The organism is Synergistaceae bacterium, from assembly GCA_017450125.1.
In the GTDB taxonomy this organism is placed as follows: domain Bacteria; phylum Synergistota; class Synergistia; order Synergistales; family Aminobacteriaceae; genus JAFUXM01.
Genome location: JAFSWZ010000016.1, coordinates 1 through 46,688 on the forward strand (window position 1 = coordinate 1; position 46,688 = coordinate 46,688).

A 46,688-nucleotide genomic window follows, 5' to 3' on the forward strand; every position below is an offset into this window, starting at 1 on the left:
GGAACATGAACAGCGACTTCTGGCTGGAAGTTCCGAGCTACGAGAACTACGAGAAAACCGACGAACAGGGGCGGAGGCTGAAGCACATAATGGCTTGCTGGTACACGAACCTTCCGATCACGAAGCGGCATGAGTTCCTGACGCTGCTCTACCCCTACACGCCCGAAGCCTACCCCCGCTACGACAACTACGACGCAATCGAGGTGAGCCGCACGGACCGCATTCCGATGGACTACGACGGCGTGATGGGCGTGCCGATAACCTTCCTCGACAAGTACTGCCCCAGCCAGTTCGAGATTCTCGGAATAACGCAGAGAGGAGACGTACCGTTCAAGACGCGGGTCTACACGAGCGCAGACGCGCCGAACTACGGAGACCTTAACGCCCGCGCGGTCATCCGCGACGCAGACGGGACACTGCGGAGCACGTACGCACGCTTGCTCATCCGCAGGAAGCCCCGAGACGAATCAGGAGACTTCTACGAGATCGTTCATCACGGACAGCAAAATACTCCCCCAGCGTAAAATCAGGGGGAGCATCATTCTTCCTCTACGCTTTTCCGCAGCTCCCGATTACCTGCATACGGCCGATAACGTACTTCTTTACTTCCTCCATCCCAACAGCTCCGTACTTCTTCGGGTCAAAGCCGCTGGGATTCTCCGCCATGTACTTCTTCACGCCCTCCGTGTACGCTATGCGCAGATCTGTCGCGTAATTCACCTTCGCCATCCCCATGCTCACACAGCGTCTCACCTGGTCGTCCGGCACTCCCGAAGTCCCGTGAAGCACCAGCGGAACGCCAACAACCTCGAGAATCTTCCCCAGAACCTCAAAGTTCACCTGCGGAGTACCCTTATAGATTCCGTGCGCAGTGCCGATTGCAACCGCCAGCGAATCACACTTTGTGCGTTCAACGAACTCTGCAGCTTCCTGCGGGTCGGTGAAGGGGTTGATTACCGCTGTGTTGTCGAGGCCGTCTTCTTTGCCCCCGACGCGGCCAAGTTCAGCCTCAACGGGGATATTCGCGGCGTGGCAGATGTCCACAACCGAACGTGTCAGCGCAATGTTCTCCTCGAATGGCAGCTTGCTTCCGTCTATCATGATTGACGTGTAGCCCGTGTGGAACGCAAGAACCGCCGTCTCGAAGCTGTTTCCGTGATCCAGATGGCACACTACGGGCACTCCTGCCCTCTCTGCGGCGGCCTTGATGTTCGCGAAGTAGAAATCTGCACCGGCGTACTTGAGCGTTCCCGGAGTTGTCTGCATTATCACCGGCGACAAAGTTTCTTCGGCGGCGTTGAGGACGGCTATCACCATCTCCATGTTCTCAACGTTGAACGCACCGACTGCGTATTTATTCTTCTGCGCGTCGAGCAGAAGCTCTCGTGAAGTTACGAGCAATATAATTCCTCCCTAAATCGTGTAATTTGGGTTGACCGCATAATTATAATCGTCAGTGCACTCAACTACATAATCTTTCACGAGCGAGGCCGCCTTCATCGCTAATTTCCCGTCCCTAACGAGCTTGTACTGTCTGGGCATGAACTGGCTCAGGAGTCCTGCGGGAACTTCTACGCTGTCGATGTTCGCGAACAGCTTAGTGATTGCCGACTTGATTTCAGGAAGACTGAAGTAGTACCTGCATCTGTCGGAGTAGCTGTACTTGCGGGCGATTCGCTTGTCCTCGTCCGAACCGTGATAATGTTTCTGCCAGTTCTTTGGGTTATCGAGCATCACGCGTTCAAGCACCTCTATGAAGTCTGCGCGCTTTTCTGCCGGGATTAACTCACGCTCAATCATGCTGAGTGCGAAGAGTCCTTCTCTGAGCTTGAAGGTTAAAGCCGGGCCGACTTTGAGGATAGCTATTCCGTCCTCGACCATTTCGCGGAGTTTTTCTGCGGGCTGGTAATCCGTCGAATGCCCCTCGAACACGAAGCCGGGATGATTCTTCAGGGATGCGCACAGTTCTTTTGCGGCTTGTCTGTCGTAGGCGTGAATGTCCTTGTCCCCGAACTCAACGCCCGGCTGAACCACGACAGCAATAACGTCCTGCCACCTATCAGCGATTCCGTGCTCCTCGAATTTCCGTTTGTACACTGCTAACGTCGTCTCGAAGTCCTTTACACTGGTAACCTGCAGGCCTGCTTCTTCCTCCTGTGCTCCGCCGGGAATCGGTACTTCACTCCCGATGATGTACGCGGGACGAACAGCGTCGGGCTTGGACTTCAGGAGTTCCTGATACGCGGCCTCACAGACCTCGAGCAATGCTGCCCCGCGTTCAGCGATAACTTCATCGCTAAGGCGTTCATCCTTCGGGTCATCCGCGAGCTTCATGCTGGTATCCAGATGAATCTTCGTGAAACCGGCCAGGACGCACTGCCTCAATAGCTCCTTAGAGTTCGACATAGCTTCTGACTCGGGAAGGTCTGACCACACCAACGGCCCCATATGGTCGCCGCCGAGCATTATTCTTTCACGCTCAAACCCTACCTTGTCCGCCAGAGCGTAAACATAATCGCGGAAGTCTGCGGGCTTCATTCCCGTGTAGCCTCCGAACTGGTTGATCTGGTTCGCTGTTCCCTCAATCAGAACGGGAGAATCAAAACGTAATGCCTGTTCGAGGATTGCTTCTATCGCGAGCTCGTTTGCTGTGCAGTATGACGGAATACCGGCGTGAATACCGGCCTTCCTCTTGTCGGTCATCGCAACTAAAGGATTCTTCATGGTTTAACCCCTCTCTATCATCTCTCTGACTGTCTCGGGAGAAATGTTGCCCTCCATCGGCCCGAACGCCATAACGTTAAGCGCACCGGCAGCCGCTCCCATCCTGGCCGCATCGGCAAGGGATTTTCCTTCCGCGAGACCGCAGATGAATGCTGCGTCGTACGAATCTCCTGCTCCCGTAGCGTCAGCCTGTTCGACCTTGTAGATGGGCTGCTCTGCTTCGAGGCCCTTGCGCGTCCAGATCTGCGAACCCTTGCCGCCGTTCTTCAGCACGAGGATTTCGAGCGAAGGATTCTCGAAGACTGCCTTGATGGCTTCATCAACGTCCTCTTTGCCCGTGAACATCTTTATCTCGCTCACTCCGGGCATCAGGATCGACGAACTCATGAAGACTTCCTGCAGAATGCCGAAAACTGCCTTGTCCTTCATCATTTCGGGGCGGATGTTGGGGTCAAAGGAAATTTTCACGCCGGCGTTCTTCATCATGTTCATGAACTTCACGATCTCGCGGGCAAAATTCACGTCGCTCATGAGTGAACAGCCCATTATGTGCATGTACTTTGTGTCCTCGAAGCCTGACATTGACGCGGGGGCTTTGGCCTTCGTGAACGGAGAATTATCCGTATAGAACAAGAACTTTCTCTCGCCGTCGGCAAAGTACGTTACGAAAGCTATACCTGTCCGGCCTTCGTCGGAAACTATTACGCGGCTGATGTCTACTCCGTCCTTCTTGAGGCGGCGGGTTACTGTTTCGCCGAAGTCGTCCGCTCCGACTCCGCTGATGATTGCCGTCGAATGTCCTAACCTTGCGGCTGTGCTGATGAAGATTCCCGGTGCTCCGCTGGGGAAAGGCCCTCTGAACCAGTCCGTAGCATAAAGCGGAATTTCTTCCTGCGGCCTCATTATTTCGACGAGAAGTTCACCCATAATTACTATCTCAGGCATGATGTGTCCTCCTTAATTGTGCTGGAATTGGGATGATGAGATTGTAACATAAACCCCCCGCCGTTTTCAGCAGGGGGTGAACGCTTCGTTAAGGGTGAGCGATGATGAACGGCTGTTCGCGCTGATCCGGCGGAAGTATCGAGTGGTCAAACCACATCGAGTAGAACCGCTCGGCGTTGTTCACGGTGTAGCCGTCCTGCAGGTGGTCTGAGGTGTCGTAGGGGTCAACCATAACCAGAACGTCATCAAGTGTGTTGTCCGTGCCCATAGTGTCATAGCCGATGATAACTCTCCAGTGTCCGCCCCACTCGACATTCTCTACAATGATGGGGATTCCGGCAGAGAGATTCTCACGGACGAACGACATGAACTCGTCGTACTCCTCGAACCTTGCGTGAGTTAGGCTGCTTTCCGTCTTCCAGCCCAGCCTATCAAAGAACGCCAGCATGTCCTTCGGTGTTGTGCCTATGGGGTAGGCTCGAGTCTTCATGTCGTGCGAGAGCATCTCTTCAGTAAAATCCTTAACGCCGTAATACCAGAGCACCGTCAAGGCACTTGCAGGGCCGCAGGTGTATTCCGTTGTCTGCTGGTAGGTGGGGTAGTTCGTGAGAATTATGCGGCTGTCGGTTGAAGCTGCCTCGTAGAAGTCCGTAACCGTGTCGAAATACACAGAGCCTTTGTGATTTATCTCTGCGGGGGCTGAGGAAGCACCTTCACTCGTTGTGTCGAGGCCTTCAGGGAACGGAATCACTCTGACTCCCGCACTGCTCACACCGCAAAGAACCAGCAAACACATTAACGCTGAAAGTATCTTCTTCATTTCACAACTCCTATCACTAAATCAACGTCCCATTCATAATAGGGGTTGGAGAGTATTACGCCGTCTGCTGTATCCTTCATCTTGCTTCTGACGTTGACTTTGCGCGGAACTTTCAGGCCTTCGGTGTTCCTGTACCAGAAGACAACATCTGCTCTCTCCGACGCGAGTGCCGCAGAACGCCCGCCCGCATCCACGCTGATTAAGCGTACATTCTTCTTGAGACGGCGGCCGATTTCAGCGAGAATTGCTGTGTTGTAGCCCGCAGGACGGCCGTCAGCCGCGATAAAGTCTATCGGCGGGAGGTCTCCTGTTACGGCGGCACGTATTGTCTTTGCTCCCTTGAACTCCGAGAACTTCACCTGTTCCGGCTCACCTGCAAGCTCCGTGATGTACTTCTTCTCGAGGCGGGCAAGAGTACCGTCCTTCTTCATGGCGGCTATTGCGCCGTTGAACTCCTGCTGAAGTTCCGTGTTGCCCCTCTTGAAGCCGAATGATATTGTCGAGGGCATCATGTTCAGCGAGAACTGTATATCGTACTGGGGATTGTTTTTGACGAGGTACATTCCGACTGCTTCAGGAAGAATTATCTCGTCAATCCGTGTTGAACGCAACGCCATCTGCATCGACAGCAGGGAGTCGAAGAAGCGTATCACCCTTCTTGTCTTTATGATTTCGGTAAGGAAACCGTCAAGCCCGTCTTCCTGCATCCAGTCATTAGCTCCGCTCTCACTGATGAGGGGTGCTAATGCCTTCCTCAAATCGTCAAGCCCCTCCTGAAACTCCGCCTCAGTCGTCCCGAGCCACGTGAGGACTCCGCTCTCCACAACATTTTCTGCCCCGAAGCACGAGGCCGCCGACAGCACCACAAGCATAACTGCACACAATAACTTCTTCATTCTTCTCCTCCTGCAACATCAAATATCTGCGAAAATCCCGTGATGTTCAGTATGCTCATCACTTCATGAGAGACATTCACGAGCTTTATGGGACTGCTTCTCCTCTTGGCCAGAGAAAGAAGAACCCTCAGCCCCATGCTCGAAATGTACTCGAGGCTTCCGCAGTCGAACACAACAACTTCGTCCTTGCCTTCACCCAGCACTGACGCAACGGCATCGCTGAAGCTGTACGCGTTTGTCGCGTCGATGCGTCCCGAAAGCGTGAAGGTCAGAGCTTCAGAATCGCGCGAAAAATCAACCGTGAGCTTTCCCATAGTTCTTGCGCACCGTTAGTTCCACGCCGTCCCGACGAACGCCGACAGATACCTCATCGGCAATGTTAGCGATGATCGATTTCTCGAGTTCATCCCAAGCGTCGGAGTCTTCCTCAGCTTTAACGTCCTCCTTGTACTTCTGCATTGACCAGGCGTACATTGCTCTGGACATTCCTGCATCGAGGGATAACATACCGTACTCCGCAATTCCTGGCCCGTACTCTGACTGAAGCGCGAAACCCTCCTCCATTCCATACAGGCCGGCCTCAAAGATACAGCGGATCTTTTCCATGATGCCCAGCCGTGCTGTGTTCCGGCCGCTGGTCGATACTGAGAGGAGCTCCCTGCGCTTCGCGTAATCCAGCTCAGATTTTGCCGACAGGTGAAGCGTGCAGTCCTTGCCCTCGTGCTCAATCCAGAACTCCGCGCTGAATGAGCCCGCTATTGACTGAACCATATTCAGCATTTCCTCAGCAAGAAGCCTGAGCCTCAGTGCCTCTTTGCCTGTGAGGCCTATGGACCCCGCGATTCTCTCCGTAAGCTCGAGAGCCTCATTGGCTGATGCTGTGCTGCCTGCGATTGCGATTCTGTATTCTGCCATTCTACATACCTCCGTAAAGATTAAGTATTGCACTCTTGAAGTCCCACCAGCTTGATGCTTTCGGCGGAGCTTTCCGCAGGTGTATGAACTTTTCCCACTCGTAATAAGGCTGTGAGAGTATAACACCTTCGGGAACATCCGGCTGAGTTTCTGCGTCAGAGTTGACCTCGTACCAGAAGACTACGTCGGCTCTTCCCGATGTCAGCGCGGCAGTCCTTGCTCCTGCGTCGGTCTCTGTGAGCTCGATGTTCACGCGGAGGATGCTGCCGATTTCCGCGAGTATCGCCGTGTTGAAGCCTGCGGGTGTGCCGTCGGGAGCTATGTAGTCCAGAGGCGGAAGGTCGCCCGTAACCGCAACCTTGACCGTCGGTGCTCCGTCGAACCTCTGGAACTTCACGGGGTCAGGGTCTTTTCGCGAGGCCAAGTAACTGCCCTCAAGGACTGACAGCGTCCAGTTGTCCCGCAAGAGCTTCAATGCTTCGTTGAACCTGTCGCGGAGCTCCTCGTCCTCAGCACGGAAACCGAACGACAGACCCATTCCCTTAGAGCGCAGGACTAACGTAGCTTCGAGCCCGTCATTCATCCTCAGGACGTATTCTGCCGCCGCCTCAGGAAGAACCATCTCGTGAATCTCCTTCCTGTTCACCGCCATCAACATGCCCGTGATGTTGTCGTAGAACTTCACGATGACTTCAAGATTTCCGTTTGCTGGGGCAAAAGTCTTCTGCCACTGTTCTGAAAACTCTTCCTCCGTAGTGTTGAGCTTCGCGAGCAGGCCGAGACGTATGAGGCTCTTCTCTGCCGGACTGACCAGTGCCGCCATAACCAGCACAACCGCAACTGCGCATAATACCTTCTTCATTTGGTGCCTCCTGTTCTTTGTCGTTCGACGAGGGACGCGAAAAGCCCTTTTCTGCTCATGAGGTCGTCATAGCTGCCTTCTTCCGCGATTCTTCCGCCGTCAATCACCAGAATACGCCCGCAATGCCTGACTGTCGAGAGGCGGTGCGCAATAACTATACGTGTGCACTTCAGGCCGTCAAGCGACTCGGAGACTATCCGCTGTGTGATGTTGTCGAGCGCGCTTGTTGCTTCGTCGAAGAGGAGAATCTTCGGCTTAGGGGCAATTGCGCGGGCAATGATTATTCTCTGACGCTGGCCTCCTGAGATCGTGCCTGCTCCCTCGCTTATGAGAGTGTGCATCTTCATGGGCATTCGGCGGATGTCGTCGGCAATACCGGCCATTTCGGCGGCTTGCCACGCGTCGGCTTCGGTGAGGTGCGGAGCAGAGATGACTATGTTGCTGTAGATGCTGCCGGGAAAAAGCCTGCTGTTCTGCATTACGCACCCGATGCTTCGCCTAAGCGCGCGGAGGTTGAGGGTCTTAATGTCGCTGCTGTCGTAGTAGATGACTCCGCTGTCCGGCGTGTCGAACCCAAGCAGAAGCCTCATCAAGGTACTTTTTCCGCACCCGGACTTCCCGACAATCGCGACGTATTCGCCTAGCTTTACGCGGAACGAAATCTTGTCGAGGACGAGCGGCGACTTCGCGGAGTACCTGAAGGTTACGCTGTTGACCTCAATTCCTCCCCTGACGCGCGCGGGTGTCCTGCCCTGCGAGATTTCAGGTACTTCTTCAAGCACTGGACGAATCATGTCGGCCATCGGCCCGATCATCGCCATCGAGAGAGTTACCCCGCACAGCGCAGTGAACGCACCTGACAGCATGCCGTACGACACCGTGAACGCCATGTACTCGGCTGGCTGAACCTTCGCGCCCCACGCGGCACGGTAGAGCAGGAACGTTCCGGCGAGCATCACGACGGGCTGAATTACGTTCGTGAGCTTCAGGAACAGCGGAGGGTTGTACTCGAGCTTTGCGTCCTTGCTGTAATGACCTGCCCACTTCGAGAACGCACGTTTCTCCGAGCCCGTGAGACGTATCTTCTGTATGCCGGTTATCAGCGCGTAAAGCAGTCCGTATTCCTCAGCACGGAGCTTGGTTCTGCGTTTCAGCAGCTTCGTGTGCCACCACGCCGACAGGACAGCGAGTGCCGCCATCACCGACACGATACACAGCGCGGGGAAGACCAGCGACGGCGCGAAGGCAAATATCTGCTGGAGGTAGACGAGGCTCATCAACGCAGTTAGTGCCGCAGAGAAAATCACTTCCGCCCCCATCGAACAGAGCATCTCTGTGCCCGAAACCCTCTGCGCAAGTTCCCCTGCTGAATACTTCCTGAAGAACTCAGCAGGAAGATTTATAACACGCATCATCACCGCCGCGTTCAGTGAAGTGTTGGTCTTGAGCTGTATCCGCGCGAGCAGCAGCATCTTCGAGACCGTCAGCAGTGCCGCAGAGATTCCGGCGCACGACATGAACACTATCAGTGAGGCCAGAGCTCCGATGTTCTGCGTGTGAATCGCGTGGGTGTAGATTATTCGGGTCAAGTAGGGCGGAATCATCGACACAAGAACGGCGGCGAGAGTTACCAGCGCGATATAGACGATGTCGTAAAGGGAGATGCATTTTGCCGCGAAACTCAGCAAGTCCTTAACGCCCAGCTTTTCCGCCGGAAGAGGACGGTAGAAGCACACCGCCTCAGCCTTCAGCTCCTTCTGCGTTGAAGCGTTCACGCGAACGGTCTTTCCCGTATCGTAATCCCTGTACGTGTAGCCCCGCCAGTCAGGGATCAGTGCGGCGTAGTCTCCAGCCTTCGTCGTTGCAAGGTACACGCCTGCCGCGTCCTTGTACCAGCCGTCAGTGAGCTCGACTGTCCTGCGCATCACACCGCACGGCCCGAAAATGTCTTCAAGCGTATCGTGTTCAAGAAGTGCCTCAGGTACTCCGAACACTCCGGCAATCTCAGCAACAGCACCCTTAGCTGACTGAACGGAAACTTTTTCGCCGTCTACGGCCTCCGCAATCTTCCCGAAAGCATCGGCAAACGCTTCGTTGTCCGAGTTGACCCGTATTCTTATCTGTTCATCAAACCATCCCATGAGTGCACCTCATTCGTTCGTGATAAGTTCAGCGTAATACTCACAGCGTCCCATCAGCTCAGCGTGAGTGCCCCTGTCGAGGATTTCTCCCTGCTTCATCACGATGATTTCGTCGCAGTCCCGAATTATCGAGAGGCGGTGAGAGATGATGATTCGGGTTATTCCGCGTGCGGCTATGGCCGTCATGATCTTGTACTCGGTCTGGCTGTCCAGCGCGCTTGTAGCTTCGTCCATGATGATTACCGTCGGGTCTTGGGCGAGCACTCCCGCGATCTCTATCCTCTGACGCTGTCCGCCGGAAAGGTTGCGTCCTCCTTCGCTCACAGGGGCGGAGTAATCACCTTCACGCTGGACTATCTCGTCGTGAATCGCGGCATCACGTGCGGCAAGGACAACCTCGAAGTTCTCGATGGACTTGTCCCACATCCTGATGTTGTCGGCTATCGTGTCCTCAAACAGCGTTACGTCCTGAGTTACGCACGCGACACTGCCCGTAAAGACACTGCGGTTGACTGCGCTGATGGGTCTGCCGTCAAAGAGTATCTCGCCCTCCCACGCAGGATAAAGGCCGGTGAGCAGCTTTGCCGTCGTAGATTTCCCGCAGCCCGAAGGCCCGACGATCGCGACGCTGCTGCCCGGTTCAACCGTCAGCGAAAAATTCCGCAGTATCGGGGGCTCAAGCCTGTTGTACCCGAACGAAACATTACGCATCTCGACAAGCCCCGAGAGCTTGGCCAAGTCCTCGTCAGGCAGTTCACCCGACAATCCTTCGGCGAGCGGGTACTTGAAGACATCCTGCACGCGCTCCATCTGTGTGCGCATCTCCTGAAGCTGAGTACCTGCATTAATCAGCTGTGCCGCAGGGTTCGAGAACGCAGTCAGGTAGCCGTTGAACGCAGAGACGAGGCCTATCGTCCATTCGCCCTGAATGATGAGCCTCACTCCCAAGAACAGAATCAGGTTCGACATCAGCAGCGAGACGAGGGGCGGAATCTGGCCAAGCGTGGTGTTGAGGCGCGCGAACTTCACAGCCTGAGCGTTTGCGTTTGCCTGAAAGCCTGACCACCGCGTGAAGAACCCGTTTTCCGCACCGGCTGACTTTATCGTCTCGATCATGTCTATTCCCGACACAGTTGCCCCCTGAAGGTTAGCGTTGTCCCTCATCTGCACGCGAGTGATGTTGATGCGCTGCTTGGAGATTAACCGCGCAAGAAGCAGGTTGATGCACACCGACGCAACTCCCGCGAGGGCAAGAACAGGGCTGTAGTCGATCATGATGAGGAGGTTGAAGATCATCGCGGCGGAGTTCAGAAGAAGAGGCGTGAAGGTGTTGATGAGCGTGCTTGTGATGTTCTGGTTGGACTGCTGGCGCGAGGCAATATCTCCGGCCATTCTCTGCTCGAAGAACTCGACCGGCAACCTCAGTATGTGCCACAAGAACGACGCGTTAGCGACACCCGCCGTCCTGCCCTGAATCCTCAGCATACAGACAGCGTTGATGACGAGAGAAGCACATTGCGCGAGGATAACCAGCCCCAGCAGCACGAAGAAGCCTCCGGCGAGCTGTGGTGTCTTTGCGGTGAGTATGTTGTCCACGAAGAACCGCCCGAACGCCGGAAGCAGAAGCCCCGTCAATGCGGCAATCAGCGTGGTTATCGCAACCATCACGAAGGCAGGGAGAGTACCCGTCAGCCTCTGCAGCGCGAATTTCAGGATCGAGGCGGGCTTCCCTCCTTTCTCGAAGTCCTCTGACGGCGCGAACATCATGCATATCCCAGAGTACGACTTCTTGAACTCCTCGAAGGTTATGCTGACTTTTCCGCGCGCAGGGTCATTGAGGTATACCTTGTCGCCCTTGAAGCCGTCGAGCACGACGAAGTGATTGAACTCCCAGAAGATGATACACGGGAAACTGTCATGCTTCCTCAAAACTTCTGCTGTTGCCTTGAAGGCTTTGGGGTTGAGCTTGTATTTCTTTGCGACCGCGTGAATGCTCTTGAGGTTGGAGCCGTCCCGCGAGACCCCGCACTCCTGCCGCAGCTGCTCGAGAGGAATCCACAGGCCGTGATACGCCATGACCATAGCCAGCGAAGCCGCCCCGCACTCGAGAGCCTCCAGCTGCATTACGACGGGAACGTCCGCGATAGATTTTCGTGTGAACATGTTACTTCAGGAGGAAGGTCAGGGGCTTGATGGTTTGTCCGTTGACTGAAAGTTCGCCGAAGAACAGCCAGGTGAACAGTCCGAGCAGGAAGATTGCTGCCGAAGTAAGGATTATCCAAGCTCCGGGACTTGCTGCGCGTATGTAGCTGTTTAGCTGTTCGGGGGAAGAGATTTTGTTAGGATTGTCTGGCATGTCTGCACCTCACTGATATAGTTTTGCATACACAACGACCGCCGTGATTCTGCTCACAGCGGCCGGAATCGTCCTTAATTCTACGCTAGTCCGAGCCCTTCAGAAGAACACCAGCATCTTTCGTGCCCGTTGTTGGTGTTGATACCTGTTCCGCTGCCTGAGCAGTCGCAGGAGAGCTCCCACGTCAGGCCTGAGCCGTAGTTCTGGCATCTGCAGGAGCTGGTTACTTTCGCAGCGAAAAACCCTGTTCCGCCCGACACTGCCGCCATCTCGTCCTCCGAGAGCTCGGATGTCTCTGAGGGAGCTAAGTCCTCCGCCGTAATCGCGAACCCTCGAGAAGCCGCCAGCTTCACGATCGCATCAAAGCCCTTCGCACTCTTCATCGCATCCTTGAGTGCCTCATCCTGCGACACTGCTTCAAGAAACTTCTTTACGTTATCTGTCATTATCTTTGCCTCCTAATTCTGCCACAATGGATTGTCCATGACGGGAGATGTTGCGCCCGGCCGACACTTCCTTACGGCATCAATGATTCTATCAACCCATCCGCCCTTGAACAACTCGCAAGAAGAGCGTGATTTCCCCATCAGGCCATTGCCGTCGCCGAAAGCATCAGCCCGACATCCGCCGTAACAGCACCGAGAGTACCGGCACTCCCTGCAGTCGTCGTGAAGCGCGAAGTACTCGCTTGCCCGCGTGTTGATGATGCTCATGTAGTATGAGTCAGTGATGCACTGCGCGAGTCCCTGTTCGGTGATGAGGGGGAACTTCTCCTGAATCTCGAAGCCGGAGAGCGACGTACACGGCAGGGTTCTTCCGTCGGGAGCGATGTACATGACCAGCCTTGCATGCCCGCACATGCAGAAGGTTTCGGGGTCGCAGTCCGGCTTGTACGAGGGAATGTGAAACATATCCGGCTCTCTTTGGTCAGCCATGAAGAAGCCGCCGAGCATTATTCCCATCGGCATACCGTCTTCATAGTAGTGCGGGATATAGTCAAGGTACAGCTGATAAAGCTCACGGTTCGTGAATGACTCTCCGTAACCGTTTTTGAGCCATTCGCCGGAGTTGGAGACGGGGTTAGTCTTGACGCTCCTAACACCCAGCTTCCCCATGTGCCGGATACTTTCTCTGAGGGTGTGCTTGTTGCGGGTATGAAGGCACATCTCCGCCCCCGTCGGGAAGCCGTTGTCCCTGCAGAGAGCAAACGCTCTGTCCACTGCTTCTTCTGCTCCGCTGACTCCTCTCAGCCAATCGTGCCAGCCTACGCCGTCATAGCTCATATTGAACTCCGGGTGAATGTTCCTTCTGTCGAGCTCACGCAACAGGGTTTCATTGACTAATGCTCCATTGCTGTAGATTGTCCTGATGTGTATTCCGCGCTCAAGGAGTGCGTCAACGATCTCGAGGAAGTCCGGCCTCACGAGGGGTTCTCCGCCAGTCAGCGATACGTTCATCACGCCGCAGTCCCCGAGCTGGTTCACGATGTCCATGATTGTACTGTGCGGAAGCTCGCTGAACTTCGCGCTCGGTGCGGACATGAAGCAGTGCTTGCACCTGTAGTTGCACCGGCCAGTGATTGACCAGTGGGCTTGCTTGATGTATCGGGCGGGATATTTGCGGTACTTCTGGATGTCGGTGAGGGCTTGGCCGGGAGCGCAGGGTTCTACGATGCCGTTTGCCTGTGCGTCGGCGATGATTGAGCGTGTCTTGTCGGAGATGAGAGGGAGAGAGACATCAACAGTACTGTCGCAGAGATTTATTGCGTCCCACTGAGCGGGCGTGAGGAACATTGCCCCGCCGGTGTTTGCGTCAACAAGAGCATAAGGCAGACGTTCCCAGCCCCTGAGCAGAAAATTATCTTTCAGCCTGTAACTAGGCACCTTCGCCGTAATTAGAGCATCCGCAGACTCCTCCAGCCCCGAATCCTCCTTCACCCCTGCCATCGCAGTAGCACGTGCTGAACGGAACAGAGAAAATCAAAAAAGTTCCAGTTCCCTGAGGATTACACGTGCACGTTGCACCGCCAGCAACAGCCTTCATCTCGTCCTCGCTGAGTTCCTCCATCTCTGAGGGCTTGAAGTCGTCCGCAGTGAGCGTGAGCCCGTGCTTGCCCGCGAACTCGACTGCCGCTGCCGCCATAGCGTCGGTGTCCTTCGGCGTGCCGTCCGCGAGAGCCTTGAACTCTTCTAGCAGTGCCTCGTCCTTCGAGACAGCCTCAAGAAACTTCTTCATGTTGTCCGTCATCATTAATGCCTCCTCTGGGATTCAGGCACATTATACAACCTGCAGCTAAGGTATAATTCAGTCATACATAACACAAAACGAAAGGCAGGCTTCTCACAATGAAGAAATGTGTTGTTGCGGTAATGTTGGTGCTGTCGTTCACGATGGCGGCATTCGGCGAGACGATACCCGTCCAGATCGACGGAGCAGTCGGGAAACTCTCGGCAGTTATCCAGAAGCCCGAAGGCGACAAGATGCCGATGGTGATGCTGCTTCACGGGTTCACCGGCAGCAAGACCAACCGCCCCTTAACGGACACTGCTGACCTCCTCGAGAAGAACGGCATTGCGTCGATACGCTTCGACTTTAATGGGCACGGCGACAGTGAAGGCGACTTCGTGAACATGACGGTACTCAATGAGATTGAGGACGCGCGCAAAGTCTTCGAGTACGTCAAGGCTCTGGACTACGTGTCGTCGGTCGCAATCGGCGGGCACTCTCAGGGCGGAGTCGTAACCAGTATGCTGGCCGGAGAGCTCGGAGCAGAGAACGTGAAAGCCGTCGTGCTGTTCGCCCCTGCGGCAGTCCTGCGGGACGATGCGATTCGCGGCAACGTCATGGGCACTGCTTACGATGCCGGAAACCCGCCCGAGAGCGTGAAGATTTTCGGTCGCTTCGACTTGGGACGTGAATACATGGTTACGTCGCAGACACTCCCGATCTACGAGACTGCGGCCAAGTTCACTGGCCCGGCGTGCGTGATTCACGGCACAGGCGACAGAATCGTACCCTACACTTACGGCGAACGTTACTACAAGGGCTACAAGAACGGAGAGCTTCACCTCATCAACGGTGCAGATCACGGCTTCACTGGCTTCGAGGAAGATGCGGCGGAACTTGCGGTGTCCTTCCTGAAGAAACAGCTTCATGAATAATATCGATTACATCATATCTTTCTGCGTAAACCTCGCGCGGCAGATGATAGTCTCGGGCGCAAACCTCGAGCGCGTTCACCTCGCCGTCGAGGTCATCTGCAAGTCCTACGGCCTCCGCGACGTGAGCATCTTCTTCCTGAGCAACTATATTTCTCTGGGAGCTTATGACCCAGAAGGAAACTACTCCTACCGGCAGGCCTCAATTCCTCCGGCAGGAATCCACCTCGACAGGCTGCGGAAACTTAACCAGCTCTCCTACAAGATAGCGGAGATTACCCCACAGCCCAAGCTCCTCGACAAGATGCTTCATCGCGCAATGGACACCAAGAGCTACAGCAATCTTGTTGTGCTTCTCGGCAGGATCGTCGCGATGTCGTGCCTGTGCTTCATGTTCGGCGGGACGGTCAATGAGCTATTCCCCGTCGCGGCGGTAACTGCACTGATTCACTTCCTCATGCCCGTGCTCGAGAACTCAGGCCTTGACCGCATCGTCAGCAATGCCCTCACTATGTACATATCTGCTTCTGCGGCGTTGATGTTCGTGTATTCGGGCTTCAGCAGCAATCTTCCCGTGATTATGATCACCGTCTCGATGATAGTAATTCCCGGCATCCCTCTCGTGAACGCAATGCGCAACCTCCTCTGCGGGCGCGAGAACAACGGCATTCTTCAGATGCTGAAGATATTTATTGAGACGATGGCTCTTGGAATGGGAATGTATGTAGCTATCGCGATGTTCGGGCACAACGCCATTCAGAACGCAGAACATGTAGTCGCAATGACTGACCCGGTGATTCTGGTGGTGCTGTCGTACATTGCCTCTGTGGGGTTCGGGATTGTGTTCATGATTCCGCCTAAAGATTTATGGCTCGCGGGGCTGGGCGGAGCACTGGCAAGGCTTGCGCTGGTCAGCCTCACTCCAGTAACGGACAACCGTCTGCTGTTCGTAACATTGTCGGCAATGGCGGCGGCACTTTACGCGGAGTTCTTGGCCGTAACGCGCAAACAGCCTTCAACGTACTTCGTCTATCCGTCAATAATCCCGCTGATACCCGGCGACTTGTTCTTCTTCGCGATGGTTGGGCTGTATCTGGGCGACAGGGCGAGCGTTGAGAGTTACGGGGTGAACTGTCTGCTGTCATTGGCCGGACTGAGCATCGGGTTCGTGCTGAGCTCGACGGTTGCGCACCACGTCAGGAGAAGTTACTACAGGAGCAGCTTCTCTACACCTCATCAATAATCTTCATCGCCATATTGCGAACGATGCATTTCAGTGCCGGAGGCTCTATGACCTTAGCGTTCGGAGCTCCGGCCAATACCCACCTCGCAACGTCGTCAAGATGCGGCACTTCCGCAGTGAGGATTACGCTTCCGTCTTCTTGTTCTTCTGTCTTCTGTGAAGGATGCCACTTCACCAGCAAAGCAGACCCCGCAAGCCCTCCTTTGAGCCTCAGGCGTATTCTGTGCCGCTCCGTTCCGGGCGAAACGTACCACGCTGATGCTGTGTATTCCGCGCTGAAGCCTCCTTCTGTAGGCGGAATGTACCTCTCCCCAGAAGGATATACCCTCGTTATGCGGCTGATTCTGTGGGTGCTTAATGCCCCGTGCTTGTGGTTGAAGGAGATCATGTACCACGCGCTGCCTCTGAAGTAGAAATCGTACGGAGAGATTACCCACTTCCTCGCGTCTTTGCCCGGAGAAGTGTAGCGTATCTGCACAGCCTGCCCTGCGTTGCGCGCATCCGTGAGTGCCTTGAAGAGTTCGGGGTTCACCGGTTCGACAGGAATCGCGGCGAGCGTGGCTTCTGCGAGTGCTTCACCTTGTCCGGCCAAGTCTGCGGGAATGTAGTTAGCGATTTTCGCCCAGAGCTTCAGAGCGTCCTTCTTCAGGTGGGGCAGGAAGTGTGAAGCCATCTTCAGCCCCGCGCTGAGTGCCTCAATCTCTGCGGGCGTGGCCTCGATGTTCACCAGCAGAGAGCCTTCATGCTTGAGGACGTAGAGGCCGCTTCTGTGGTCGTAATCAATTTCCGCCCCCATGAAGTTGCGCATGAACGTCAAGTCATTCTGCAGCATCCGATTCTGCCGGTAAGTTCCTCCGCCGTCCTTCGCGTAACCGCCTACGTTCTGTTCAATGGCTCTGCGTGTCGCCTTCCCGCCGCTGCGTTTCAGGAAAGCTACGAGGTCGAGGATTCTCCTGTAACGTTCAGAGCCTATATCTTTTGACACTGCGGACACCTCACACATTAAGATAGTGGGAACATGTATCATAATATACACCAAGCTGAACAGAAAGGAGCAGATGAATTTGGAGACTTCATCCGCAAGCTCTGAAGCACTCAAGCAAGCACTTAACGGGTTTGTACACCACAAATTTAGTGCACCGGCATTAATGGCTATTATCCGCGACGGCGCGAAATGCACGGAAGACGAGTTTAAGCAGTCCCTGCGGGGAGACCTTTTTCACAACGTGTGGAGTGATGACAGCCAGCTGGCATTCATCAACGAAATGCATTGCCTGATGCTCGGACAAAGTATCATGACCCCAGCCGAGCTGGAACTTATCGCCTACACGTATGCAGGTGATACCGAGTCGGTACGGCGTATCCTCAGCTCTGCGCCCGGCATCAACATAAACGTTCAGACGAGAGTCGGGCGGTACACCCCGCTGATTATAGCGGCAGACGAAGGGTGGATCGAGCTGGTTCGGCTTCTCCTCGAGTCAGGAGCAGACCCCGAAGTCAAGAACCACATGGGAAGAACCGCGCTGTTCGTGGCCGCACAAGGTGTGCTCATGTGCGTAGAACCTCTGCTTGAATACGGAGCGGACCCGAACATTACGGACAAGGTAGGCAATGAGGCATTCGCAAAAATCTTCGAGAGCACGCTTGAGGACATAACGTTCGATATGGTCAGGCTCATGCTGAAGCACGGAGCAGATGTCGACGCACGCAACTCCGCTGAACAGACACCTCTGATGCTGTGCATAAAGGGGAACGAAATTTTTCCCGAGCTGCGCAGAGAAATGGCAAAGCTCCTCCTTGAGCATGGTGCTGACGTTCACGCTAGGGATGACTGCGGCTGCTCTCCGATGTTTTACGCGGTGAATAACGGCAGGGATGAAGAACTGATAGATATTCTCCTTGATGCCGGAGCAGACATGACGGAAGGGCACAGCGACGAGTACAACAGGATCAGGGCCAGGATATGGGGCACGTTCAGCCCTGAAGATTTCGTAACATACGACGATAAAGATGATGATGACGAGGAAGACGACGACGAAGGAGAAGGGCTCGATGACTGACAAGGAAACGCTGGAGATGTTCCTAAGCTGCGACATGTCAACCCCCGAAGAAGTGTTCACGAAGTTCCTCACGCTTCCGGGCGCAAGGAGGTGCGAGCATATAGACTACACCTGCGGCGTGTACGTTCCGGGCACGAGGAGCGACAGGGTTCTTCTTGTTGCGCACGCTGATACTGTGTTCGGCCTCAGAGGGAGGCACAGGATGAAGTTCGAGGACGGCAAATATTCCAGTCTCGAGCCCGGCGAAGGAATCGGAGCAGACGACCGCGCTGGCTGTGCGATACTCTGGCAGCTCAGGGACTCCGGGCACTCGCTGCTAATCACTAACGACGAGGAGATAGGGAGCGTCGGTGCAGACACAATAAGCGTCCGCAAGCCCAACCTTTACGAGGAGCTGAACAATCACAGCTACATTCTCGAGTTCGACAGGAGGCACGGAAGGGACTACAAGGTCTATGACATTCCCGTAACAGACGAGTTCAAGAGGTTCATCGAGGAAGGAACAGGCTACGAGGAGGCCGACAGACGCTCATCAACAGACATCCGTACGCTGTGCGGCTCAATCTGCGGCGCGAACCTGAGCGTCGGCTACTACTGCGAACACACAGAAGCCGAGTTCCTCATCCTCAAGGAGTGGCAGAACACCCTAGACATTGCCCGCAAGCTCCTCGAACCTCCGCAGAAAAGATTTCCCTTAAGATAACGCAAAACCCGCTCTCTCAGCAAGGGGGCGGGTTCTCTTTTTCCCTGCTAGTCTTCCTTGCGAACTCTGCCGTAGAGCTTGCAGGCGGCACGTATTCTGTCGGCCAGTCCGTCAGGAATCGCGTCAGCCTTCATCCTCCACGCCCAGTTTCCCGACGCTGTTGAAGGCACGTTGATGCGCGCTTCTGCACCGAGACGCAGATAGTCCTGCATTGGAATCACTGCCGTGTCCGCAACCGAACTCACTGCCAGCCTCGTAACCTCTGACGTGAAGATGTAGCCGTCCATTACGTCGCGGCCGATATACGAAGCGAAGTTCTTTATCTCGTCCTCCGTCGCGTCATTCTCGAACCATCCGCGCGAGGTGTTGTTGTCGTGAGTTCCTGTGTACACTACGCTGTTGCGGGTGTGGTTGTGCGGAGCGTAAGGGTTGTCGGCTGGATTTCCCCACGCGAAGTGAAGCACGGTCATGCCCGGCATTGCGTAATTACAGCGGACTTCTTCAACATCCGGCGTGATTATCCCCAAGTTCTCCGCCCAGAAAGGCATCTCCGGGAAGTTCTCTTCCAGTGCCGCGAAGAACTCTTTGTGCGGAACGTCAACCCACTCGCCGTTCTTGGCCGTAATCTCGCCTGCAGGAACTGCCCAGTATGCCACTAGCCCCCTGAAGTGGTCTATCCTTACCCTGTCGAACATCGAGAGCAGATTCTTCAGCCTGCGTATCCACCAGTCAAAGCCGTCTGCCTCGTGAGCTTCCCACTTGTAGCACGGGTTGCCCCAGAGCTGTCCGTCCGCGCTGAAGTAATCCGGCGGAACTCCCGCGACTGTTACGGGGTTGAGGTCTTCGTCGAGGTCAAAGAGGCCGGGCTTCTGCCACACGTCGGCACAGTCCATCGTTACATAGAGGGGCATATCTCCCACAAGCTCTATGTGAAGGTCGTTGAGGTGCTCGCGGAGCCTGCTTATCTGGTCGAAGAATATGTACTGACAGAACTCCTGCAGTGCTATTTCCTCCGAGTACTCGGCCTTGAAGTCAGCGAGAGCTTTCGGGTCTCTGTGCCTGAGTTCTTCCGGCCATTCCGTCCACGCTGAACCTCCCTGCACGTGCTTTATCACGCTGAACAGCGCAAAGTCCTCGAGCCATTCCGTGTCATGCACAAACTCTTCACAGTCGCAGCTCGTGCTTCTCATGTAATGTTTGTACGCCGCCTTCAGAATCTCCGTCTTGAACTCACGCGCTGACTCGTAATCCACACGTTCAGGGTTCGCGCTGAAGTCATACTTTGCCGCAAACCTCTTCAGTTCGTCGGACAGAAGCAGGCCGTCTTCCACGAGCAGTTCCGGGCTCACGAGAAGATAATTCCCCGCAAACGCGCTCGTCGGACTGTAGGGAGAGTTCCCGCAGCCCGGGTCTATTGTCGTCATGGGGAGAACCTGCCACATGCTTTGCCCGGCATCATGAAGAAACTCAGCGAACCTCAGTGCTTCGGGCCCGAAGTCTCCTATTCCGTACGGCGACGGAAGCGACGTAACAGGCAGCAATATTCCTGCACCGCGTTTATCAGCCATAATTTACCCTCCCAAAAAGTTTATGAATCGTTCTTGTCGTAGACCTTGACTCCGGCACAGAAAGTCATCGCTACATCAATTCCGGCGATCTCCTCAGGCTTGGCCGAGAAGGGATCTTTTTCCGCGACCGCAACATCAGCATCATTCCCGACAGTAAGCTCGCCCCTGCGCATCTCCGTACTGCCGTTCCACGCCGAAGCCCATGAATACACGCTCACAGCTTCAGCAACGCTCAGCCCTGCGGAAACCATGAGGCCGGTCTTCTTCATCGGTGAAGCCAGCACCTGCCCTGAGCCCGCAGAAATCACTATGCCGTTCATGAACGCAGAATGAAGCTCGTTGTCCTCGCTGCTTGAGGTGGAGATTCCTCCGAGACCGAGTATCCTCATGCGGTCGATGAGCTTGCTGTTGAAGCTGCTGCTCCTCACGAGGTGTCTGGGATTCTTGGGGAACTTCTTGATGATGCGCTCGAGAACGTTGATGCTGTACTGGCTGTTGTCGGCGATAACCTGACAGCCCGAAAGGTGCGCGCTCGTTATCATGTTCTTCTGGTCTTCCTGCTTGAGGTCATCCCTCACCAGAATGCCGCCGAGCCTGCACATCGGAAGCCCGTCGCCGGTCCTCAGGCCTGACGCGAGAAATTCATTCATGCTTATTACTTCATCAAAGCCGAAGTTCAGCCGTACCCTGAAGCTCAACTCTCCATAAGCCTCCGACGAAAAGATGTCCCATATCTTTCCGGCATCCGTATACGCGTCAATCCACACCTCAGAGATTCCCAGTGCGTTCACCTTCGGGGAATACGTCCTGATGAGGTAGAGGATGTCATTCGTGCTCAGCGGAGGAAGGTGCTGTGCTAGGCCGTCAAGCTCTATGTTGTCCTGCGGCATGTTGAACTCGCTCATTGCGGGCGTGTTCAGGACTGCGTGCGTTCTTTTCGCGCCTATGACAGCGCAGGGACGTGAAGGAATTACAGCATCAATGTCGTCGCGGGAGATGTTCACGCTCTCGGGCAGGCCTTGCGCAATGTACCACCCCCGCAGAGGCTCAGGGTTGCTCTGCTGGTACGCGGTCAGCGCGCCGGTGAACTCCTGCAGTGAACGCACAGTACTGAGGCTGAGCCGTTCCTGGTCTTCTGCCCAGCCGAAAAAATCCAGGCTCGTGTCGCAGAACGCAGGCAGCACCGTTTTGCCCTGAAGGTCGATGACTTTGCCGTTAAGTGCGGCGGCTTCGTCGTCAATCGAGACTATACGGCCATGCTCGAACGTTATACATGAGGCTGTTGAGGTCGGTGTATGGATGATGCCGTTGATGAGCGAAAGTTTCTGTGTGTCGTTACGGGTCTGCACGCCCTGCTCCCCTTCCGTGTGCGTGTAAAGTTTGCAGCCCGCCCGTCAATGAGGCAGGCCGCTGTGTGTTATGCAAGCCCTGAATAGTTCTTGCCGATGCCGAATATCTGGAGAGAAGTCTCCATCAGTTCATTCTGCTGCTGTACGAGCCATGCTCCAACTGCCATCTGAGCCTTTGCCTGGCTGATATCCATTGACGCTTCGGCTATGCTCATTGGGTCTGCTCCGCTCTCGAGTGCCTGAGCACTTGCGGCGTTCGCGGTGTTCAGGCCGTTCTGCATCATGGCGAGGCCGTTCTTGCCGAGAGTGTCATAGCTGTTCATGCTTATCATGATTATCACCTCTCTGAAAATTTTACGGGTAACTGATATTCTACTACGAATTGATATAATTACGGCATCCCATAAGTTCAAGGAGGCAATCTGTTAATGGAAACGCGCGTAGCAGTCATGAGCATCATTGTTGAGGACACGTCGTCAATCGAGGAGCTCAACGGAATACTTCACGAGTACAGGGACTACATAATAGGGAGGATGGGGCTTCCCTACAAGCCGAAGCACATAAACCTGATAAGCATAGCCATTGATGCCCCGCAGGACGTAATCTCCGCGTTGTCAGGGAGAATCGGCAACCTTGAGGGCGTGAGCGTTAAGGCCGCCTTCTCGAAGTGAACGCAGAACTAATCCGCAAGCTCGCAGAGACTCACTCGCTGAGCCTCTACGAGTACGAGGAACTTATCACCGGCCGGGACGACTCGGACGCGAGGCTTCTGCGTTCTCTTGCGGTTGAAGCACGTCAGAGAATCTACGGCAATGATGTTTACGTGAGGGGCTTAATCGAAATCTCCAACATCTGCCGCAATGACTGTCTTTACTGCGGAATACGACGGAGCAACCCTAACGCTGAACGTTACCGCCTCACGCCTGAGGAGATAATCTCGTGCAGTGATGAAGGGTACAGGCTGGGGTTCATGACGTTCGTGCTTCAGGGCGGAGAGGACTCGTACTTCACTGATGAGGTGCTAGGCGGAATCGTGAGGGAGATTAAGGCGCGGCATCCCGACTGCGCAATCACCCTATCAATGGGCGAACGTTCACGGGAAAGCTACGCGTACCTTCGCGGGTGCGGGGCTGACAGATACCTTCTGCGCCACGAGACCGCTGACCCGGAGCACTACGCGCGCCTTCACCCGTCCGGCATGTCGTGGGAACACCGCATGAACTGTCTCCGCGAACTCCGGGAGCTGGGTTACGCTGTGGGGTGCGGGTTCATGGTAGGAAGTCCGTACCAGATTGCGGCGACTCTTGCGCGGGACTTGAAGTTCATCGAGGAGTTCAAGCCGGAGATGTGCGGTATCGGGCCGTTCATTCCGCACAAGGATACGCCGTTCAAGAACGAGCCAGCAGGTACTCTTGAGCTCACGTGCTTTCTGCTCTCGGTGATACGTCTGATTCACCCGCCCGTTCTCCTTCCTGCGACGACTGCGCTGGGAACGATTGACCCTCTCGGCCGTGAGAAGGGAATTATGGCGGGGGCTAATGTCGTGATGCCGAATCTGTCTCCCGTGAGTGTGCGGAAGAAGTACGAGCTCTACGACAACAAGATTTGCACGGGAGAAGAGTCCGCGCAGTGCAGAGACTGCCTGAGCAGAAGGATGGAGAGCATAGGCTATCATGTAGTAACCTGCAGAGGAGATATAATCCGTTAATACTTCACAAGTTCTTCATATCATCGTGATATATACCGCTATGTTATAATCGCAAAAATTTCACACATAATCTATAACATTACTATTTGGAGGCGGTCAGATTAATGCTGAAGTTCTTTACCCGCATTCGTATATTACTGTGGATCTTGCTGCTTGTAGCTGTAGGCTTCATGGTCAGCACTCAGGTACGCGCAAAACTCGCCCAAGCGGCGGCTAATCTTCGTTCTCTGGAGACAGAGACAGTAACAGTATACCCCGTCGAGACGCAGAGAGTAACCACAGCCAACTGGGAAGTGTGGCGGAGCTATTACGGTCAGGCCAAGAGCGCGCACACACAGAACATCACCACCTACGAACGCGAGATCGTCAGGAGCGTGAACGTCGACGTAGGAAGTCCCGTTAAGGCCGGACAGACGTTAATCACACTGCAGGTTGCCGCAAGAGGTGCGCAGGTTCAGTCGGGGAAGACAGCCTATGATGAAGCAGTCCTCAACTACAACAGGCTTAAACAGCTCAATGCTAAGGGCGGCATCTCCAAGAGCGAAGTGGACTCAGCTTATTCGCGCCTAAAGACAGCGGAAGCAGCTTTGAGATCAACACAGTCATCACTACAGCGCACGAGCCTCAAGGCCAGCATCACCGGCATAGTGTCAGCGCGCAACGTCGAACCCGGAGAAATAGCCGAGTCCGGCAAAGTACTCCTCTCTATCGTTGACCCGAAAGAGATGGAAGCCGAGCTCATGGTCTCCAAGAAAGACATCCTCAAGATAAGTCATGGCACAGACGTAGAAATCCGTGTCGACGGGCAAACTCATCAAGGCTTCGTCAAGCGCATCAGCCCCGAAGCACAGAGCGGCTCCGGCCTCTATCCCGTCGTCGTCGGACTGCCCGAGAACTCGGGGATTCTGCCGGGAACGTACGTAGAGGGACGCTTCAAGGTCAGCAGTCAGTATAACGTCGTGGTGATTCCGTCGAGCGTCGTGATTTATCGCGGAAACACGCAGTCAGTCTACCTTGCGGACGGCAATAAAGCCAAGCTCACGGCAATAACGACAGGTGAGGGACGTGAAGGCAGGGTAATAGTTACGTCCGGCCTTAAGCCCGGCGACCAGCTCATCACCAGCGGAAACAGAGTGCTTTACGACGGCGCAGAAATCACGGTTAATTCCTCTGTTGCTGACAGCAATAATTCTAACGAGGGGTAATTTATGCGAGGCTTCATCAGATTCTGCATTTATCACCCCGTTTTCACAGGCTGTTCCGTCGTTATCTGGATACTGCTCGGAATCTCAAGCTATTTCACGCTCGGTGTTACGCTCTACCCTGACGTTGAGCTTCCGTTTGTCCTTGTCCGCACGGTCTATCAGGGAGCTGGCCCGAACGAAATCGAGCAGTTAATCAGCAAACCTCTCGAGGATGCATTAGCCGACCTTGAGAACCTCAAATCCATAACCACCTACTCAATCGAGGGCATCTCGATGGTTGCTGTCGAAATGGAGGCAGGAACTAACCCCGACCTTGCCCTCGTCGACGTGAACAACAAGGTTAAAGCGAAAGTCCCTGACCTTCCCGATGATGCGGACGAGCCGGTCTCCAGCAAGTTCGACATCAGCGCACAGCCCTTCCTGATTGTGTCATTCACGTCGGACATGCCGGAGAAGACGGCCAAGAAGATGATTGAGGACAGAATACAGCCTGTTGTTGCGAGAGTTGAGGGAGTCGGACGCGTTGACGTTACGGGAGGACGGGACAGAGAAATACACGTCAATCTTGACCCTGCGGCACTGAGCGATTACGGTATAAGCTACATGCAGGTGTGCAATGTTGTGGCCGCGAACAACCAGACCACGCCCAGCGGGTACATTACGCAGAGGCAGGACGAAGTGTCGTTAAGGTTGATGGGAGAGTTCAACGAGGTAGAACAGCTCGAGGACATCCTTATTCCGACACCCAACGGCCAGCCTGTGAGGCTCTCGATGCTCGGCGAAGTTGTCGACGGAGAGGAAGACCAGCGCAGTATGGCACGTGCGGACGGTCATCCTGTCGTTCAGCTCAGAATCAGCCCGCGTTCGAATGCTGACGTTGTCGAAGCAGGACGGCAGATTAAGCGTCTAATGGAACGCACAATGAGGGATTTTCCCGACTTCACGTACGAATATACTTACGATGATACGGGCTTCGTAGAGTCGGCGGTCAAGAACATCATACGTGATACAGCAATCGGTATCGCGCTCACCGCGTTGGTGATTTATCTATTTCTCGGCAGGTTCGGAGCTACGTTCATTGTCGCGTTCTCAATGCCCGTTGCGTTTGCGGCTACGTTCGTCCCTCTTCAGATGCACGGCTACACACTTAACCTAATGAGCACGCTCGGCCTCGCACTGTCGATGGGTACGCTCGTCATGAACGCGATACTAATCATCCAGAACATTTACCGTTTCCGCGATATGGGCTATGAACCCTTCGAGGCAGCCGAAGAAGGCACAGTCGAAATCTCAATGTCTGTCTTGGCCGGAGTCTTCACGAATCTCGGGGTGTTTATGCCCGTCGCACTGATGAGCACGATTGCGGGACAGTTCCTGAAGCCTTACGCGGTTACGATTGTTTACGCTACTGCATTTTCGCTGTGGGTAACAATGGCGGTAACTCCATGCCTTGCCGCACGGATGAGGAAGCAGAAAGGCGACACAGGAGAGCTTCCGTTAATCGGCAAGATTCTTACTGGCTGGTGGAACTGGATATTTGACGGCTTCAGGGATTTGTTCTTCATCATCCTGCATGTTGCGATGAGATTCCCTCTGCTCACCGTGCTGTTCACGATACTTGCTACGTACGGTTCTCTGAAGCTGGGCGGGTTCATCGGTACGGAGTTCACGCCGTCGATGGATGACGGGACTGTGAGAATCACCATGACCCTCGACAACAATTCATCGATACACAGGACAGCCGACCTGATTTATCACGTTGAGGATTACATCAACTCACTTCCTGAGCGCAAGTACATCAAGAACGTAGTCTCAACCGTAGCCAGCTCGATGCGTTCGAACTCAATCAGCGAAGCACAGATAGCCCTCTACATGAACGACGATCCCGGCAGACCATCAACGCAGGTTCTGGCTGACAAGATAAGGCCGTACCTTTCGGGGCTTCCCGGAGTGCAGATCTCGATAGCGGCGACGCGTTCAGGTTTCGGCAACCCTATAGAGATTCAGATTAAGGGACAGGACTTGAACCAGCTCTACAGCATCGCAGAAGAGATAGTGGCGCGGGGCAGGAGCGTTCCCGGAGTTAGAGACCTTACGATAGGGATGGAGATGGGCAAGCCGGAGCTTCAGGTCAAGCCGATACGCTGGAGGCTCGCACCTTTGGGGCTGAACATCTCGGACTTGGCCGGAATCGTTAGGGGCTACCTCATCGGACGAGACGCAGGGAAATTCCGTCAGGGAGGCTACGAGTACGACATCAAGGCACGGATTGCTCGCGACAAAGCCAGCGACATCTTCAACGCCCGCGAGCTGCCGATAATGACGGGCTACGGACTCGTTCCGCTAGAAGAGATGGCAGACATTTCATGGAGCGACGGCCCTACGGAGATTCAGAGGGTTGAACGTGAAAGAGCAGTGGTAGTTACCGGCAGGGTGCGCTACATCACTTCGGGTGAGGGCAATGCACGTATGCGCGAGGTCGTGGACGGCCTGACGCTTCCCGAAGGAGTAAGCATAAACTTCGGCGGTGAACAGGAGGACATGGCGGAGAACTTCATAGAGCTCATACGTACTCTGGTTATCGCGATCGTAGTAACGTATCTTGTTGTTGCGGCAATCCTCGAGAGCTGGATATATTCCGTCGTAATCTTGGCGACTGTCCCGATGGCGGCAATAGGTGTCGTTCCGGCAATGCTTATCTCTGAGGTCAACATCTCTATCTTCGCGCTAATCGGAATGATTATGCTTGTCGGAATGGTCGTGAACAACGCAATAGTTGTCGTCGATTACGCGGAAGTTCTGCGCCTTAAGGGAACTCATCCGTATGAGGCAGTCGAGGAAGCGTGTCATGTGCGCTTCAAGTCGCTGTTAATGGCAGTGGTTACGTCGGTTGTGTCGCTGATGCCGCTTCTGTCGACAGGAAGAGGAAGCGAGATGAAGAGGCCGATTGCCGTCGTCGCGATAGGGGGGCTTATTGCGGGAGGAATGCTCGCAATGATCTCGATACCTGCGGCGTATAAACTTGTCTGGCGCGTGCGTCTGTTTTGGGCGAGAATCAGGGGCAGGGAGTACGGCGAGACAGATGAAGAAGAGTACGAGGACGATGATGACGAGTAAGGACATCGGCCGTCTGGCACTTGAAGCAATGCTCGTTGAAGTGTCAGTAACCCCAAAACCCGGCCTCGTCGACAGGAACAACTCAGGAGCCCATAGCGATATGGGCTTCTTCACGTTCCTTAAGAGTGCGGCAGGACTTCGCGGATGGTTTGACGTTTTCGCGGAAGCAGGACAAAACGCAAGCCGCGAGGGAATTTCTCCGGCTGAACTATTCCTCGAGCTTCGGAGGATAGGCATCGAGGCAGAACGCGACATGTTCACTGCAACAGGCGGCATCAACACCCACAAGGGAGAAATCTTCTCGCTGGGAGTCCTGAGTGCATGTGCGGGGTACTGTGCCGGTGAAGTTACGGCGGAAGAAGTCATGAGGCTTGCGGGTGAGGTGTGCGCGGGGCTGTGCGGGAGGGACTTTGCTGGTGTGGAGGATAAACGCAACCCCACGAAGGGCGAGCGCGTGTACATCGAGCACGGAATAACGGGCATTCGCGGAGAAGCAGAGGCTGGCTACCCGTGCGTGAGGGACGCGGGGCTTCCCGCATTAACGAAGTATCTTGCTGACGGGCTCACGATGAATGACGCACTGGCTTTCACGCTCCTGCACATTATGGCGGTGAACCAAGACACTAACATTATCGCACGCCACGACATCAGCACATCCCGCGAGGTCATGAGCACCGCACAACGCCTCATCGACGGCAGGCCAAGCCTCGAGGACTTGCTTCGGCTCGACGCAGAATACATCTCCCGCAACATCAGCCCCAGCGGCAGTGCAGACCTCCTCGCCGCAACATACTTCCTCTACGCGCTCACTCACTCCATCCCCAATTGCTGATGAACGTGAATTTTCCCGACACCTTGTAGTCTATCCACAGCGGAGGCTTGAAGTTCTCGTTGATGGTCTCCGCGAGCCGGTAAAGTTCCCGTGCTCCGCGTATCTCCGAGTGCGGCGGAATCATTACCCCTTGAAGTAAGCTCTTTAGGTTTCTGTAGGCTTTGGTGCTGTCGGGTTCGGGGTGAAGGAGCTTCAGGAACAGCTGCTTCGGGCCCTGCATAAGGTCTTCACTGTAGAAGTCCGCACGTAGCATCGGGATTCCTTCCTTCTTCGAGTAAATAACCTTCCAGAACCATTTGGCGACCTTCATTCGCGTGAGGCCTTCTGATTCGGCTTCTTCTGTGTGCTCGCTTCTCCCCATGATGTCCTGAGTTGTGTTGAGCTCCGACAAATCCGTGAACATATGCCCGCAATGCGCACAGATTCTCGCCCGCCTCATTATGACTTTATGGCACTGCGGACACTCCTTGAACATCTCGCCGAGCTCCTGACGTGAAGACTTCTTGCGGCTTATTGTCCGTCTCGGAGGGATAATCTTCGTGATTGCGCCGTGCCTCTCGATGTTGCCCGCAAAGTCCAGCACGAGGCAGTCCTGATGGTGTCCCGCGCTCTTGATGCGCATTCCCCGCCCGCTCATCTGCATGTACAGTCCCGGCGACAACGTGGGACGCGCCATCACTATCACGTCAATGTCCGGGTAGTCGAAGCCCGTTGTTGCTACTCCGACGTTGGTCAGTGCGCGAATCTTCCCAGCCTTGAACTCGCTGAAGATGCGCTCACGTTCGGCACTCGATGTCTTGCCGGTGATTACCGCCGCGCTGATGCCGTGAGAGGCGAACTCTTCGCACATCGCCTCAGCATGGGAGACGCTCACGCAGAACACAAGCCACGCCTTGCGGTCTCCTGCGCGCCTGATGGTCTCCTCGACTATGCGTGCGTTGTTGTCTGTGCTGTTGACGCGCGCTTCGAGCTCCTGCTTCTCGTAGTCGCCCTGAACCTTGCGCACTCCCTCAACGTCAAGCCGCATGTCTGTGAAGGTTGAGATCAGCTTTGCGAGGAACTTGCGCTTGATGAGTTCGTCTATCGTCGCCGCCTCGAGAAGTGCCGTGAAGATCGCCTCGTCCCCTTCCGTCAATAACCCTTGCCCGAGACGGTAAGGAGTTGCGGTGAGGCCGATGACCCGCATTGACGGGCTGGCTTCCTCAAGAGCAGCAAGAAGCGTCCTGTACATCCCTGAATCTGTGTTGGAGATGAGGTGAGCTTCATCGACGATGACGAGGTCAACACGCCCGAGCTCCCCGCCCTTCTTCCAGATTGACTGTATCCCGGCGACTGTGATTGCGTTGATGTCCTTGCTGCCCAGCCCTGCGCTGTACAGTCCTACCGGTGCACTTGGCCAGACCTGAAGAATTTTCTCCGCGTCCTGCACTAGAAGTTCTTTGACGTGAGACAGCACGAGTATCCTGCCGTCAGGTTTGCGCCGAAGAAACTCCTCGCAGAGCCCGGCACATATCCACGCCTTCCCTGAACCCGTCGGAGCGACTATGCAGGGGTTGCCCTGATTCTCCCTCAGCCAACCGAACACATCACGTATAGCTTTCGCCTGATAATCCCTCAGTCCCTTAATCAATGCGCGCAAATCTCTCCTTCGTTTGGGGTCTGTGAGTGCTGATATTATAGCGTGTTATAATTGCGAAAACTTCAAGGGAGATGATTTATGTATGCGTTGCAGCAGAATGATTCTGTGCCTGTGCGCTGTCATGATGACGGCAGGATGTTCCTTCGCGGCCTCTGCGTATGATGACGCGCTCGGAGAACGTATGCTGAGGCTTTCGGAGATAAGGAAGCAGACGGCGGAGATTGAGCTCAACCGGGAGAAGTTTCAGCAGGAGGAAGATGCGCAGTACGACAGGGAGTACGAGTCCTACGAGGCGGAGATAGAGAGGCTTCGTGCGCAGGTAGAAGAGCTCGAAGAGAGGATAGACGCGCTGGAGAGGTCGAGAGACATGATGCCTCCTGCGGGCGATGAGTCTTATGCCGGGCACGAGACGAGGCTTGAGGCACTCGCTAGCGAGGAGGAGGAGATTCTGGATCTGCTGGGTGAGAGTTCGGACATTCAGGCCGAGAACATCCGCCCGTTCAACAAGAACGCGACGAGCCAGGTTATCGGCTGGGAACTTCTCGAGGACGAGGAGACCGACATTCAGAGCCTGCGCCTGACAATCCTTCACAACAGGAAGAGCAACAAGGTTACGGTGATTGAGGTTGCCTCAGACCTTACGGACAACAACGAGGTGTACTTCAGCGTGAAGTCTCTGCCTGCGGGGCTTCAGGTGGTTGTGCCGTCTGAGGACGGAAGCACATGGAGGGTTGAGGCTGACGGCCGGGCGGGCAACAAGAGCTTCAACAGCAAGAAGGGTTACTTTGTCGCGAAGATTAACACTGTCGAGGACATCGCGAACTCGGAGATTAGCGGCGAGAGCAGGACTGAGGGCGGCAAAAAGATATTCACTTCCGGCGAAGGCTTCATAATTCTGCGTCAGAGCGGAATCACCATAAAGATGCCCGATTAAGGGAGGTACTCACACCATGCTCGAACGTATACAATCCCTCGTAGAAGCCAAGAACGTCAAGGAACTGCGCACCATCACCGAAGACATGAACGAAGCCGACATTGCTGATGCCGTCGAAGAACTTGAGCCTGAAGGACGGGTAATTCTCTTCCGTGCCCTGCGCAAGGACATGGCCGCAGAAGTTTTCGCGTACCTTTCGCCCGACACAAAGGAAGCCCTAGTCTCACAGCTCACAGCCCCCGAACTTGGCCGCATCGTTGATGAACTGTTCCTCGATGATGCCGCAGACCTCGTCGAAGAACTACCCGCTGATGTCGTCAAACGCATTCTCGAGAGCGCGAGCCCCGAGACCCGCAAGGGCATCAACCAGCTCCTTCAGTATCAGGAGGACAGCGCAGGAAGCATAATGACGACGGAGTACATCTCCCTTCGTCCTGATATGAACGTCGAGGAATCCTTCAGGCACATCCGCGAGGTCGGCATGGACAAGGAGACACTCTACACCTGCTACGTTACTGACCCGAAGGGAATACTTATCGGGGTTATTACTGTCAGGACTATGCTTCTCTCGAAGTACGAGGACAAAATCAGCGACATAATGACCGACACGAACATTATCAGCGTGAACACGAACGATGACCGCGAGAAAGTTACTGAGCTCTTCCAGAAGTACGACTTCATGGCAATTCCCGTCGTGGACTCACAGAATCACCTCGTAGGAATCGTTACGGTTGACGACGCAATGGAGGTTCTCGAGGAGGAGAGTACGGAGGACTTCCACAAGATGGCGGCAATGCTCCCGATGGATGAACCGTATCTCGACATGAGCGTCGGAGAGCTGGCCAAGAAGCGCGTAATCTGGCTGATGGTGCTGATGATTTCCGCGACGTTCTCGGGGGCGATACTCACGCACTATCAGGCTGTGTTCGCGGCGTTCCCGGCACTGATTGCCTCGATACCCATGCTCATGGACACGGGCGGAAACGCGGGCTCGCAGTCCTCTACGCTCGTTATTCGCGGTATTGCTGTCGGCGAACTGAAGCTGAGGGACGCTCTGACCGTGCTCCTGAAAGAATTGCGGGTCAGCCTCATGGTCGGAGGAGGGCTGGCAATCGTGAATTTCGCCTACAAGTACGCAATGAGCGGAGACCTTCTGCTCTCTATAATCGTGGGAATAAGCCTGTTCGGTACGGTAATTTTCGCGCAGACAGTCGGGGGAATGCTGCCGTTGCTGGCGAAATCGCTGGGGTTTGACCCTGCACTTATGGCCTCGCCGATTGTTACGACAATTGTTGATGCCGGAAGCCTGACGCTGTATTTTGCGGTTGCTAGCCGCGTAATGAATCTGTGATTAAGCTATAATTACCCAACAATCCCAAAGGAGGCATTGTTACTATGAAGAAAGTTTTTACATGTTTGATGGTGCTCGCACTTTTCGCGGGCGTGTGCTCTGCTGATGAAGCGAAGCTCAAGGAAGTATCTCAGCTCAAGACCGAGCGTCTTGCGGCTCAGCGCGGGACAGTCGGTCAGTTCTTGGCCGAAGACCTGTTAGGCGACAAGAAGGGCGAACTACTCACGACGTTTGAGAAGTACGTAGACGCTATAGCTTCACTGCGTCAGGGCAAAGTAAGGGCTGTCGTGATGGACGAGATGCCGGCCAAGAGGTTCGTGAACGAGGTAGAAGGACTCGTGATTATGGACGAGGCACTGAGCGAAGAGAATTACGCAATCGGCTTTAAGAAGGGCAACACCGAACTTGTAGAGCAGGTCAACAAGATTCTTGCGGAGATGAAGGCAGACGGTACGCTTGCAGCGATTTTCGCGAAGTACATTGACGGCGACTATTCAGCGGTGAAGCCTGAGGATATAGACTTCAACAAGGGAGCAGAGGGCGGAAAGTTCTACGTTGGAACAGAGGCTGGGTTTGCGCCCTACGAGCTGAGGGTCGGAAGCGGCTACATCGGCATCGACGTAGAGATGTGCGCGGCAATCGCAAAGAAGCTCGGCAAGGAACTCGTCATCCTGAACATGAACTTTGACGCACTTCCGACGGCAGTATCAACCGGCAAAGTCGACATGATCTGCGCAGGAATCACCGTAACAGACGAGCGCAAGGAGAACATGGACTTCTCGGACAACTACGTAGTCGGAGCAAAGCAGGTTGCTGTAGTACGGGCAGACGATTATGAGAAGTAGCCGCAAAGGTGCGGGCAGGGGAGATATTCTGCTCGGAATAGTCGGAGTGTATCTGCTGTACCTGCTCTATGCATCGGGGTTCTTCACGGCGGCGGCATGGCAGGACTTCAACAGACGCTTCTACCAGAACTTCATCAAGGACGACCGCTACATGATGCTTGTTGACGGCCTCAAGTCGACAATCTTCATGACCAGCGGAGCAACAGTAATCGGCGTTATCGTGGGGTTAATACTGAGCGTGATACGTGTTGCGTACAAGGGCGGCGTTCACATTCCCGTGCTGAACAAGTTTGCGGAGACGTATATCACTGTTCTGCGCGGGACTCCTGCGATGGTTCAGCTCTTAATCTGGAACTTCACGATTTTTGCGAGCGCACGGGACCTCAACACGCAGTATATTGCGATTCTGGCGTTCGGCCTGAACAGCGGCGCGTATGTCGCAGAAATCTTCAGAGGCGGCATCGAGTCGATTGATCCGGGACAGATGGAGGCGGCGCGTTCTCTCGGACTGACTTACGGCTCATCGATGAGGCACGTTATCTTGCCTCAGGCACTCCGCAACGTAGTACCGATGCTGTTCAACGAGTTCATAGCACTCTTGAAGGAGACATCGATAGCGGGCTATATCGGCATCGATGACCTCACACGTGCAGGGCAGAACATCCAGGCACTGACGCTCGAACACTCACAGCCTCTCGTGATGGTCGCGATAATCTATCTGGTTATCGTGCTGTTCCTGTCGCACCTTGTGAGGAAGCTCGAGGAATGGCTCAGCAGGGGCAGGAGGTAACGGCGATGAATGATGTGATTCTTGAAGTGAAAGACCTGCACAAGACGTTCACCCTTCAGGACGGCCGTGAGCTCAACGTCCTCAACGGCATAAGCACAGGAATCCGCAAAGGCGAGAAGATCGCGGTTATCGGGCCTTCGGGTTCGGGAAAGAGCACGTTCCTGCGCTGCCTGAACAGAATGGAGGAGCCTACCGCCGGAACGATAACCTTCAAGGGCGAAGAGATTACGTCGCCGAAGTGCAACATCAACGTTGTGCGCAGACATATGGGGATGGTCTTCCAGCACTTCTACCTGTTCCCGCACCTGACTGTGAGGCAGAACCTGACACTTGCGCCGGTTGACCTCAAGCTGATGACTCAGGAAGAGGCTGACGCGAGGGCAAAGGAGCTTCTTGCGCGCGTCGGGCTTGCGGACAAGATAGAGGAGTGGCCGGACAGGTTATCGGGCGGACAGAAGCAGAGGGTAGCTATTGCGCGTGCAATGGCAATGAGCCCCGATATGCTGCTGTTCGACGAACCTACGAGCGCGTTAGACCCGGAAATGATAGGCGAAGTTCTGGATGTCATGAAGGAGCTTGCGGACGACGGAATGACGATGTACCTCGTTACGCACGAGATGGGATTTGCGCACGAGATTGCGGACAGGGTGTTATTCATCGACAAGGGAATAATCAGCGAGGAAGGCACACCTGCAGAGGTCTTTGACCGCCCCAAACAGCCGAGAACAATAGAGTTTCTCTCTAAGGTGCTCAGACGGTAAGAATAATCAATCCCCCTCACGAACGAGGGGGTTATTTTACGCCTTCACCTGCGACTTGATGAACCTGCGGACTTTCCGCCAGAACCAGAGACCGCTCACAGTTCCTGCAAGTACAATGCGGAAGCGTTTGAAGCCCTGCGGGTGAACGAGAGCTTTTAGAGCCGTAATCATGCTTCGGAGCATCTGCTTTAGGGCTCTCTTCTTGCCGTAGTATATGATGTCGTTGGTCATGTCGTTACGGTACATGTAGTAATAATTCCTGAGGCGCGGTGTATTGGGTTCATCGAGAACAGACAGTGTCTTTATGCCCGGTCTCTTGTGGTAAACTTTGCTGTGTCCGCAGAAATATCCCGGGCCGTAATATTCCGTCAAGCGCAGGCCGTATTCATGGTCATCGCTCCAGATGAAATAGTACTTGCAGGGCAGGCCGCACTTCTCGACAGTCTTGCTGTTCACGAGAAGAGAAACAAACGTTGTCTCTCTGGTCTTAAGCAGGCCGTCCGTGAGTCTCTCGTGCCAGTCATGGTAAGTATTGCTTCCAGCCCTGAGGTCAGGTGTAACATCTCCAGCCAGCTCACCGTCGACATCGTAGACCATGCTTTTGAGGTAGCTTGCTTTGCCGTCAAGAAGTTCTGCGGCATTCAGCAGGTTTTCGAGGGCATCGGGAAAAGGTATTGTGTCATCATCCATTATCCAGCACCACTCGGAGTCAGCTGTGTCGCGCGAAATCTTTATTCCTTCATATTGGACGGGGTATGTCTGTGATTAGATTGCTTCAAGGCATTCAAGAAGAAGTGCTACGAGTTGTGAAGCTCCTTTCTATGTATTCTGCGACATTATAGCACCACACAAAATCCCTCCCGCAGAAATCCTGCAGAAGGGACACGCAAATCTCTATCTCTCGTTGACCACAACACATCCGGCCTTCACCGAGTGCGTCAGCCACACGTTCCCGCCGATCACGCAGTTATCGCCGATATACGTCTGTCCTCCCAGAATCGTAGCTCCAGCGTAAATCACTACGTTGTTCCCGATGTCGGGATGACGCTTTATGCCCTTCACCAGCGAACCGTCCGGCGAAACGTCAAAGCTCTTCGCACCTATCGTAACATTCTGGTAAATCTTCACCCTGTGCCCGATTGTCGAGGTCTCACCGATTACGACTCCTGTGCCGTGATCTATGAAGAAGTACTCCCCAATCTTCGCGCCCGGATGAATGTCAATCCCAGTCAGACGGTGCGCGTACTCCGTGATTATTCGCGGGACAAGAGGCACGTTCATTGCGTAGAGCTCATGCGCGACACGGTAGGCACTTATCGCCGTGAAAGCCGGATACGCTAAGATTATCTCGTCGGGTGTCTTGGCCGCAGGGTCTCCCTGATACGCCGCAACAATATCCGTCCACAGCACCCGCCGGATCTCCGGCAGCCTGTTAATCAGCTTTGCCGTGAACTCCTCAGCATTGCCCTCGCCGTGAAGGACTCTAGCGATTGCCCCCGTCAGTTTTCCGGCGGCAAGTTCGAGGCTCTCCGCTATCGTCCAGCCGTTCGGGTTGACGTGCTTCGGGAACATCGCCGCCTGAATATCCCTGAACGCTTCCTCTACAGATTCTCGCAGTCCGTTATAGCTGACTGTGTCCTGCGCACTGAGAGCCTCAAGTTCTGATGCAACGCTCTCTGTGCTCATCACTCGGCAAACAGTGCGGTAGACAGGTAACGTTCGCCAGTGTCAGGAAGAATCGCTACAATGTTCTTCCCCTCGTTCTCCGGCCTCTTCGCCAGCTCAACGGAAGCCCACACAGCCGCGCCGGACGATATTCCCGCGAGGAAGCCTTCTGCTGTTCCGAGAAGTTTTCCCGTGCTGATTGCGTCGTCGTCAGCGACAGTGATAATCTCGTCGTAAATCTTCGTGTTCAGAACGTCAGGCACAAACCCCGCGCCGATGCCCTGAATCTTGTGGCTTCCTGACCTCCCCGACGACAGAACAGGAGACCCCGCAGGTTCAACCGCAACAACCTTGATGCTGGGCTTGCGGTCTTTCAGGTACTCGCCCGTTCCCGTGAGCGTCCCGCCGGTTCCGACTCCTGCGACGAAAATATCTACGTGCCCGTCAGTGTCGTGCCAGATTTCCGGCCCTGTGGTCTCACGGTGAATCTTCGGGTTCGACGGGTTCACGAACTGCCCCGCTATGAAGCTGTTGGGCGTGCTGTCCGCGAGCTCGGAGGCCTTAGCGATTGCCCCGCTCATTCCCTTGCTGCCTTCCGTGAGCACAAGTTCAGCACCGTATGCCTTCATGAGCTTCCTGCGCTCGACCGACATTGTCTCGGGCATCACGATTATCACCCTGTAACCCCGTGCCGCAGCTACCGAGCACAGACCTATTCCCGTGTTGCCGCTCGTCGGTTCGATGATTACGCTGCCGGGCTTCAGGCGGCCTGCCGCTTCTGCGTCGTCAATCATTGCTTTGGCGATTCTGTCCTTGACGCTTCCGGCAGGGTTGAAGTATTCGAGCTTGGCCAAGATTTTAGCCTTGAGCTCAAAGCGTTTCTCGAGGTGCGAAAGTTCAAGCAGAGGTGTACGGCCGATAAGCTGGTCGATGGAAGTATAAATTCTCGACATGATGATAGATTCTCTCCTTTGTGTGTGTGTGAACAAAAAATTAACGTGGAATTGTTATTGACGCGGAAAAGCTAGAACGCGAAACGGGGACAACAGCATAATACCTCATGAAGAGTAACGTAACGGTACATGCTGTCTCACCTCGTATGCAGAATTTCAACGCGCTGAATTATGCCATGAATTGCCCACTAAATCAATATGCAATTTTTCTGTGCTATAGTTACTCAATCCTACACACTTTCAGGAGGAATCATGAGGAAGATTACTGTTCTGTTGATGTTGATGCTCTGCGCGTGCGGATGTGCTTTTGCTGAGGAGTTTATGGCCGTCGTAACCGTGCCGTCAGCTCCCCTGCTGGCCGGAAACAAAACGCTTGATGACGAGGTGCTCTACGGCATGACCATGAACGCCGTTCCCTCAGGAGACATCGTGCTTCTGCAGATGCCGTACGGTGTTGACCCCGTCGCTTACGAGAACGTTCGCCTAATCAGCAGGGAGAAAGCCGAAGAGTGGAGAGCCTCAATCACTCACACGGTTATAGCTCCGTTCGCGGATGTTCAGGCAGAACCGAGAACGTCATCATTCCCGCCCCTAATCACGTTGCCGCGCGGTGCATTGCTGGGGATAGGGCAGGTGAACTCCGACGATGAACGTTACGCAGAAGCAATACTCTTCGGAGGAGTCAGAGGCTGGATACGGAGGCCGCTTGTGCGTGAAGTAAGAGTGTGGAACACTGACGGCGAGGAGCAGACCCGCAGGCAGCTCGTGAATGACGCGATGCTGTATCTCGGGACAAGTTACCGCTGGGGAGGACAGACACCCGAAGGCGTAGACTGTTCGGGTATGACGCACATGGCTTACATCTTGAACGGCCTCGAGATTTTCCGCAACTCCCGTCCAAAAACCGGCTTCCCCATAGCGTTGAAGCACGTACCCGGCACGTCGGACGACACCCACACCCTCGAGACGCTCGCAAGCGTTAAGCCCGGAGACCTCATACACTGGAGCGGGCACGTCGGAATGTATCTCGGCGAGGGAAAATTCATTCACGCGAACGGACGGGACTTCAGCACGACGATAGCATCTCTGATTTCAGGTGATGAAGGTTACCGCGAGGACATCGCGCGTCCAAGCACAATCAACACCTTCGGTACAGCCTTCCCTGACGAGCCGGACAAACTCACTGTGAGGGAGTTCTACGCGCTGCCCTGCGAGCTGGGGAACATTACGGGTTACAGGTTCTACGTGCGGGCTGACGGTTACGCACCGAACAGAGCGGTACTCTACCCCGAAGGCAAGGACGGCCCGGCAATCGTTATCAGCGAGGACATTGACGTGTGGAGGTTCGTTTACTCGGGAAGGGACTCGGACAAAGCACCCGCGTACTTCTACAGCAAACCGGGAGAATACACTCCTGCCGTCGAACTCATCAACGACGAGGGCTACAGGCCATCAGGCAAAACCATAACGAGCGGAATTGTCGGGATGTCCGAGCCGCTTAAGGTTGAGTGAAATGCTGTCTGTGATTCTGTCGTAGCGATGGGGCTCGCGCTGGTCTGGTGCGCCGTGAAAATTATGATGTAATTTTGCTAACAAGTGATATAACGGTCATTTATGTGCTTTATCTGACCGTTATACCCTTTTGACATTGAGCCGCCGAAAAAGCTAATATTTTGTCCTCAAACGTTACAAGGGAGTTTTGGCTATGGCAATACCAGAGGAATTGTATGCATATTCCGGAAGCGTCAACGAACTTCTTGCGCGCTACGGCGTTAAGTTCGGGATTTACAAGAACGGCGTGTTCAATGAACAGTTATTCCCCTTCGACATCATCCCCAGAATAATAGAGCACACAGAATTTGAGTACCTTGAACGCGGACTTAAGCAAAGAGTTGCGGCACTGAATGCGTTTATCAGGGACATATATTCGGACAAAAAGATAATTTCTGACGGCGTAATACCTGAAGACTTCGTGTATTCAGGGAGCGGGTGGCTCGCGCAGTGCGACGGCGTAACTCCTCCGAAGGATATTTACGCGCACATCTCCGGCATCGACCTCGTGCAGGCACAGAACGGCGAGTGGTTCATCCTTGAGGACAACCTGCGGATTCCGTCGGGAGCATCTTACCCGATGGTTGCACGTGAATTATGCCGCAGGTCTCTGCCGTCAGTCTTCGCCGAGAACCGCATAGAGGACAACAGGAACTACGCACAGCTTCTGCGCCGTACAATGGACTACGTGAACACCAGCGGCCTCTCAGTGATTCTCACGCCCGGACGCTTCAACTCCGCTTACTTCGAGCACTCATACTTTGCCGAGCTCACAGGGGCACGGCTGGTTACGTGCGAGGATCTCACCGTCGAGGACGAGCACCTGTACTTCATCGACTGCACGGGCAGGAAGGAGCAGGTCGGAGCAGTCTACCGCCGAATCTCCGACGAGTACCTTGACCCAGTGAACTTCAACAGGGAGTCGTTGATAGGCATTCCTCACATCTTCGACATCTACAAGAAGGGACGTGTCGCCCTCCTCAACGCACCCGGAAACGGAGCGGCCGACGACAAGGGAATATATTACTTCGTGCCTGCGATGATACGCTACTATCTCGGCGAAGAAGCAATACTCCACAACGCACCGACTTACCTGCCTATCTACGAGCGGGACATGAGCTACATCCTTGAACGCTTCGACAGCCTCGTGATTAAGGACGTTGCAGAAGCAGGAGGCTACGGAATAATTTTCGGGGACAGCCTGAGCGCAGAGAAGAAGGCAGAGTTCATCGAGCTCCTCAAAGCAGAACCGAGAAGGTTTATCGCGCAGGAAGTGATAGACTTCAGGGACATAGACATTTATGAGGACGGCAAACGAGTCCCGAGAAAGGCGGATTTCCGTGCGTTCGTGCTGATGAGTGATGAACCTGTTGTGTGGAAGAGCGGCCTCACGAGGTTCTCGCGCAACCCTGATTCGTTCGTCGTGAACTCGTCGCAGGGCGGGGGCTTCAAAGATACTTGGGTTATGGAGGAGTGAATCATGTCAGTATTATCACGCGAGAACAGCTCACGGTTATTCTGGCTCGGCCGCTACAGCGAGAGGGTCTACACGGGACTGCTGGACTTCATGGGGAAATTTGACGCAATGACCGGCAGCCCGTCAGCAGGAGATTTTGCTAGGCGTTTCTGCTTCGACAGCGATAACCCAGACGCAATAGCCTTCAGCCTCATGCGCACGTACGACAACGCAATAGTTCTGCGGGACGAGATAGGCACGGGAACATTCAGCTACATTCAGATGGCGGTGTACGAGCTGAAGAACGCCGAGAGGTCTCATGCTCCGCTTCTGTCCCTGCAGAAGGTCATAGACAACATTGCGGCATTCTGGGGGATGGCGGACGACAGGATAGAGGACGAGAAGGTACGCGGCATCATCAAGCTCGGCAAGAGGATAGAACGCGTTGACCTCTACGCGCGGATGAACGCCGATAAGGAAGACATACGCCGTGAAGTGCGGAGGCTGTCATACAGAATCGCGAAGGCAGGGCTGAACTACAGCACGGAGGGGCTTGCGCGTCTTAATGCTCTGGCAGAGTGTGAGGAGATTGACCGCGCGGGAATAGTCAGAGAGGTTGAAGCATTAATAACCGTCTAGGGATAATGCGCAGACTACGATTCAGCTATCACATGGAGCTGAACTTTGAACTACCAGTGAACGAGCACCACTTCAAGCTGAGGTGTTTTCCGTCGAGCGACGAGAGGCAGAAAATTTCCTATGAACGCATAGAGATTTACCCCGCGCACTTCAGCACGGAGGAGCGGGACTCGTTCGGGAACATGTGCATCTTCGGGACGGCAAGGCAGCAGCACGACAGATTCTCGGTTGACGTTGAAGGAACTGCGGAAGTCGATGCGCGCGGCCAAGTTCCTGCAGTCCCCAGCAGAACAGGAATCTTCAAGTACGAGACTGCTTTAACGCGAGCCGGTGAGGCCGTCAGGGAATTTCACCGAAGCCTTGACCCAATGGGCTGGATGACGGGTTATGAACGCGCAGTGTACATGATGAATGAGCTTTACGAAGAGTTCTCGTATGTTCAGGGAGTAACGGGAATACTCACGAGCGCGGAGGAGGCCTTCACGCTGAGGCGGGGTGTGTGCCAAGACTACGCGCAGATACTTCTTGCGCTGTGCAGGCTCGAACGCATACCGTGCCGCTACGTCGCAGGAATGATTCCCGGTGAAGGGGCGACTCACGCGTGGATTGAGGTCTGCGACTCTGGAGTCTGGAGGCCTCTTGACCCGACGCACAACCGCGAGTGCGATGACACGTACATAAAGATTTCTGCGGGGCGTGATGCGCAGGACTGCGCGATAAATCAGGGAGTGTTTTACGGAGGCGGAAGGCAGACCCAGACAGTGAAGGCAACAGTTGAGGTTCTGCCTTAGCTTCTGTTTTACTGCGTGTTGTTCTGCATAACTTTCTCGATTGCTCCGGCTCTGAAGGCAACCACGAACAATGCCATCAAGAACGGTGTCATGAACGGTTCGACAAGCGAGATAATGATCCACCCGGCAAAAGCTGTTGAGATTGCGCAGTAGAGCCTGACATTCTTGATCCTTCTCAGCCTGTGTCCTGCTGTAAATATCATCAGCGCGAAGAGCATTAACTGCACGAGTCCGCCCTGATGCAGGATTTCCAGCACAAGATTATGTGCGTGCATAGCCCATCCGTATTGCTCTGTGTGGACGAAGCCGTAGCCGAACACTGGATTCCGCAGGAATGCCGCAAACGAATACACCCAAGCCTGCATTCTGCCCAAGAGAGAACCTCCCTTGCTGAAAGCGTACTCGGACACAGCATATACACGCCGGCCTATTTCTGATGAGTGGAGCACGATAATTCCCATGAAGAAGACTATCAGGACAATCCACCACATGTAATAATTAACGGCGAGTCTGGTGCGCCTGTAAAATACCAGCAGGACGGCAGTTACGGACAAGAACGCCAGAGTTCCGCCGGACTTCACCAGCAGTGCGGCAGCGTAAATCGCGGCTATCGTCAGGACAGCCCCCGCCTGTTTTCTGTACATTTCTGCGTACAGGCAAGCCATAAGTATAGCCATGACGTACAGGGTAGAGTGAGTATTGTAGTAGCCTAACAGCCAGACCTTTGGGGATGATGATGCGTACAGGCCTCCGGGAAAAGCGAGCTCTGTCGCCAGATTCATCAAGATAATCAGCAGGAAGACGGTAAACTGCGACCGTATGAACTGTTTAGAGTTGTCAAAGCCTATCTCGTACAGCATGAAGATGATCATGTTCGAGAAGATGTAGCCGCTTTTCAGGGTCTCGAACAGGGAGATGCCGTGCATGAAAGTATTGAGCATCAGGAATGCTTCATACGCGAAGAATACTGTGTCGAGCATGTTGAACTTGTGCTTGTGTGAGAACAGGTACTGGTAGAGAATGAAGACAGCCGCAAAAAATTTCATGAGAGAGACGAGCCCCTTGATGTGCATTGCTTCAAGAAATCCGCCGATCGGCAGAAACGGGATAGTCATCAGAGTGTACATCAGGAAGTGCTTATTTATCTTCACACACATCAACCTTTCTTCGGGAGTGAATCCTGCGGGGTATTATACAGGTTTCTTCACGTGCTGTGCCTCACTCTCAACTGCAATTTCGGAATACCAGTAAAATTATGTTTGCAATATGAATTTCGCGTGAATAAAATTAAGTTCATTAGCAATCCCAATTTCTCAACACAAAATTCTATAAGTCAGGAGCGTTAATGGTATGCAGATTGACATCAACAGCAGACTTATCGCACTCATCGGCACACCCCTGAGCCAGTCCTTCGCGGCACGTATGCAGAACTCGGCTTATCAGGCGGCAGGTTTCAACATGGTGTACTGTTACTGCGAGGCAGACAGCACCCACCTGAAGGAAATCATCGACGGCATCCGCTACATGCCGACATTCTTGGGCTGTGCAGTAACGAAGCCCAACAAGGTGAACGTCATGCAGTACCTCGATGACCTTGATCCTCTGTGCAAGAAGATCGGCAGCTCCAACACAGTCGTGAAGACCGAGAGCGGCAGACTCGTCGGCTACAACACTGACGGCTACGGCGCACTTCGCGACCTCAAGGAGCACAACGCACCCATCAAGGATCACGTAATGTTCTCGTTCGGAGCAGGCGGTACGGGCAGGAGCGTATGCCTTGAGCTTGCAGAGGAAGGCGCAAAGAAGATCTACATCTCCTCGCGTTCGGAGCAGTGCGAGACACTCGCGGCGGAAATCAACAAGTTCTATCCCGGCGTTTGCTTCCCCATCAGGGCAGCTGACGAAGCAGGAATCGCGAAGGCACTCGAGGAGACAGACGTTGTCCTGAACCTTTCGGGTCTGGGAATGCGCGGCAAAGAGGAATATACCTGCGTCGACAAGAAGTTCCTCAGACCGTCGCACGTCTGCTTTGACGCAACGTACAACCCTGCCGAGACCAGATTTCTCAAGGAAGCACGCGAGGTCGGCTGCGCAATGGTCATCAACGGGCTCGGAATGTCGCTGTATCAGGGACTGCGCCAGATTCAGCTCTGGACGGGCGGCAAGGCTGTTCCGCTGGATGTAATGCGCCAGACACTGATGGACATTCTTGCGGGCAAGTAGCAGAAAGGAGATAACGTTATGTCGCGTAAATTTTCGTTAGCGTACCTCACGATCCCGGGCACCAACCCGATGGATCAGATTAAGATCGCGAAGGAAGCAGGCTATGATTATGTCAGCCTCCGCACAATCCCGATGCACCTTCCCGGCGAGCCTGAGTTCCTTCCGCAGAAAGACCCCAAGCTCTTCGCCGACATTCAGGCAGCACTGAAGGAGTACGACATGCCGCTGATGGACATCGAGCTTGCACGTATCCGCAAGGACCTCGACATCGCAGAGTACGAGCCCGCGTTCGAGACAGCCGCGAAGCTCGGAGCAACTGACGTTCTCGGGAGCGTCTGGACTAGAGACCGCGCGTGGTACACCGACACCGCAGGGAAAGTCGCAGACATGGCCAAGAAGTACGGGCTGATGTTCAACATCGAGTTCCTTCCTTGGGCGGGAGTCAGAAACCTTCAGGAAGATATTACCCTCGTTGATGACATCGGACGCGACAACGTGTTCGTGATGGTCGACACGCTTCATGCAGGACGCGCAGGCGTAACCGGCTCAGAGCTCGCCAGAACTCCGCGCAAGTACTTCAGGTTCATCCACCTCTGCGACGGACCTGCTCCTGAGAACGCAGAGTGCAAGGACACCGTCCTCGAGAACATCAGGGATGACCTTATGCTCTACACAGCCCGCGAGGCAAGGTACTATCCCGGCGAAGGCGACGTGAGAATCGCTGACATGGTCAGGGCAATGCCCAACATCCCGCTGTCAATCGAGCTCCCGAACCTCAAGGAGATTCAGGCGCGCGGAGTTGCAGGACACGCGGCACGCTGCCTTGAAGTCGCGAAGAAGTACTTTGCGGAGAACAGCATCTACTAGCCATGAACCTGCCCAGCAAAGTATCAATCTGTGAGGTCGGCCTCAGGGACGGCGTTCAGAACGAGAAGGTTTATCCCAACACTGACCAGAAGGTAGAGATTCTGCGCGGCTTCATCGATGCAGGGTACAAGGTCATCGAGGTCGGCTCGTTCATGCACCCCGTGAGAGTTCCGCAGATGGCAGACACTGACGAAGTCTTCAAGCGCATCGGCGAAGTCCCGGCAGATGTCCAGCTCCGCGCACTCATCCCCAACACTCGCGGAGTACAGCGCGCAATCGACTGCGGGTGCAAGAAGGTCAAGCTGAACGTTTCGGCCAGCAGAATGCACAACCTCAAGAACCTTAACCGCACTCCTGAAGAGAGCGTTGCAGGTTTCGCGGACTGCGTGAAGATGGCACAGGAGCACAGCATAGAGATTTCCGGCTCAATATCGATGCCTTTTGCGTCCCCGTGGGAAGGCAGAACGCCAGTTGAGGATGTCGACGCAATAATTGAGGCGTATCTCAAAGTCGGGATTAATGAGATTTCCCTCTCCGACGCATCAGGGCAGGCAGTCCCGAATCAGGTCTACGAGCTCTGCAAGCACGTTCGCGAGAAATACCCGCAGGCTACGTGGTGGCTTCACTTCCACAACACCAGAGGCGCGGCAATCGCCAACATCGTTGCGGCAATGCAGGCCGGAATGACGCAGTTCGACTCGTCGTTCGGAGGACTGGGCGGCTGTCCGTTCGTTCCCGGTGCGGCCGGAAACATCTCGTCTGAAGATGTAATCAACATGATGGACGAGATGGGCATTGAGACGGGAGTCGACGTGCTTAAGGTTATGGCACTCTCGAGAAAAATCGGCGAGATTGTCGGTCATGGCCTCGACAGCTATGTTCTGAGGGCGGGCAGGTCTAAGGACTTGATTGCGTCTCAGGCAGAATAAGTATAGGAATAAGGGGATAGGAACAAGGGATTAATGTTCCTGTCTCCTAATCATTCAGTCAGGAGGAATAGAATTAATGTTTAAGTGGCTTGATGACCATTTCGAAGAAGTTATCATGGTCATATTTCTGATTCTGATTGCATGTGTCATGATGCTTCAGGTCGTAGTGCGCAAAATCCCCTTCATCCAGTCGCTCACTTGGGCTGAAGAGTTTTCGCGCTTCATGTGGATCGGCAGCGTGTTCATCTCCCTTCCCTACACAATCAGGAAGGCTAACATGCTCAGGGTAAGCGTAGTCCTTGACCTCTTCCCCCAGAAGCTCCGCAAGACCATCAACCTCTGCGTTGATGTAATCGTCGCGGTGTGCATGGGTCTTCTCGCGTACCACTCCATCGAGTGCCTCAAGTGGTCCGCCGGAGAGATGCTCGAGGGCGCAAAGGCTGAGACTTCCCCCGCAATGAACTGGCCGATGTGGTGGCTGTATGCCTGCGCACTGTTCGGGTTCGCGCTCGCAACGTTGAGGGCTGTGCAGATGTTCTTCATCCACCTTGCGAAGTTCAACGAGAAGGAGCTTACCACTCTTGAGCAGACGCAGTTAGACGCTCAGGCCGAACTTGAAGCAGCAAAGTCAGCAGAGGGGGCGAAGTAACCAATGGCAGCGTTATTAGTATTCGTTGTATTCCTTGTAGCAA

Annotated in this window: 46 protein-coding genes; 23 read left to right on the forward strand and 23 right to left on the reverse strand. The window is 54.5% G+C overall.

The window, feature by feature from the left end; all coding sequences use genetic code 11:
- Nucleotides 1-524, forward strand: a 524-nt coding sequence (locus IJT02_03230; GenBank protein MBQ7543935.1) for a hypothetical protein, incomplete at its 5' end; no start/stop codon positions are given.
- Between the two features lie 25 nt (nucleotides 525-549).
- On the opposite strand, the gene IJT02_03235 is transcribed toward IJT02_03230, so the two are convergent.
- From IJT02_03235 to IJT02_03300, 14 genes are all read right to left on the reverse strand, one after another.
- A complete protein-coding gene (locus tag IJT02_03235; protein MBQ7543936.1) occupies nucleotides 550-1,401 on the reverse strand; it encodes a class II fructose-bisphosphate aldolase in 852 nt (283 codons plus the stop codon).
- A 12-nt stretch (nucleotides 1,402-1,413) separates the two neighbouring features.
- Nucleotides 1,414-2,724: a class II D-tagatose-bisphosphate aldolase, non-catalytic subunit gene (locus tag IJT02_03240; GenBank protein MBQ7543937.1), complete on the reverse strand. Its 1,311-nt coding sequence runs from the start codon at nucleotides 2,722-2,724 to the stop codon at nucleotides 1,414-1,416.
- A 3-nt stretch (nucleotides 2,725-2,727) separates the two neighbouring features.
- On the reverse strand, nucleotides 2,728-3,669 hold the full coding sequence (locus IJT02_03245; GenBank protein ID MBQ7543938.1) for a sugar kinase: 942 nt from the start codon (nucleotides 3,667-3,669) through the stop codon (nucleotides 2,728-2,730).
- Between the two features lie 88 nt (nucleotides 3,670-3,757).
- Complete coding sequence (locus tag IJT02_03250; protein MBQ7543939.1) at nucleotides 3,758-4,489, reverse strand: C39 family peptidase; 732 nt, start codon at nucleotides 4,487-4,489, stop codon at nucleotides 3,758-3,760.
- Nucleotides 4,486-5,385, reverse strand: a complete 900-nt coding sequence (locus tag IJT02_03255) for a transporter substrate-binding domain-containing protein (GenBank protein ID MBQ7543940.1) — start codon at nucleotides 5,383-5,385, stop codon at nucleotides 4,486-4,488. Before IJT02_03255 ends, IJT02_03250 begins: the two co-directional genes overlap by 4 nt.
- On the reverse strand, nucleotides 5,382-5,699 hold the full coding sequence (locus tag IJT02_03260) for an STAS domain-containing protein (protein ID MBQ7543941.1): 318 nt from the start codon (nucleotides 5,697-5,699) through the stop codon (nucleotides 5,382-5,384). Before IJT02_03260 ends, IJT02_03255 begins: the two co-directional genes overlap by 4 nt.
- A complete protein-coding gene (locus tag IJT02_03265; GenBank protein ID MBQ7543942.1) occupies nucleotides 5,680-6,300 on the reverse strand; it encodes a hypothetical protein in 621 nt (206 codons plus the stop codon). Before IJT02_03265 ends, IJT02_03260 begins: the two co-directional genes overlap by 20 nt.
- A gap of 1 nt (nucleotide 6,301) precedes the next feature.
- The gene (locus tag IJT02_03270; GenBank protein ID MBQ7543943.1) at nucleotides 6,302-7,162 is read right to left on the reverse strand and encodes a transporter substrate-binding domain-containing protein; all 861 of its coding nucleotides are present in this window, start codon (nucleotides 7,160-7,162) and stop codon (nucleotides 6,302-6,304) included.
- Nucleotides 7,159-9,303: an ATP-binding cassette domain-containing protein gene (locus tag IJT02_03275; protein ID MBQ7543944.1), complete on the reverse strand. Its 2,145-nt coding sequence runs from the start codon at nucleotides 9,301-9,303 to the stop codon at nucleotides 7,159-7,161. Before IJT02_03275 ends, IJT02_03270 begins: the two co-directional genes overlap by 4 nt.
- Nucleotides 9,304-9,312: 9 nt before the next feature.
- Nucleotides 9,313-11,466, reverse strand: a complete 2,154-nt coding sequence (locus IJT02_03280; protein ID MBQ7543945.1) for an ATP-binding cassette domain-containing protein — start codon at nucleotides 11,464-11,466, stop codon at nucleotides 9,313-9,315.
- Between the two features lies 1 nt (nucleotide 11,467).
- Nucleotides 11,468-11,659: a hypothetical protein gene (locus IJT02_03285; GenBank protein MBQ7543946.1), complete on the reverse strand. Its 192-nt coding sequence runs from the start codon at nucleotides 11,657-11,659 to the stop codon at nucleotides 11,468-11,470.
- 80 nt (nucleotides 11,660-11,739) lie between these two features.
- Nucleotides 11,740-12,105, reverse strand: coding sequence for a Nif11-like leader peptide family natural product precursor (locus IJT02_03290; GenBank protein MBQ7543947.1), 366 nt, complete (start codon nucleotides 12,103-12,105; stop codon nucleotides 11,740-11,742).
- 12 nt (nucleotides 12,106-12,117) lie between these two features.
- A complete protein-coding gene (locus tag IJT02_03295; protein MBQ7543948.1) occupies nucleotides 12,118-13,605 on the reverse strand; it encodes a radical SAM protein in 1,488 nt (495 codons plus the stop codon).
- Nucleotides 13,535-13,894, reverse strand: a complete 360-nt coding sequence (locus IJT02_03300; GenBank protein ID MBQ7543949.1) for a Nif11 family protein — start codon at nucleotides 13,892-13,894, stop codon at nucleotides 13,535-13,537. Before IJT02_03300 ends, IJT02_03295 begins: the two co-directional genes overlap by 71 nt.
- A gap of 110 nt (nucleotides 13,895-14,004) precedes the next feature.
- On the opposite strand from IJT02_03300, the gene IJT02_03305 reads away from it, so the two are divergent.
- Both IJT02_03305 and IJT02_03310 read left to right on the forward strand, forming a co-directional pair.
- Nucleotides 14,005-14,820, forward strand: a complete 816-nt coding sequence (locus IJT02_03305; GenBank protein MBQ7543950.1) for an alpha/beta fold hydrolase — start codon at nucleotides 14,005-14,007, stop codon at nucleotides 14,818-14,820.
- Nucleotides 14,813-16,060, forward strand: a complete 1,248-nt coding sequence (locus IJT02_03310; GenBank protein MBQ7543951.1) for a threonine/serine exporter family protein — start codon at nucleotides 14,813-14,815, stop codon at nucleotides 16,058-16,060. The genes IJT02_03305 and IJT02_03310 overlap by 8 nt, the downstream gene beginning before the upstream one ends.
- On the opposite strand, the gene IJT02_03315 is transcribed toward IJT02_03310, so the two are convergent.
- A complete protein-coding gene (locus IJT02_03315; GenBank protein MBQ7543952.1) occupies nucleotides 16,044-17,045 on the reverse strand; it encodes a WYL domain-containing protein in 1,002 nt (333 codons plus the stop codon). The genes IJT02_03310 and IJT02_03315 overlap by 17 nt on opposite strands.
- A 163-nt stretch (nucleotides 17,046-17,208) precedes the next feature.
- Between IJT02_03315 and IJT02_03320 the strand changes: the two genes are divergently transcribed.
- The gene (locus IJT02_03320; protein MBQ7543953.1) at nucleotides 17,209-18,120 is read left to right on the forward strand and encodes an ankyrin repeat domain-containing protein; all 912 of its coding nucleotides are present in this window, start codon (nucleotides 17,209-17,211) and stop codon (nucleotides 18,118-18,120) included.
- Nucleotides 18,113-18,823: a hypothetical protein gene (locus IJT02_03325; protein MBQ7543954.1), complete on the forward strand. Its 711-nt coding sequence runs from the start codon at nucleotides 18,113-18,115 to the stop codon at nucleotides 18,821-18,823. The genes IJT02_03320 and IJT02_03325 overlap by 8 nt, the downstream gene beginning before the upstream one ends.
- A gap of 47 nt (nucleotides 18,824-18,870) precedes the next feature.
- Here IJT02_03325 and malQ read toward each other — a convergent pair whose 3' ends face one another.
- The 3 genes from malQ to IJT02_03340 form a co-directional block, all read right to left on the reverse strand.
- Nucleotides 18,871-20,391 carry a 4-alpha-glucanotransferase gene (malQ, locus tag IJT02_03330; GenBank protein ID MBQ7543955.1) on the reverse strand — a complete coding sequence of 507 codons (1,521 nt, stop codon included), beginning with the start codon at nucleotides 20,389-20,391 and terminating at the stop codon, nucleotides 18,871-18,873.
- A 20-nt stretch (nucleotides 20,392-20,411) separates the two neighbouring features.
- Nucleotides 20,412-21,740 carry an amidohydrolase family protein gene (locus tag IJT02_03335; protein ID MBQ7543956.1) on the reverse strand — a complete coding sequence of 443 codons (1,329 nt, stop codon included), beginning with the start codon at nucleotides 21,738-21,740 and terminating at the stop codon, nucleotides 20,412-20,414.
- Between the two features lie 68 nt (nucleotides 21,741-21,808).
- Nucleotides 21,809-22,072, reverse strand: a complete 264-nt coding sequence (locus IJT02_03340; GenBank protein MBQ7543957.1) for a hypothetical protein — start codon at nucleotides 22,070-22,072, stop codon at nucleotides 21,809-21,811.
- 96 nt (nucleotides 22,073-22,168) lie between these two features.
- On the opposite strand from IJT02_03340, the gene IJT02_03345 reads away from it, so the two are divergent.
- The 5 genes from IJT02_03345 to citG all read left to right on the forward strand — a co-directional run bounded on the left by IJT02_03345 (nucleotide 22,169) and on the right by citG (nucleotide 28,602).
- The gene (locus IJT02_03345; GenBank protein ID MBQ7543958.1) at nucleotides 22,169-22,411 is read left to right on the forward strand and encodes an iron-only hydrogenase system regulator; all 243 of its coding nucleotides are present in this window, start codon (nucleotides 22,169-22,171) and stop codon (nucleotides 22,409-22,411) included.
- Nucleotides 22,408-23,448 carry a [FeFe] hydrogenase H-cluster radical SAM maturase HydE gene (gene hydE / locus IJT02_03350; protein ID MBQ7543959.1) on the forward strand — a complete coding sequence of 347 codons (1,041 nt, stop codon included), beginning with the start codon at nucleotides 22,408-22,410 and terminating at the stop codon, nucleotides 23,446-23,448. The genes IJT02_03345 and hydE overlap by 4 nt, the downstream gene beginning before the upstream one ends.
- Before the next feature lie 104 nt (nucleotides 23,449-23,552).
- Nucleotides 23,553-24,653, forward strand: coding sequence for an efflux RND transporter periplasmic adaptor subunit (locus tag IJT02_03355; GenBank protein MBQ7543960.1), 1,101 nt, complete (start codon nucleotides 23,553-23,555; stop codon nucleotides 24,651-24,653).
- A gap of 3 nt (nucleotides 24,654-24,656) precedes the next feature.
- The gene (locus IJT02_03360) at nucleotides 24,657-27,770 is read left to right on the forward strand and encodes an efflux RND transporter permease subunit (GenBank protein MBQ7543961.1); all 3,114 of its coding nucleotides are present in this window, start codon (nucleotides 24,657-24,659) and stop codon (nucleotides 27,768-27,770) included.
- On the forward strand, nucleotides 27,736-28,602 hold the full coding sequence (gene citG / locus IJT02_03365; protein MBQ7543962.1) for a triphosphoribosyl-dephospho-CoA synthase CitG: 867 nt from the start codon (nucleotides 27,736-27,738) through the stop codon (nucleotides 28,600-28,602). Before IJT02_03360 ends, citG begins: the two co-directional genes overlap by 35 nt.
- On the opposite strand, the gene IJT02_03370 is transcribed toward citG, so the two are convergent.
- Nucleotides 28,577-30,232 (reverse strand): DEAD/DEAH box helicase family protein, encoded by a 1,656-nt coding sequence (locus IJT02_03370; protein MBQ7543963.1) that lies wholly within the window; start codon nucleotides 30,230-30,232, stop codon nucleotides 28,577-28,579. The genes citG and IJT02_03370 overlap by 26 nt on opposite strands.
- A gap of 91 nt (nucleotides 30,233-30,323) precedes the next feature.
- Between IJT02_03370 and IJT02_03375 the strand changes: the two genes are divergently transcribed.
- The 5 genes from IJT02_03375 to IJT02_03395 are packed head-to-tail and all read left to right on the forward strand — an operon-like array spanning nucleotide 30,324 to nucleotide 34,922.
- Nucleotides 30,324-31,175, forward strand: coding sequence for a hypothetical protein (locus tag IJT02_03375; protein ID MBQ7543964.1), 852 nt, complete (start codon nucleotides 30,324-30,326; stop codon nucleotides 31,173-31,175).
- A gap of 16 nt (nucleotides 31,176-31,191) precedes the next feature.
- Entirely contained in the window at nucleotides 31,192-32,526 is a 1,335-nt protein-coding gene (mgtE, locus tag IJT02_03380; protein ID MBQ7543965.1) for a magnesium transporter, read from the forward strand.
- Between the two features lie 44 nt (nucleotides 32,527-32,570).
- The gene (locus tag IJT02_03385) at nucleotides 32,571-33,371 is read left to right on the forward strand and encodes a transporter substrate-binding domain-containing protein (protein MBQ7543966.1); all 801 of its coding nucleotides are present in this window, start codon (nucleotides 32,571-32,573) and stop codon (nucleotides 33,369-33,371) included.
- Nucleotides 33,361-34,161 carry an amino acid ABC transporter permease gene (locus IJT02_03390; GenBank protein MBQ7543967.1) on the forward strand — a complete coding sequence of 267 codons (801 nt, stop codon included), beginning with the start codon at nucleotides 33,361-33,363 and terminating at the stop codon, nucleotides 34,159-34,161. The genes IJT02_03385 and IJT02_03390 overlap by 11 nt, the downstream gene beginning before the upstream one ends.
- 5 nt (nucleotides 34,162-34,166) lie before the next feature.
- Entirely contained in the window at nucleotides 34,167-34,922 is a 756-nt protein-coding gene (locus IJT02_03395; protein MBQ7543968.1) for an amino acid ABC transporter ATP-binding protein, read from the forward strand.
- A gap of 36 nt (nucleotides 34,923-34,958) precedes the next feature.
- Here the strand turns inward: IJT02_03395 and IJT02_03400 are convergent, their stop codons facing one another.
- From IJT02_03400 to cysK, 3 genes are all read right to left on the reverse strand, one after another.
- Nucleotides 34,959-35,612, reverse strand: a complete 654-nt coding sequence (locus IJT02_03400) for a hypothetical protein (protein MBQ7543969.1) — start codon at nucleotides 35,610-35,612, stop codon at nucleotides 34,959-34,961.
- Nucleotides 35,613-35,816: 204 nt separating this feature from the next.
- Nucleotides 35,817-36,608 carry a hypothetical protein gene (locus IJT02_03405; GenBank protein MBQ7543970.1) on the reverse strand — a complete coding sequence of 264 codons (792 nt, stop codon included), beginning with the start codon at nucleotides 36,606-36,608 and terminating at the stop codon, nucleotides 35,817-35,819.
- Nucleotides 36,608-37,540, reverse strand: a complete 933-nt coding sequence (cysK, locus tag IJT02_03410) for a cysteine synthase A (GenBank protein MBQ7543971.1) — start codon at nucleotides 37,538-37,540, stop codon at nucleotides 36,608-36,610. The genes IJT02_03405 and cysK overlap by 1 nt, the downstream gene beginning before the upstream one ends.
- 252 nt (nucleotides 37,541-37,792) lie before the next feature.
- Here cysK and IJT02_03415 point away from each other — a divergent pair, with 252 nt between their 5' ends.
- The 4 genes from IJT02_03415 (at nucleotide 37,793) to IJT02_03430 (ending at nucleotide 41,977) form a co-directional block, all read left to right on the forward strand.
- Complete coding sequence (locus IJT02_03415; protein MBQ7543972.1) at nucleotides 37,793-39,052, forward strand: C40 family peptidase; 1,260 nt, start codon at nucleotides 37,793-37,795, stop codon at nucleotides 39,050-39,052.
- A 193-nt stretch (nucleotides 39,053-39,245) separates the two neighbouring features.
- Nucleotides 39,246-40,568 carry a circularly permuted type 2 ATP-grasp protein gene (locus tag IJT02_03420; GenBank protein MBQ7543973.1) on the forward strand — a complete coding sequence of 441 codons (1,323 nt, stop codon included), beginning with the start codon at nucleotides 39,246-39,248 and terminating at the stop codon, nucleotides 40,566-40,568.
- A 3-nt stretch (nucleotides 40,569-40,571) separates the two neighbouring features.
- The gene (locus IJT02_03425) at nucleotides 40,572-41,186 is read left to right on the forward strand and encodes an alpha-E domain-containing protein (GenBank protein MBQ7543974.1); all 615 of its coding nucleotides are present in this window, start codon (nucleotides 40,572-40,574) and stop codon (nucleotides 41,184-41,186) included.
- A 5-nt stretch (nucleotides 41,187-41,191) separates the two neighbouring features.
- A complete protein-coding gene (locus IJT02_03430; GenBank protein ID MBQ7543975.1) occupies nucleotides 41,192-41,977 on the forward strand; it encodes a transglutaminase family protein in 786 nt (261 codons plus the stop codon).
- 8 nt (nucleotides 41,978-41,985) lie between these two features.
- On the opposite strand, the gene IJT02_03435 is transcribed toward IJT02_03430, so the two are convergent.
- Entirely contained in the window at nucleotides 41,986-43,128 is a 1,143-nt protein-coding gene (locus tag IJT02_03435; protein ID MBQ7543976.1) for an O-antigen ligase family protein, read from the reverse strand.
- A 199-nt stretch (nucleotides 43,129-43,327) separates the two neighbouring features.
- Here IJT02_03435 and IJT02_03440 point away from each other — a divergent pair, with 199 nt between their 5' ends.
- The 4 genes from IJT02_03440 (at nucleotide 43,328) to IJT02_03455 (ending at nucleotide 46,645) form a co-directional block, all read left to right on the forward strand.
- On the forward strand, nucleotides 43,328-44,200 hold the full coding sequence (locus IJT02_03440; GenBank protein MBQ7543977.1) for a shikimate dehydrogenase: 873 nt from the start codon (nucleotides 43,328-43,330) through the stop codon (nucleotides 44,198-44,200).
- An 18-nt stretch (nucleotides 44,201-44,218) separates the two neighbouring features.
- A complete protein-coding gene (locus IJT02_03445; GenBank protein ID MBQ7543978.1) occupies nucleotides 44,219-45,067 on the forward strand; it encodes a sugar phosphate isomerase/epimerase in 849 nt (282 codons plus the stop codon).
- 2 nt (nucleotides 45,068-45,069) lie between these two features.
- Nucleotides 45,070-45,996 (forward strand): hydroxymethylglutaryl-CoA lyase, encoded by a 927-nt coding sequence (locus IJT02_03450; GenBank protein ID MBQ7543979.1) that lies wholly within the window; start codon nucleotides 45,070-45,072, stop codon nucleotides 45,994-45,996.
- Between the two features lie 76 nt (nucleotides 45,997-46,072).
- The gene (locus tag IJT02_03455) at nucleotides 46,073-46,645 is read left to right on the forward strand and encodes a TRAP transporter small permease (GenBank protein ID MBQ7543980.1); all 573 of its coding nucleotides are present in this window, start codon (nucleotides 46,073-46,075) and stop codon (nucleotides 46,643-46,645) included.
- Nucleotides 46,646-46,688 lie beyond the last annotated feature (43 nt).

What these genes read in the sequence shown, in the direction of transcription:
- IJT02_03240 (MBQ7543937.1), bottom strand. Translation starts at nt 2,724, where the DNA reads ATGAAGAATCCTTTAGTTGCGATGACCGACAAGAGGAAGGCCGGTATT.
- IJT02_03245 (MBQ7543938.1), bottom strand. Translation starts at nt 3,669, where the DNA reads ATGCCTGAGATAGTAATTATGGGTGAACTTCTCGTCGAAATAATGAGG.
- IJT02_03250 (MBQ7543939.1), bottom strand. Translation starts at nt 4,489, where the DNA reads ATGAAGAAGATACTTTCAGCGTTAATGTGTTTGCTGGTTCTTTGCGGT.
- IJT02_03255 (MBQ7543940.1), bottom strand. Translation starts at nt 5,385, where the DNA reads ATGAAGAAGTTATTGTGTGCAGTTATGCTTGTGGTGCTGTCGGCGGCC.
- IJT02_03260 (MBQ7543941.1), bottom strand. Translation starts at nt 5,699, where the DNA reads ATGGGAAAGCTCACGGTTGATTTTTCGCGCGATTCTGAAGCTCTGACC.
- IJT02_03265 (MBQ7543942.1), bottom strand. Translation starts at nt 6,300, where the DNA reads ATGGCAGAATACAGAATCGCAATCGCAGGCAGCACAGCATCAGCCAAT.
- IJT02_03270 (MBQ7543943.1), bottom strand. Translation starts at nt 7,162, where the DNA reads ATGAAGAAGGTATTATGCGCAGTTGCGGTTGTGCTGGTTATGGCGGCA.
- IJT02_03275 (MBQ7543944.1), bottom strand. Translation starts at nt 9,303, where the DNA reads ATGGGATGGTTTGATGAACAGATAAGAATACGGGTCAACTCGGACAAC.
- IJT02_03280 (MBQ7543945.1), bottom strand. Translation starts at nt 11,466, where the DNA reads ATGTTCACACGAAAATCTATCGCGGACGTTCCCGTCGTAATGCAGCTG.
- IJT02_03285 (MBQ7543946.1), bottom strand. Translation starts at nt 11,659, where the DNA reads ATGCCAGACAATCCTAACAAAATCTCTTCCCCCGAACAGCTAAACAGC.
- IJT02_03290 (MBQ7543947.1), bottom strand. Translation starts at nt 12,105, where the DNA reads ATGACAGATAACGTAAAGAAGTTTCTTGAAGCAGTGTCGCAGGATGAG.
- IJT02_03295 (MBQ7543948.1), bottom strand. Translation starts at nt 13,605, where the DNA reads ATGGCAGGGGTGAAGGAGGATTCGGGGCTGGAGGAGTCTGCGGATGCT.
- IJT02_03300 (MBQ7543949.1), bottom strand. Translation starts at nt 13,894, where the DNA reads ATGAAGAAGTTTCTTGAGGCTGTCTCGAAGGACGAGGCACTGCTAGAA.
- IJT02_03305 (MBQ7543950.1), top strand. Translation starts at nt 14,005, where the DNA reads ATGAAGAAATGTGTTGTTGCGGTAATGTTGGTGCTGTCGTTCACGATG.
- IJT02_03310 (MBQ7543951.1), top strand. Translation starts at nt 14,813, where the DNA reads ATGAATAATATCGATTACATCATATCTTTCTGCGTAAACCTCGCGCGG.
- IJT02_03320 (MBQ7543953.1), top strand. Translation starts at nt 17,209, where the DNA reads ATGGCTATTATCCGCGACGGCGCGAAATGCACGGAAGACGAGTTTAAG.
- IJT02_03325 (MBQ7543954.1), top strand. Translation starts at nt 18,113, where the DNA reads ATGACTGACAAGGAAACGCTGGAGATGTTCCTAAGCTGCGACATGTCA.
- malQ (MBQ7543955.1), bottom strand. Translation starts at nt 20,391, where the DNA reads ATGGCTGATAAACGCGGTGCAGGAATATTGCTGCCTGTTACGTCGCTT.
- IJT02_03340 (MBQ7543957.1), bottom strand. Translation starts at nt 22,072, where the DNA reads ATGATAAGCATGAACAGCTATGACACTCTCGGCAAGAACGGCCTCGCC.
- IJT02_03345 (MBQ7543958.1), top strand. Translation starts at nt 22,169, where the DNA reads ATGGAAACGCGCGTAGCAGTCATGAGCATCATTGTTGAGGACACGTCG.
- IJT02_03355 (MBQ7543960.1), top strand. Translation starts at nt 23,553, where the DNA reads ATGCTGAAGTTCTTTACCCGCATTCGTATATTACTGTGGATCTTGCTG.
- IJT02_03360 (MBQ7543961.1), top strand. Translation starts at nt 24,657, where the DNA reads ATGCGAGGCTTCATCAGATTCTGCATTTATCACCCCGTTTTCACAGGC.
- citG (MBQ7543962.1), top strand. Translation starts at nt 27,736, where the DNA reads ATGAAGAAGAGTACGAGGACGATGATGACGAGTAAGGACATCGGCCGT.
- IJT02_03375 (MBQ7543964.1), top strand. Translation starts at nt 30,324, where the DNA reads ATGCGTTGCAGCAGAATGATTCTGTGCCTGTGCGCTGTCATGATGACG.
- mgtE (MBQ7543965.1), top strand. Translation starts at nt 31,192, where the DNA reads ATGCTCGAACGTATACAATCCCTCGTAGAAGCCAAGAACGTCAAGGAA.
- IJT02_03385 (MBQ7543966.1), top strand. Translation starts at nt 32,571, where the DNA reads ATGAAGAAAGTTTTTACATGTTTGATGGTGCTCGCACTTTTCGCGGGC.
- IJT02_03390 (MBQ7543967.1), top strand. Translation starts at nt 33,361, where the DNA reads ATGAGAAGTAGCCGCAAAGGTGCGGGCAGGGGAGATATTCTGCTCGGA.
- IJT02_03395 (MBQ7543968.1), top strand. Translation starts at nt 34,167, where the DNA reads ATGAATGATGTGATTCTTGAAGTGAAAGACCTGCACAAGACGTTCACC.
- IJT02_03400 (MBQ7543969.1), bottom strand. Translation starts at nt 35,612, where the DNA reads ATGGATGATGACACAATACCTTTTCCCGATGCCCTCGAAAACCTGCTG.
- IJT02_03405 (MBQ7543970.1), bottom strand. Translation starts at nt 36,608, where the DNA reads ATGAGCACAGAGAGCGTTGCATCAGAACTTGAGGCTCTCAGTGCGCAG.
- cysK (MBQ7543971.1), bottom strand. Translation starts at nt 37,540, where the DNA reads ATGTCGAGAATTTATACTTCCATCGACCAGCTTATCGGCCGTACACCT.
- IJT02_03415 (MBQ7543972.1), top strand. Translation starts at nt 37,793, where the DNA reads ATGAGGAAGATTACTGTTCTGTTGATGTTGATGCTCTGCGCGTGCGGA.
- IJT02_03420 (MBQ7543973.1), top strand. Translation starts at nt 39,246, where the DNA reads ATGGCAATACCAGAGGAATTGTATGCATATTCCGGAAGCGTCAACGAA.
- IJT02_03425 (MBQ7543974.1), top strand. Translation starts at nt 40,572, where the DNA reads ATGTCAGTATTATCACGCGAGAACAGCTCACGGTTATTCTGGCTCGGC.
- IJT02_03430 (MBQ7543975.1), top strand. Translation starts at nt 41,192, where the DNA reads ATGCGCAGACTACGATTCAGCTATCACATGGAGCTGAACTTTGAACTA.
- IJT02_03440 (MBQ7543977.1), top strand. Translation starts at nt 43,328, where the DNA reads ATGCAGATTGACATCAACAGCAGACTTATCGCACTCATCGGCACACCC.
- IJT02_03445 (MBQ7543978.1), top strand. Translation starts at nt 44,219, where the DNA reads ATGTCGCGTAAATTTTCGTTAGCGTACCTCACGATCCCGGGCACCAAC.
- IJT02_03450 (MBQ7543979.1), top strand. Translation starts at nt 45,070, where the DNA reads ATGAACCTGCCCAGCAAAGTATCAATCTGTGAGGTCGGCCTCAGGGAC.
- IJT02_03455 (MBQ7543980.1), top strand. Translation starts at nt 46,073, where the DNA reads ATGTTTAAGTGGCTTGATGACCATTTCGAAGAAGTTATCATGGTCATA.